This is a genomic window from Anabaena catenula FACHB-362, from assembly GCF_014698735.1.
Lineage (GTDB): Bacteria > Cyanobacteriota > Cyanobacteriia > Cyanobacteriales > Nostocaceae > Anabaena > Anabaena variabilis_A.
On sequence record NZ_JACJTQ010000031.1, the window covers coordinates 1 to 57,671 of the forward strand.

Genomic DNA, 57,671 nt, shown 5'->3' on the forward strand with positions numbered 1-57,671 from the left:
GTAATATTCCTGACCAACCTACGAATACGAAGCGATCGCGCTTTAACCAGTCGTCTAATACGTCAAACCACCCTCTACTCGGGGCGCGTCCAACTGCGATGGTCATTGAACTACAATCCTCTTTTTTACTAAAATTGCCACGTTTTCAAGGCTGTGCAATCTGGGAATCAAATCCCATGAGCAACTGCCGCGAGGAATTCAACGTTTTTTTTGACACTCTTAGCCCTTTACAAGCAGCTAAAATGCTGAGAATTCACAACGTGAGTAGTTGGGTATTTCTCAGGATTATGCCATTAACACGTACCAGTCACTAGTAATCTAGCTTGTAGTAACTTAATGATTCTTAACTTACCACATTCGTCAGGGTTTGTGCTGTAGACGTGGAAGGTAATCAGGTATTTAAAACTATATAAATATATGAATATCAGAATTTTAACAATTTGACACAGATTTTCTCATAATCTTACAACTTGCAATACACACTGCTCAAGTGGCAGACTTTGAGAGAGAATATCTCACAGGCCAAGGTAGTTCCATGACGGCATCAACAACGATTAATAAAGGCGATAGCCTCTTGCATCAAAACGTTCTCGGTTCTCGTCGGTTTAGCAACTACTGGTGGGCAACTATCGTTACTTTGGGAGCAAGTGGTTTTTTGCTGGCTGGTATCTCCAGCTATCTCAAAGTTAATTTACTCATAGTCACTGATGCAACTCAACTGATTTTTGTCCCTCAAGGATTGGTAATGGGGTTATACGGTACAGCTGGCGTGCTGTTAGCTTCATACCTGTGGTTAGTGATTTTATGGGATGTTGGTGGGGGGTACAACGAATTTAATCAGGAAACTGGCAAATTCAAAATCTTCCGCTGGGGTTTTCCTGGTAAAAACCGCCAAATTGAGATTGAAAATCGCATCCAAGATGTGCAATCTGTGCGTATCTCTATTAAAGAAGGTTTAAATCCCCAACGCGCACTTTATCTAAGAGTTAAGGGACGAAGAGACATCCCCCTGACACGCGTAGGTCAACCATTATCTTTAGCTGATTTGGAAACTCAAGGTGCTGAGTTGGCAAGATTTTTGGCAGTACCTTTAGAAGGATTGTAAATTTTAGACTTTAGATTTTGGATTTTGGATCAGGTTTCGGATTGATGGTAAATCGAAAATCTACCTTCTGAGAACACAAAATTCTGATGCCATCTATTGTTTTAACCCTATGCAATAGCATGACTATGAGAATTTTCAAGCTAAAATCTAAAATCCAAAATCTAAAATTGCCAAGAGAAGCTAAGATACTCTGGTTGAGTCAGTAACTGGCAATGCGATTAAAATTTTCACAATTTTTGGTTGCTCTGTTGATGATTGGTGGTCTGATGTTGGGGGGATGTTCAGCAGAGAACGTAGCTTCTAATACATCTCCCTCTTCGACAGCTACCTCAAAGGCAACTGAGGCAAGCCCCAAGTCAACTACTGAAGCAACAAAAGTATCAGAAACTAGTAGTGAGAGTATTCCGGGAATGAAAGATTTACCACGGCTCGAAGGTAAAGCTACTGTGGTGATGACAGTTAAAGGCTCACCAATTACCATCGAAGTAGATGGTACTAATGCGCCAATCACTGCTGGCAACTTCGTTGATTTAGTGCAGAAGGGTGTTTATGACGGGTTGAAATTTCATCGCGTTGTGCGTGAACCTCAACCGTTTGTGGCTCAAGGTGGTGATCCTAAAGGAAATGGAACTGGTGGCTATATAGACCCCAAAATTGGGACTGAACGCCGTATACCCTTAGAAATTAAGCCAAAAGGTGCGAAAGACCCCATTTACGGTAAGACTATTACTGAGCAGCCTGAGTTACAGCATAAGCAAGGAGCGGTAGCAATGGCGCGATCGCAAATGCCTGATTCAGCTTCTTCTCAGTTTTACTTTACCCTAGCGGATCAGGGATTCTTAGATGGTAGCTATGCTGTATTTGGCCATGTCACCGAAGGCTTTGATGTAGTTAACAAAATCGAGCAGGGCGATACCATCGATTCTGCTAAAGTCACCCAAGGTGCAGAAAACCTGAAAACTCCTCAGTAGTAAATAGGGGCGTATTGCAATACGCCCTAAAAATTACGAATTAGGAACTACGAATTACGAATTGTGTGAAGGTTGTTGTTACTGGTATTGGTTTAGTTTCCGCTTTAGGCAAAAGCTTAGAAGATAGCTGGCAAAATTTGTTAGCGGGTAAAACGGGCATTAAATTACATCAACCTTTTCCAGAACTGGGCATAATTCCTTTAGGCTTAATTGCTCAACAACCATCTGATTTGAATACGCTGACTCAGATGGTTGTTACTTCTGCTTTGCGAGATGCCCAATTAATCGCACCTCTACCTGACTGCGCTGTGGTAATTGGTTCTAGTCGTAGTTATCAATCAGATTGGGAGCAGTTGGCACAGCAGATGTATGGTCAAAATGCCTGCCAAAAACCTTTAAATTTAGAAAATTGGTTGAATACCTTACCGCACATGAATGCGATCGCTGTAGCCAGAAAAATCGGGGCAACAGGGACTGTGTTAGCACCAATGGCGGCTTGTTCTACAGGAATTTGGGCAATTTCTCAAGCCGCTTTTGGGATTAAAACTGGGCAATATCAACGAGCGATCGCTGGTGCATTAGAAGCACCCATTACACCGCTCACCATCTCTGGATTTCAGCAAATGGGTGCTTTGGCAAAAACAGGCGCTTATCCTTTTGATTTACACCGAGAAGGCTTAGTACTAGGTGAAGGTGGGGCTGTATTTGTCCTCGAATCTGCGGAATTGGCAAAGCAACGCCAAGCCAAGATTTATGGGGAAATTCTCGGTTTTGGCTTGACGGCAGACGGATATCATGCTAACAAGCCCGAACCAGAAGGCAAGAGTGCGATCGCAGCCATCAAGCAATGTTTAGAACGTAGTAGCTTAACGCCAGCAGATATAGACTACATTCATGCTCATGGTACAGCTACTCTCCTCAATGACCATATAGAAAGCCAGGTAATTCAGCAATTGTTTACCCCTGAAGTAGCCATTAGTTCCACCAAAGGTGCTACAGGGCATACATTAGGAGCATCAGCAGCCTTGGGTGTGGCTTTTTCGCTCATGGGTTTAAAGTATAAAAAGTTTCCACCTTGCGTGGGTTTGCAGCAACCAGAATTTGATTTAAATTTCGTCACAACAGCAAGAGATAGTGAAATGCAGCGGATACTCTGCTTGAGTTTTGGCTTTGGTGGACAAAATGCCGCGATCGCTTTAAGTAATTGAAATTTTGTGACTGAGTAATCAATTTGAGACTATAAGAGGGAACTCTCCCTCAGAAAATTTACGTCTGCAAGATTTTAACCCTTGTATATAAAAAATTATCAAAGAATCAAGGCTGGTTCGTAAAACATTAAGATTACGCTGTATTCCATAATATGCAGTTGGTGAAACTAGTGGAAAGTTATAGACTCTTAATGAGTTAAAAATACTTTCAAAATACTTTCAAATCTAAGTAGGGGAGTATCAAACAATAATCAAGGGGTAAATAATCATGAAATGGCTCCAGGCATCTTTGTGTTTACTGATGGTTTCTTTAACTGCGTATACTACCACGGCATCAGTGTTAGCTCAGTCACACCCAACACCAAAAACTTGGCAAATTAGTCAGAAATTTAAGCCGCAAAGAGGAAAAGATCTAAATCCCCCAACAGTTGGTGCTGCCACCCGTAGTGCCTCATGTCTCCAAGGCAAACAAGAAATAACTCCCTTAATCCCTGCCGATAAATTAGGGCTGACTTTAAATGGGCATCCTACATTTTATTGGTCTGTGTCTACTCTCCCAGTCAAAACCGCCCAGTTTACTATCGAGACAAATGGAGATGAACAACCATTTTATGAAACAGATATAAAGCTTCCCGAACAACCAGGAATTTTTAGCTTTACCCTACCTAAAAATACACCTGAATTACCCGTAGGTAAAGCTTACCGCTGGTATCTAACAATAATTTGTGATGGTGAAGACTCTAGTAACAATCCTTATGTAGAGGGTTTGGTAGAACGTATCCAAGCAGACTTACCCTTATCAGATGCCCTGGACAAAGCAACCGCACGCCAACTACCAACTATCTACGCAGAATCCGGTATTTGGCATGAAGCTCTGACTACTTCAGTAGAGTTACGCTGTACTCAGCCAAATGACTTAGTAGTCAAGCTAAATTGGAGACAATTATTGACATCAGTGGGATTAAATGACATCCTATCTGAGCCATTACTCGATTCTTGTCAGACCAAGAATGAATAACTGACTGTTATGTGGGAAAAGCTGAAACAGCGAATATGGGAATGGCGTGGGGTTTTAATTGCTGTTCCCAATGTCACATTTATTGTGATCGCCTTACGCTTGAGTGGATTGCTTCAGTCTCTAGAATTGACAGCCTTGGATCAATTTTTTTTGCTTCGTCCACAAGAGCCAGTTGATAACCGCATAGTTATAGTTGAAATTAATGAAGCAGATATCAAAAAACAGAAGCGTTGGCCTATTTCTGATGGCGTACTTGCCAGCTTATTAAATAAGATTAAGCAACAACAACCCAGAGCGATCGGTTTAGATATTTATCGCAACTTAGTTGTCAATCCTGGTCATCAAGACTTGGTGAAGGTATTTGAGTCTACCCCCAATTTGATAGGAGTGCAAAAAGTTCTTGAGAGCGTTGATAGTTCGCCCGTGGAACCACCACCTATATTGAAGCAACGTCAGCAAGTAGGGGGAAATGATGTACCTATAGATGGAGATGGTAAAGTTCGTCGAGGAATGCTCTACCTGTTTTCAGATGATGATAATTTCATAGAAAGTTTTAGTCTGAAACTAGCATTATCGTATTTAGCATCTGATGGAATTACAGAGAAAGAGGCTACCACTAACCCAAATTACTTACAATTAGGTAAGGGGATTTTTCCCCGATTCCAAGCTAATGATGGTGGTTATGTCGGGGTAAATGCCGGCAGCTACCAAGTACTATTGAACTACCGGGGACGGATCAAGCAGTTTACCAAAGTTTCCCTCACCGCAGTTCTAGAAAACAGTATTGAACCAGATTTGATGCGGGGAAAGGTAGTAATAATTGGTTCAACTGCGGAGAGTTTGAGAGATATTTTTTTTACACCCTACAGTAGTAAAGTCTTTGCCGCGCCAGAACGGATGGCAGGTGTAACAATTCATGCTAATTTAACTAGTCAAATTTTGAGTTCGGCTCTAGATGGTCGTCCACTAATTAAGTCTGGAAATGAGCCTTTTGAATGGCTGTGGATTTTGCTGTGGTCAACTATTGGCGCTATATTATCTTGGCAGCAACGCCACAATATCTTTTTGATTACTGTCAGCATTTCTGTAGCTGGTACTGCTTTAATGGGTTGCTGCTTCTTGGGGTTTTTAGTTGGATGGTGGATTCCTATAGTGCCACCAGCTTTAGGATTAGCAGGAGCGACCATAGCTATTACTCAGTATATTGCCCATAGTGCTGCCAGTCTGCAAAAAACCTTTGGGCGTTACCTCACAGAAGAAGTGGTCGCTAATTTAATAGAAACTCCTTCCGGTTTGAAGCTAGGAGGAGAACGCAGAAAAGTCACAATTCTAGTGTCTGATGTTAGAGGATTTTCGGCAATTTCGGAAGAATTTCCCCCTGAACAGGTGGTGAAAATTCTGAATCTTTATCTGGAAGTGATGACAGATGTGATTAATCAGCACAAAGGTACGATTAATGATTTTATGGGCGATGGGATTTTGGTGATGTTTGGTGCGCCTATTAGTCGTGAAGATGATTCTCAAAGAGCGATCGCTTGTGCTGTGGCTATGCAGTTGGCTATGCAACAGGTAAATGCAAAAAATCAGCAAATGAATCTCCCAATTCTAGAAATGGGAATTGGCATTAATACAGGTGAAGTTGTAGCTGGAAATATTGGTTCCCAAAAACGCGCTGAATACACAGTTATTGGCAGTCATGTGAATTTAGCTGCTCGGATTGAATCATATACGGTGGGAGGACAGATTCTCATTTCTGAGCATACTTGGAAAGATGCCAATATTGATTTGAGAATTGATAATCAATTACAGGTAGAACCCAAAGGCATAAAACATCCCATCACTGTTTATGAAATAGGTGGTATTGGTGCAAAATATAATCTATTTTTGCCAAAAATTAATGAAAATATAGATATTTTAAGTGAAGAATTACCTGTTGAATTTATTGTTTTACATGGCAAACACGTAGATGGCAAAATATTTACAGGTGCAATCGTTGGACTGTCAGATAACGGCGCACAACTACGCTCTAACTTGGATTTACAGCTATTAAGTAATCTCAAACTTAAGTTATTAACAGAAACAGCACTGTCTACGGAAGCACCAGATATTTATGCCAAAGTCATGAAAAAATCGGCTGTTGAGGAAAATCATTTTTTGATTCGGTTTACAGGGATTTTCCCAAAACGCATTGCTGAATTTAAGAAGGTAAGACAGATATCATAGCGTTTCTTAGTAGCAACTGCACAAGCGGCGCTGCCGCTCGCTATGAATGAAAGAAACAAAATTTTCTTGAGTACTTTACTCCCCACACTCGGTACTCGGTACTGTTTCTTAAAAGAGTCAGGTACAAATTTATCTGCGTCCAATCCTCTTCTATGTGCGGTTAATTCTTTCCTGCTGTACTTCACGAATGTCGTAATCTACCGTAGCGGACAGGGGAGAATTTCATAGTTGGCGCGTTTTTTTGTAAAATCAGTTGGCAGCTTCATTCTTGGGTGAACAGCTTTGTTAGCAGCTTTACTTTATGGACAGGAAGATTTACGCCTAGAACAAGTCCCTGAACCAATTCCAGCAGAGGGGGAAGTGGTAATTCAGGTAGGGGCAGCTACTACTTGTGGTACGGATTTAAAGGTCTGGCGACGTGGTGGCCATGCGAAAATGTTGACTCCCCCTACGTTATTTGGTCATGAGGCTGCGGGAACAATTGTGGCTGTGGGTACTGGTGTAACTAATTGGCAGGTTGGAAATCGCATTGTCGCGAATAATTCTGCCCCATGCATGAAATGTTTTTTTTGTCAACGTCAAGAATATTCCCTTTGTCCAAATTTGACATGGAATAATGGCACTTTTGCCGAATATCTGAAAATTCCCGCACCGATTGTGCAGCAGAATATGTTGCGGCTTCCCGATGAGTTACCCTTTGCATTGGCAGCAATGACGGAACCTCTAGCCTGTGTATTGCATGGGGTAGCCCGTTCTCAAGTCAAACCTCAAGACCGGGTAGTTGTCTTGGGAGATGGGGCAATTGGGCTGATGTTTGTGGCGGTTTTAGCGGCAAAAGCAGAGGTTTTGCTGTGGGGAGGTAATGACCAAAGGCTAGAAATTGGCAAAAAATTGGGTGCATCCCAAACTTTTAATTATCATCAAGTGGCGGATATTCCTGGTGTAGTTCAGGCATTAACTGAAGGCTGGGGTGCGGATGTGGTGATAGAGGCTACGGGCGTTCCGAGTGTGTGGGAAATAGCGATCGCTTGCGCCCGTCCTGGTGCGACTGTAAATTTATTTGGTGGCTGTCCCAAAGATACAACAATTACTGTAAATACGGAAAAGCTACATTATAGTGAATTAACCCTAAAAGGTGTATTTCACAATACACCTGAATATGTACGGGCTGCATTGTCACTCATCGCTAGTAGGAAGATTCCTTTTGAGTTACTAATTAGTGAACAGCGGCCATTAAAAGATTTAGAACAAGTTTTTGCTGATATGAAAGCACGTCAGGTAATTAAGGTAGCAATGCTACCCTGTTAGTGGTGATTATTTTAGCTTTGCCGCCCTGACGAAAATATCAATCTTGAGATAAAGTTTAATGCTATGGAAAACTTGGGAAAACTATGGTTAACCCGTTGTTGTTCACTCCCAATGGGGAATTGTAATGTCATTCCTAAATCAGAAAATGCTAAAAAAATCTCTGCGTAACTTTTTAATTTTGCCTTTTTCTCTAATTCCTTGGTTATCGGGGGAAATACTCTTAAATTCTCTGGCTAAGGCGTTACCAGGAGAAAGTACAGAAGAAGTAACAACCTGGATTCAAGCCCATTCGACGCTTCGTCCTAGAAGTGGGGAGCGATTGTTTGTCAGTAAAAGTGATACCGCCGCCCAAAGATTCACTTTTCAAGCGTCCGTATTACCTCCGGGTAAGGTCTCATTTACTAAAGACCGCAGCACAATTCGTACTGAGCGGATGAGTATGTATGATGGTGTTAATGGTGTGACACTTCAGCGTCTTCAGGAATCTTTGCGGGTAATTTATAGCTTGGATGTTTACCAAGACTATAATCGCGCCCAAGTGGTTTACCAGTATCCTAACCAAAGTGCAATTAATCAGGCACGTTTGGCAAAAACCCCAATCCGAGAGGCATTGAAGGGAGAATTACGGCTAGGCGATCGCTATGCCTATTGGGTAGAAATTGCTCAACCCAGGCAAGGTAAGGCTTTAAGTGGTCAAATCACAGTTTTTCTTAAATCTGACTTGGATAAGTTAGAAGCAGAACTCAGAACCCGTTAAAAGTAAAAAGTTTGAAGGATAAACCCAGTATTTTCTTTAGCTGCTTCATCCTTCATCCTTTAGCTTACTTCCAGCGGGTAGGGTTTCCCATGTGCCGGAAAAGATACTTTCTGCTGCTAGAGAAATGCGTTGCAAATCTTCTTTAAGTAGTGGTGGCCAGTCAACACCTGCTTTGCGTCCGGCAGCAAATAACTGCAAAGCTTTAATACCTAATTTATATAAGGCAAATGCTAGTTCTTTATCTAAGCTAGGACTTTCTTTCAGGGTTTCAAACACCACTTTTAAGGCTAATAATATTGAGGTAATTTGACCTGGTACAGGTAGTTTTCCTTGTTTTAGATGATTTAACAACGCATCTGATTTGTCATCGTCCGTTGTTTGGTCTATGAGTAGTTTACGGGCTATTTCGTAGTTCATGTATCCAGCTTACCGTAGTTTTTCTGATATTTGCCGCCAATGGGTTCATAAAAATCAAAACTTCGGTTAATTTAAATTGTTCAGTTGGGAAAATATTCCTAATTCACCCAAATTTGAGTTTATCCTTATTTCAAATCCAGTAATCCTTGTTCTTTTAATTTAGGATTAAAGCGAATTTGAGTTTTTACACCTCGTGCTGTTAATACGGCTAAAATTTCTGCTTCAACTCGCCGCGCCACATTTTTAATAAGTTTAATTTTATCTATATCATCTATGAGTTGATTTAGATAATTAGTTTGTTCTTCGGTTGTCATTAGTTCTTTCGCATTAATAGGATTAGTCCATTTTTCTTTATTTTCTACATTTCTCAAATCAATACTTCCATTCTCATCAATCCAAGCAGTTTCAATATTTTCTAAAATTGTGCGGTTAGGACGCTCAATAGTTTGTACTTTCACCCAATAACAATGTTTGGGTTGACGGACTAAATGCTGCTTGAGACTAAGATAAACGTCGCGGGAATAACCTACAAATTGGAGATTTTTTTCTTGATCGAAAATAGCGTAGACTCCTATTTTGCCATTAAAATTCTCTGGTAATTCACCATTTTCATCGATGTAAGTTACATATTCTAAACTGGCTAAAGTAGGAATATTTGTTTCAGTAGTCATAATGGAAATTCAAAATTTACTCTTCATGGGTGTAATTGGAATTGGAAACTTTTAAATAAACAATATCCAATTACTTATTTTAAAATTGGCTTTGATCAGCGTCCAAATTCAATATCAGGCTTTTCGACATACCCCACAAAATTGGATCATTTTTTTGTGACCTACTCTTGAAGCAAAATATATTTTCATGATTGCTTTGTTAAGCAATTTTTTTGTAAATTGCACAAAGGCGGCTAGGTCGGAAAATTTTCGCATTAAACATAAAGTTAGGTGGTATATTAATGATGGTGTATTCACTAGATACATGATATTGTTCAAATTCTGCGGGCATCCCTTTAGGTGTCTCTAAACTGTAGGGAATTGGCTGAAAAAGCAGTTCTGTAAATTCTACTTTTTCCCATTGCAAATTTTGACAAATTTGGCTTAAGAATGATTCACCCGTTAATAATTTAAACAGAGTTTCTTTAGCTTCAGGTGCGAGTGTAAAACTACTATCAAAGTTCTGAACAATTTTAAGAGGCATTTTTCGTTACAGATTGTTATAGAAGACTGAGTGATGATTGTGTGTAAGAAAATTTTGCACGTTGTCACGTTGAGAATCATGCCAACATCTCTAAACCTTACCCCTCACCCTACTTGCAAAAGTTTAGTCAAAACTAAAATAGGGTAAAATAGGCTTAAATATGACGCTTGTGTAAAATTGCCACTTTAGAATAGCCTATTGGATTATGGGACTTCTGTCAGCAATAGGAGGAAGATAGTGGGATTAAGAATTTTAAAGTTTAATGGAGTTTGAAAAATAAAATAGCGCCCAACCTGATCCGTTCCAGCCCAAACTGGCAATCCCAAACTGGCAATATGGTTTAAACTAATCTGGCATATTCAATATTTACACTTAGCTAATTGTAAGTTTTTCACTAGTCTTAAATCTTAATCAAGTGAATTATGAAATTTTCTCTTTTCACCTTAGCCATTGTGATTGGTGCAATCTCAGCCGCAGGCATCGCTATCACTCCCCGTGCTGATGCTAAACCGAAACCTGTGTCTGCTATCACAAATCAACGCAATCAGGCGGCAGATTTAGTGACTGAACCAGCTACAATTAACAGTAAGTGGAATAATGTCTCTGAATTCAGTGCCGATTCAGGTTTCAGGGTAAGCGATCCAGAATGCAAAAAAATTGACCCTCTGAAGTACATCAACAATCCAGACACTTTTTTTCAACCATGTCCATCAGTCAACGATCCAATGAGTCAAAATGCTGAACCAGTTGAGTATTTAAAGGTTCCTCGGCTTGATTCTGGGCTGAGTGTGACGGTTACTAATTTTTGATTAACTAAGTTGAAAACTTTAGGGACTTCCAAATAGAAAAATCCCCAATTTGTAGGGTGGGTTACGCTGCGCTAATCCACCCTACGATTTTTGGGTAATTTATTTTTTGGTGTTCCCTTAATAAAGCATAATCAGGGTGGGAAACCCGTGCAACGCAGTGGCTTCCCTCCTCACTCTCTTACCCCCCCTAAACGGTTACTTTTCACTACCTAATTTTTTCAAAAAGACAACTATGTCAACTTCAATAAAGTCAAAAAATATCAAATCCTAATTTTTAAATTACTTACCTGGTTTTACCACCAATACCGAACAATTAGCTTCTTCCATGACTTGAGTGCTAACAGAACCCAGAACAATTCTCTTCATCCCAGTTAAACCACGACTACCAATCACAACTAAGTCTACTTTATAAATATTAGCTAGTCGTACAATTTCATCGGCAGGATCACCATTTACAAGTTCTAGTTCACTTTTGACTGGCAACTTTTCTTGGTAGGATTGCAGATGCTTTTCAATGTGGAAATAAGAAACATTGGGTGATTCTGGGTGAGGACGATCAGCGGGTAATTCTATTTCTGACTCTGCTGTAGGAAATACATGACAAAGAATAACTTTGGTGTTTGATGACAGCACCAAATCATCTAAAGTCTGAATTACTCGATCTGCAATTTCCGAACCATCCAGAGCTACTAAAATAGTTTTTAACACCGCTTTTTTATCCTCAAAAGTAGACCCCTAAAATCATCACACAGGGATTTTCATTGGTGTTAACACCAACTAATTTCCCAAATGTGAGCCTTACTTTAGTTTATTAAAATCACAGACATAGCACCACTAACTAAGGAGTAACTTTTGTCAAGTGCATTAAGGAAAAAATATGCCTTCTAAATCACTCTTCAACTCGTCGTCTTACTGATTCAGCATGGGAGGGCAACCCTTCAGTGTTAGCTAGTACGTCAATTGCACCAGCAACGTTTTGCAATGCGGTTGCTGAGTATTGTATAATACTAGAATGCTTGAGAAAAGTTTCTACACCCAAGGCAGAAGCGTAACGGGCAGCACCGGAGGTTGGTAAGGTATGGTTAGGCCCTGCCAAATAGTCACCTACGGCTTCTGGTGTTGAGTAACCCAGGAAGATTGCGCCAGCATGACGAATCTGAGACATTAAAGACCAAGGATCTTTAACTTCTAATTCTAGGTGTTCAGGCGCAAATTCATTTGAGAGTTCTGCTGCTGCTGCCAGGGATTCAACTACAACAATTAAGCCATAATGAGCGATCGCTTTTTCTGTGTCTATCCGTCGGGGGTGATCTACTAATTGTCTATCTACGGCTAATTGGACTTTTTTTGCCAAACCAGCATCTGTTGTCAACAAAATTGCTGCCGCCATTGGATCATGTTCAGCTTGTGCCAATAAATCCGCCGCAACATGGGCAGGATTGGCTGTTTCATCAGCAATAATCAGCACTTCGCTTGGTCCTGCTAATGAATCAATACCCACTGTTCCATAGACTAATTTTTTAGCTAAGGTGACATAGATGTTACCAGGGCCAGTAATCACATTCACTTTGGGAATCGTTTCTGTACCATAGGCTAAGGCCGCGATCGCTTGAGCGCCTCCAACGCGATAAATTTCTTGTACCCCTGCTTCTTGGGCTGCCACTAACACTGCTGGATTAATCGCCTTGCCTGCGCCAGGTGGTGTTACCATCACCACACGGGGTACACCAGCTACTTTGGCTGGAATCGCATTCATCAGCACTGTACTTGGATAGCAGGCGCGACCACCGGGTACGTATAACCCCGCCCTGTCTACAGGGGTATAGCGTTTGCCCAGCACTACTTCATCATCGCCAAAGTGTACCCAGCTTTTTGGTACTCGCTGTCGGTGAAATGCTTCAATTTGACTGCTGGCCAGCCGAATCGCCTGGAGCAAATCTTTCGATACCTGTTGGTAGGCTGCATCCAGTTCTGAACCTGTAACCCTCAATTCTTCAGGCTTCAGGGTTTGGTTGTCAAATTCGGCAGTGTAATGCAATACAGCTTTGTCGCCTTGGCGTTTCACTGCTTGCAACACTTCCCGCACCGTTGCTTCTTTGTGAAGCAATTGTTCATCGTGGGTGCGATCGCCTTCGGCGCGTCGGAGACGTTCACAGATCCGTTGCAGTTCTGCGCTAACGTCTGCCTGCTGAGTAATAATTCGCAGCATGGAGTAAGGACAATGCCAAAACTATAAATATTTCTGCTTGAGAATTAGTTTTGCTCTTGACCCACTAGGGGATAAAGCTTATTCTAACCCTCTTCTCTAGCTTAACCTGGATTTTTTTGATACTCCCAGATTTGCCAACAGATGATTTGCTCAAAAGCGACTTTTTTATTCCTGCCAGCTTGTTAGTCTAGCGGATGGGAGCTTGTCTGACTCTTTACACAGCCCTTCAATCTCTTGGTATTTCTACAATAACCATTTTATCACGGCACTCAAAAGTAGTTATCTGCTTTTTTCACACATTTTAAAAAAGGCGCTACAGTTGAAGACTTTGTTAATTCTCTGACCACAAATCAGCATATGGGGTTGAGGGTTTTGTTCTGTTTCCCATATTTATTCGGTACTTGTCGGTTCTGGGGGCAAGACAAAACCTTTACCCTTTTCGTTGTCGCTGCTATATCTTATGGCAATTTGAGATTGTTTGTGAGATTTTTTGCAGAAATTATAACATTGGCAATTTGGATGCTATACTAGTAAGCCTAGTAGTGTGTGTACATATTAATAGTCTTTTTGGGATTGACTGTGGCGAATACAAAATCTGCTCTTAAGCGCGCCGAAATCGCAGAACGTAACCGACTGCGTAACAAAGCATACAAATCAGCGGTAAAGACGCTGATGAAAAAGTACTTTAGTGCTGTGGAAGTCTATAAAGCTAATCCTACCCCAGAATTAAAACAAGCGGTGGATGCCCGGATGTCCGAGGCTTACAGCAAAATTGATAAAGCTGTGAAGCGGGGTGTGCTTCATCCCAACAACGGGTCTAGGAAAAAGTCAACATTAGCTCACAGACTAAAACCACTCAACGTGTAGTCAAGAGTTCAGTAGCAACCTGACAACTGACAAATCATGCAACTGATAGACACCCACGTACATCTCAACTTTGACCTTTTTCAGCCAGATTTAGCAACTGTGCGATCGCGTTGGCAAGAAGCAGGAGTAGTACGTTTAGTCCATTCCTGTGTTCACCCTGAAGAGTTTGCCAGTATTCAATCCATAGCCCATCAGTATCCTGAACTCAGTTTTTCTGTAGGCTTACATCCTCTAGATGCAGCCAAATGGCACCAAGAAACAGCAGAGAAAATCAAATTTCTGGCTAGATCTGATGCCAAAATTGTAGCAATAGGGGAAATGGGACTGGATTTTTACAAAGCAAATAACTATGAGCAACAGATCATAGTATTTGAGGAGCAACTGGCGATCGCATCCGAACTGAATTTACCAGTGATCATCCATTGTCGTGACGCAGCAGTGGCGATGAAAGAAGTATTGCAAAAATGGCGAAATAGTCAAGGAGAAAGAGTGCGGGGTGTGATGCATTGTTGGGGTGGAACGCCAGAAGAAACCCAATGGTTCCTTGATTTAGGCTTCTACATCAGCTTTAGTGGGACAGTAACCTTTAATAAAGCTAAATCCATACAAGCATCCGCTGTTATGGTAAGTAGCGATCGCCTATTAATTGAAACAGATTGCCCTTTTCTGGCTCCCGTACCCAAACGAGGCGAAAAACGCAATGAACCTTCCTATGTCCGTCATGTAGCGGAGCAATTAGCTAAGTTGCGGGGGGAAACTGTAGAGACAATTGCATATCAAACTACCGAAAATGCTTGCCAACTATTCCGTCTGTCCTTATAGAGTAAGATCAAATTTGGTCTGTAGCCCTTGGCTCATTCAGCATTAAAGAAAGCAATCCCCCTTGCTTTCTTCTGACTATTTTGTAGCAGGCTGATAAAAAATCAGACTGAGGAAGACAAAAATGTGCTAGTATTATTCCCTCCAAAACATTTTACTTGCGCCATAATGGTAAAGGAAAGAATTTGTAAATTCTCAGAGAGCTAATTATTAAACGCTGTTATTAACTTGACCGTCGTGATGAAAGATTTGTGATATTTCTCCAGATAAAATCCGAAATTATACGGGCATATATCTATCTCTACAAGCGGATGCTCTCAGTAGATAACCAACCGTGGCCACCTAAAAGTTAATCGGGACTTGTGTGCAGCAGTGGATTTTTGTGTATTGAACCTATAGATAGAAAATTCTTAAACGTAATAGCCTTGTGAGTAAAATCCAGCCAAATAAATCCATCCTGATTCAGATCCGTATCTCGCGGATTATTCAGATTTGGGATCTCACTGTGAGTATAGATGAGGTCTTATAAAGACACAAAGAAAGTGAACCAGCGCAGATTAATCAACGCTCCATTTGGAGGGGAAGTGAGAAAAGCAAATCAAAATCAAGAGTATCTCAACCATAGTCCGAGAGTGGAAATAATTGCCTATAGAGGTATCTTGTAGCTTATTGCTTCCAAATCAAGGGTGATTACCCCCGTAGTAATTCATAACTGAATAATAGAGCCTACGGCAATCTCCGCGAACGTAATTCGTAATTGAAGAGAAATTACAAATTACGAATCACGAATTAAGAATTAATTCCAAGGTAGTTTAACCAGGTTGACAAAGGTAGAGGCATGACTAACGAAACATATATGGAACCAGCCTTTCTGTTACCCGACTTGATTGAAATCCAGCGTTCAAGCTTCCGCTGGTTTTTAGAAGAAGGGCTAATAGAAGAGTTAAACTCCTTTAGCCCAATTACAGACTACACTGGCAAACTAGAACTGCACTTTTTAGGAAACAACTACAAACTCAAAGAACCAAAGTATAGCGTCGAAGAATCCAAACGGCGGGATAGCACCTACGCAGTACAGATGTATGTCCCCACACGCTTACTGAACAAAGAAACCGGGGATATCAAAGAACAAGAAGTATTCATTGGCGATTTGCCCTTGATGACTGATCGCGGTACGTTTATTATCAACGGCGCAGAGCGAGTCATCGTCAACCAAATAGTGCGGAGTCCTGGAGTTTACTACAAATCAGAAATTGATAAAAACGGACGAAGAACATATTCAGCCAGCTTAATTCCTAACCGGGGTGCATGGCTGAAATTTGAAACAGACCGTAACGATTTGGTGTGGGTACGCATCGACAAAACCCGCAAACTATCGGCACAAGTACTACTCAAAGCCCTAGGTTTATCAGACAACGAAATCTTTGACGCTCTGCGTCACCCAGAATATTTCCAAAAAACCATCGAAAAAGAAGGGCAGTTCTCCGAAGAAGAAGCCCTGATGGAATTGTATCGCAAACTGCGTCCAGGTGAACCACCAACAGTCTTAGGTGGGCAGCAACTTTTAGATTCTCGCTTCTTTGACCCTAAACGCTATGACCTAGGACGAGTTGGTCGGTACAAACTCAACAAAAAATTGCGATTATCCGTCCCCGACACCATGCGCGTGTTGACACCGGGGGATATCTTAGCCGCAGTCGATTATCTCATTAACCTAGAATATGACATCGGCAACATAGACGACATTGACCACCTGGGAAATCGCCGAGTTAGAAGTGTCGGTGAACTGCTGCAAAACCAAGTCAGAGTCGGCTTAAACCGCCTAGAGCGCATCATTCGAGAACGGATGACCGTATCCGATGCCGAAGTCCTCACCCCTGCCTCTCTAGTTAACCCCAAGCCCCTAGTAGCAGCCATCAAAGAGTTCTTTGGTTCTAGCCAACTCAGCCAGTTTATGGATCAGACCAATCCCCTGGCGGAACTGACCCACAAACGCCGACTCAGCGCCCTAGGCCCTGGAGGATTAACCAGAGAAAGAGCCGGCTTTGCAGTGCGAGATATTCACCCTAGCCACTACGGACGCATCTGCCCCATTGAAACTCCAGAAGGCCCCAACGCCGGACTGATCGGTTCCCTGGCTACCCATGCCCGTGTTAATCTATACGGCTTTTTAGAAACACCCTTTAGACCAGTAGAAAACGGTCGTGTGCGGTTTGATGTCCAGCCGGTATACATGACCGCCGACGAAGAAGACGACCTGAGAACAGCCACAGGTGACATTCCCCTAGACGAAAACGGCTACATCAAAGGCCCCCAAGTTCCAGTCCGCTATCGCCAAGATTGGGCAACTACCACACCTGAACAAGTAGACTATGTGGCAGTTTCCCCAGTCCAGATAGTCTCAGTCGCCACCAGCATGATTCCCTTCTTGGAACATGACGACGCAAACCGAGCGCTGATGGGTTCCAATATGCAACGTCAGGCAGTTCCCCTGCTCAAACCAGAACGCCCCCTCGTCGGCACAGGTTTAGAAGCCCAGGGCGCGAGAGACTCCGGCATGGTGATAGTTTCCCGCACCGATGGCGATGTGGTCTATGTCGATGCCGCAGAAATTCGAGTCAGAGTCAGGGAACAGGAAAAAGAAGACACTCTTACACGGGGACAAGGGGACACGGAGAAAAATGTGAAATTAGGAGACACTTTCTCCCCCTCTCCCCGTCTCCCCATCACGTCATCTTCTTCCCCCCCCAAAGAGATTAGATACGTTCTTTCCAAATACCAACGTTCCAACCAAGACACCTGCCTGAACCAAAAACCATTGGTGAGAACAGGGGAAAAAGTCGTAGCTGGTCAGGTTTTAGCCGATGGTTCCTCTACAGAAGGGGGAGAACTAGCACTAGGACAAAACATCGTCGTGGCTTATATGCCTTGGGAAGGCTACAACTACGAAGACGCGATTTTGATTTCCGAGCGCTTGGTGCAAGACGATATCTACACTTCTATCCATATCGAAAAATATGAAATCGAAGCCCGACAAACCAAACTCGGCCCGGAAGAAATCACCAGAGAAATTCCCAACGTCGGCGAAGATGCCCTCAGACAATTAGATGAACAAGGCATAATTCGCATTGGTGCATGGGTAGAAGCTGGAGACATTCTCGTGGGAAAAGTCACCCCCAAAGGTGAATCTGACCAACCCCCAGAAGAAAAACTTCTCCGTGCCATCTTTGGTGAAAAAGCCCGTGATGTCCGTGACAACTCCCTGCGAGTTCCCAACGGCGAAAAAGGTCGGGTAGTCGATGTGCGGTTGTTCACCAGAGAACAAGGTGACGAACTACCCCCAGGGGCAAACATGGTCGTGCGGGTATATGTGGCCCAAAAACGCAAGATCCAAGTCGGCGACAAAATGGCAGGGCGACATGGCAACAAAGGCATTATTTCTCGCATTCTCCCTGCCGAAGATATGCCCTACCTACCCGACGGTTCCCCTGTGGATATAGTCCTCAATCCCTTGGGTGTACCCAGCCGGATGAATGTCGGTCAGGTGTTTGAATGTTTGTTAGGTTGGGCAGGCCATAACCTAGGGGTCAGATTCAAGATTACTCCCTTTGATGAAATGTATGGTGAGGAATCTTCCCGCCGCATTGTTCACGGCAAACTCCAAGAAGCCAGAGACGAAACCAGCAAAGACTGGGTCTACAACCCCGACAATCCTGGCAAAATCATGGTTTATGACGGTCGCACCGGGGAACCCTTTGACCGACCCATTACCGTGGGTGTAGCTTATATGCTGAAGCTGGTGCATTTAGTCGATGACAAAATCCATGCCCGTTCCACAGGCCCCTATTCTCTGGTGACTCAACAACCTCTGGGCGGTAAAGCTCAACAAGGTGGTCAAAGATTTGGAGAAATGGAAGTGTGGGCCCTGGAGGCTTTTGGAGCAGCTTACACTTTGCAAGAGTTGTTAACTGTCAAATCCGACGATATGCAAGGGCGCAATGAAGCCCTCAACGCCATTGTCAAGGGCAAAGCCATCCCTCGTCCGGGAACTCCAGAATCGTTCAAGGTATTGATGCGCGAGTTGCAATCTTTGGGTTTAGATATTGCTGTCCACAAGGTAGAAACCCAAGCAGATGGCAGTTCTCTAGATGTGGAAGTTGATTTGATGGCAGACCAAGCCGCCCGTCGCACTCCACCCAGACCCACCTATGAATCACTTTCTCGTGAGTCATTGGAAGAAGACGAATAGGTAATGGGTAATAGGTGATGGGTAATGGATAAGAGTTTTTTACCCATCACCAATTTCTTTTTTTAATTTTTAATTTTTCATTTTTAATTCTCATGAGATCTCCCCAAACTAATCAGTTTGACTACGTAAAAATCGGACTGGCTTCTCCAGAAAGGATTCGAGCCTGGGGTGAACGGACTTTGCCTAATGGTCAGGTTGTGGGTGAAGTGACCAAGCCAGAAACTATCAATTACCGGACGCTGAAGCCAGAGATGGATGGTTTGTTCTGTGAACGCATCTTTGGACCAGCTAAAGACTGGGAATGTCATTGTGGCAAATATAAGCGTGTACGTCATAGAGGCATAGTTTGCGAACGCTGTGGAGTAGAAGTCACAGAGTCACGTGTCCGTCGTCACCGCATGGGCTTTATTAAGCTGGCAGCCCCGGTAGCTCATGTCTGGTATCTCAAGGGCATTCCTAGCTATATTGCTATTCTTTTAGATATGCCCCTGCGGGATGTTGAACAAATCGTCTACTTCAACTCCTATGTAGTTCTCGCACCGGGCAACGCCGACACCCTCACCTACAAACAACTCCTCAGCGAAGACCAGTGGTTAGAAATCGAAGACGCAATTTATAGCGAAGATTCTCTCCTGGTCGGTGTAGAAGTAGGCATTGGGGCAGAGGCACTGCTGCGACTGTTGGCAGATATCAACCTCGAACAAGAAGCCGAAAACCTGCGAGAAGAAATCGGCAACGCCAAAGGACAAAAACGCGCCAAACTCATCAAACGTCTACGGGTAATTGACAACTTCATCGCCACCGGTTCCAAACCAGAATGGATGGTCATGGCAGTGATTCCTGTCATTCCTCCTGATCTGCGCCCTATGGTACAACTCGATGGCGGTAGATTCGCCACCAGCGACTTAAACGATTTATACCGTCGGGTGATTAACCGCAACAACCGTCTAGCTAGACTGCAAGAGATATTAGCTCCAGAAATCATCGTCCGTAACGAAAAACGGATGTTGCAAGAAGCAGTTGATGCCCTCATAGACAACGGTCGCCGAGGACGGACAGTGGTAGGTGCAAACAACCGCCCCCTCAAATCCCTCTCCGATATTATTGAGGGAAAACAAGGACGCTTCCGCCAAAACCTCTTAGGTAAACGGGTAGACTATTCCGGACGTTCAGTGATTGTCGTCGGGCCGAAGCTGAAAATCCACCAATGTGGACTACCCAGAGAAATGGCCATAGAACTATTTCAGCCTTTTGTGATCAATCGGTTGATTCGTTCCGGCATGGTGAACAACATCAAAGCCGCCAAAAAACTCATTTCTCGCAACGACCCCAGCGTTTGGGATGTGTTGGAAGAAGTGATTGAAGGGCATCCGGTGATGTTAAACCGCGCCCCCACCCTGCACCGTTTAGGGATTCAGGCCTTTGAACCAATATTAGTCGAAGGCAGAGCCATACAACTCCATCCTCTCGTCTGTCCAGCCTTTAACGCCGACTTTGACGGTGACCAAATGGCAGTTCACGTTCCCCTGTCATTAGAAAGTCAAGCCGAAGCCAGATTGTTGATGTTGGCTTCTAACAACATTCTTTCTCCTGCCACAGGTAAACCCATTGTCACCCCTAGCCAAGACATGGTATTGGGAGCATATTATTTAACCGCCGAAAATCCCGCCGCCACCAAGGGTGCAGGTGGTTACTTTGCCTCCCTTGATGACGTGATTATGGCATATCACCAAGACCAAGTAGAACTTCATGCCTATGTGTATGTCCGGTTTGATGGCGAAATGGAAACCAGTCAACCAGACACCGAACCACTAGAAGTGATCGAAAACAATGATGGAACTCGCACATTGTTGTATAAATTCCGCCGTGTTCGCCAAGATGCCCAAGGAGACTTGATTTCTCAGTATATCTACACTACTCCCGGTCGAGTGATTTATAACAAAGCCATTCAAGAAGCCCTGGCTAGTTAGGAGCGATCTTGTAGCAGGGAGCAGGGAGCAGGGAGCAGGGAGCAGGGAGCAAGAAAGAGGAAACGGAGCGATCTTGCAAGCTTGCCGTGAGCGTAGCCGAACGGGAGCAAGGGGGAAAATACCTCTCCTCTGCACCCTGCCCCCCGCCCCCCTGCCTCTTCCCCCCCCTTACTTATTAAGTATTAATTTTTAATTGGAGCAAAGCGACTATGATTTTTCGTAACGTTGTTGTTAACAAAAGTCAGCTGAGAAATTTAATATCCTGGGCATTTACCCATTATGGAACAGCCCGCACCGCCGTCATGGCAGACAAACTCAAAGATTTAGGGTTTCGTTATGCCACCAAAGCCGGAGTATCCATCAGTGTAGATGATCTCATGGTTCCGCCCTCCAAGCGATCGCTCCTAGAAGCAGCCGAAGAAGAAATCCTCAGCACCGAAGCTCGGTTTAAACGAGGGGAAATCACCGAAGTTGAACGCTTCCAAAAAGTTATCGACACCTGGAACGGAACCAGCGAAAGCCTCAAAGACGAAGTAGTTGCCCACTTCAAAGCCACCGACCCTCTCAACTCAGTCTACATGATGGCCTTCTCTGGAGCCAGAGGTAACATCTCCCAAGTCCGCCAATTAGTGGGAATGCGCGGACTCATGGCAGATCCCCAAGGGGAAATCATTGACTTACCCATCAAAACCAACTTCCGGGAAGGACTCACCGTCACCGAATACATCATCTCCAGTTATGGAGCCAGAAAAGGACTAGTAGACACCGCACTCCGCACCGCCGACTCAGGATATCTCACCCGCCGACTAGTAGACGTATCCCAAGACGTAATCATTCGGGAATTTGACTGTGGCACCACCAGAGGCATACCCCTGCGGGACATGACCGAAGGAGCCAAAGTCCTCATCCCCATTGGCACCAGACTCATGGGGCGAGTAGTAGCCCAAGACGTAATTCACCCCACCACCGGTGAAATCATCGCCCCCCGCAACACCCCCATGGATGACGACCTAGCCGCACTCATCCAAGCAGCCAAAGTCAAAGAAGTGATGGTGAGGAGTCCTCTCACCTGCGAAGCAGCCCGTTCAGTATGTCAGCACTGCTACGGCTGGAGTTTGGCACACGCCAAAATGGTAGACCTAGGGGAAGCAGTGGGTATCATTGCTGCCCAAAGTATCGGTGAACCCGGAACTCAGCTAACCATGCGGACTTTCCACACCGGCGGCGTATTCACCGGCGAAGTTGCCCAACAAGTCCGCTCCAAAATTGACGGTGTCGTCAAAATCTCTCGTAAACTCAAAACCCGTCCCTATCGCACCCGTCACGGTGAAGACGCACTCTATGCCGAAACCAACGGACTCCTAGAAATCCAAAATCCCAAGTCCAAAGGTGCAGACCCAGACACCCAACCCCTAGAAGGCAAACACCAAGAAATTCAAGTCACCCAAGGTTCTACCTTATATATTCACGAAGGACAAAAAGTCAAACTGGGGCAGCTGTTAGCAGAAGTTGCCCTAGGAGGCAGAACCACCCGCACCAACACTGAAAAAGCCGTCAAAGACGTAGCCTCAGACCTAGCCGGAGAAGTGCAGTTTGCAGACGTAGTTTCTGAACAAAAAACCGACCGTCAGGGCAACACCACCACCACAGCCTCTAGAGGCGGATTGATTTGGATTCTTTCTGGAGAAGTATATAACCTGCCCCCAGGAGCAGAGTTAGTAGTCAAAAATGGCGACAGCATAGAAACCAACGGCGTATTAGCTGAAACCAAACTCACCAGTGTGCATGGTGGAGTAGTGCGGCTGCCAGAAATCATCCCCGGTAAAGCCACCAGAGAAATCGAAATCATCACCGCCTCAGTAGTCCTAGACCAAGCCACAGTCACAGTCCACAGTTCCCAAGGGCGAAATAATTATTTAGTGCATACAGGAGAAGGTTACAGAGAACAGGGAACAGGGAATAGGGAAGAGGAAACAGAGCAGCCAGAAGGGAGCAACGGGGAAAATACCTCTCCTCTGCACCCTGCACTCCGCCTCCCTGCCTCTTCTGCCCAGACCTTCAATCTCCGTGCCACTCCTGGAACCAAAGTACAGAATGGTCAGGTAGTTGCCGAGCTAATTGATGACCGTTATCGCACCACCACCGGGGGATTCTTGAAATTCGCCGGCGTAGAAGTTCAGAAAAAAGGCAAAGCCAAGCTGGGTTATGAAGTAGTCACCGGTGGCACACTGTTGTGGATTCCTGAAGAAACCCACGAAGTCAATAAAGACATTTCCTTGTTGATAGTAGAAGATGGTCAGTTTGTCGAAGCCGGCACCGAAGTAGTCAAAGACATCTTCTGTCAAACCAGCGGAGTCATAGAAGTTACCCAAAAGAACGACATCTTGCGAGAAGTAGTGATTAAGCCAGGGGAACTGTTGATGGTCGATGACCCAGAATCAGTCATGGGGCGCGACAATACCTTCCTTCAACCCGGAGAAGAACTTCTGGGAACAGTTGCCACCGAACTTCGCTACATTCAATACATAGAATCTCCCGAAGGACCTGCCCTATTGAGCCGTCCTGTAATTGAATTTGCAGTTCCCAGTAACCCAGACCTGCCCTCCACCACCTCAGTTAGCCAACAGACCGGACGCTCAATTCAACTCCGAGCCGTGCAACGTCTGCCCTACAAAGATTCAGAACGAGTCAAATCTGTAGAAGGAGTAGAACTGCTGCGGACTCAATTAGTATTAGAAATTGAGCAAGAAGGAGAGCAAGATCATAGTTCCTCACCCTTGGCAGCAGACATTGAACTAGTCCCCGACTCAGAAAATCCAGAACTTCAGCGGTTGCAGTTGGTGATATTAGAGTCCTTGGTGATTCGTCGAGACATTGCTGCTGATGCTACCCAAGGATCAACTCAAACCACCTTAGAAGTAGAAGATGGATTGAGCATTGTGCCTGGCTCAGTGGTAGCACGGACACAGATATTGTGTAAAGAAGGCGGCATAGTCAGAGGAGTAAGAAAAGACGCAGAAGCAGTGCGCCGTTGCTTAGTCTTGCGCGACAACGACATGATTTCCATCTCTACCACCACCCCACCCAAAGTCAAAAAAGGCGACCTGTTAGTTGAAGGAACAGAAATCGCCCCTGGTGTTTTAGTTTCAGAATCTGGACAAGTGGTAGAAGTAAAAGCAGAGAATGCAGGGGCTAGAGTATCGAATGTAGGAAAAGAAGAGTCTTCTCTTTCCACCACACCCTATTCCATCACCCTCCGCATTGGTCGCCCTTACCGAGTCAGTCCGGGAGCAGTGTTGCAAATAGAAGATGGGGACTTGGTGCAACGGGGAGACAACCTCGTGTTATTGGTGTTTGAACGGGCGAAAACTGGAGACATTATTCAAGGTCTGCCCCGGATTGAAGAACTATTAGAAGCCCGCAAACCCAAAGAAGCCTGTATCTTGTGCCGTCGTCCAGGATTGGTGAAGGTGGTATATGGAGACGGTGACGAAATCACCAGCATCACCCGTGAAGCTTACGCCATCAAGGTTGTAGAATCCAACGGAGTCATCACCGACTATCCCCTCGGACCCGGACAAAACCTCATGGTTCCCGACGGCGCTCATGTTCTAGCCGGTCAACCTCTGACAGATGGACCCTCCAACCCCCACGAGATTTTAGAAATATTCTTTAGTCTCGGTTCCGAAGATGGCATCTATGCCTGTGCTAGTCATGCCTTGCAAAAAGTACAGAGCTTCTTGGTTAACGAAGTGCAAATGGTTTATCAGTCCCAAGGCATTGATATTGCTGACAAACACATAGAAGTAATTGTCCGGCAGATGACCAACAAAGTCCGTATCGATGATGGTGGTGACACCACCATGTTGCCTGGGGAACTGGTAGAACTGCGCCAAGTGGAACAAGTCAATGAAGCTATGTCTATCACCGGTGGAGCAAAGGCACAGTATACCCCCGTGTTGTTGGGTATCACCAAGGCATCTCTCAACACCGACAGTTTCATCTCCGCTGCATCGTTCCAAGAAACCACCAGAGTCTTGACTGAAGCCGCCATTGAGGGTAAATCTGACTGGCTGCGAGGCTTGAAAGAAAACGTGATCATTGGGCGGTTGATTCCGGCTGGTACAGGCTACAACACCTATGAAGAGACTACCACCATTGATGACTATGGAACTGACCTAGGGGCAGGAGTCTTGGATGAAGTTGATGATTCCTTAGACATGGTGTTGGATGACCGTACAGCCAAGCTCTATAGCCTTGATACTCCTAGTTTAGGAGATGGTAGTTATGGGGGCAGAAGAGACTCCAAGTCGGTGTTAGATGATGATGATGATGATTTGATTGCTGATGAAGTCAGTGATTTGGTAGAGGAAGAAGAAGAGGAAGACTACGAGGATGATGATGATGATGATTTCGATGAAGAATAAAGCTCAAAGATAATCGTTGAAAGGGCAAAAGAAATTTATCTTTTGCCTTTTTTTGTCCTCAGTTTTGCTTTGGGAAGCGATACCAAATGTGAGATTGCAGAGAGTTATAGATTTATATTTTCTGACTTGCCAAAAACTGACGCAAACTTAACAAACTCAGCGTTTGCCCTAACTTCAAAGGTAAAATTGACACACCTTCTAGGCGAGACTGTACCCAACCCTCTCCCCAGTACCACTCGTGAAAACCATCAATACCGTTACTAAGTAGCAAGCGCAGACAATTAGGTTTTACCACATCAACATGATGATGTATTTGAACTAACCCAGTTGAAGTAGTAAAATCAAATCCGGTTTCCAGTGTTTCTGGCATTCCAGGAGCAAAACTTTGTCCTAAAAGCCATTTTTGCAGTTGTGCCGGTCGCAGTAGACTATCGTGAATGGCATTGACTGAAGCTTCAATTTCAATGCGTATTTGGCTTTGTTGAAAAGTACCTAGCATAGTGATTAGTAATTGGTAATTGGTAATTGGGAAAGAGGTTTATCATCAATTCAAGGGTTTAAATCCCCTACTCCAACTGTCTTCAATTTTGTGAAAGTGACCTGCTGTCGGCACTATTTTGAATTTTGAATTGTTAATCACTTGGACATCTCCCTACCTCCTAGTCCCCAGAGAACTTACAATAAAAAGGTCATCTTATTAAGAATTGTAAGGGTTTCATGGCGGATCAGTTAATTCGCGCTACAGCAGCTGACGGAGGAATTCGTGCAGTAGGTGTGATTACCACACGCTTAACAGAAGAAGCACGAGTGAGACATAAGCTTTCTTATGTGGCTACAGCAGCATTAGGAAGAACTATGTCAGCGGGTTTGTTGATGGCTTCTAGTATGAAGCGTGTTGGATCTAGGGTCAATGTGCGAGTGAAGGGCGATGGACCCTTAGGTGGTATATTGGTAGATGCAGGCTTAGATGGTACGGTACGTGGCTATGTGGGCAACCCAACAGTGGAATTACCTCCTAATGCTAAAGGTAAGCTAGATGTTGGCGGTGCTGTGGGTAGTGGCTATCTCTATGTTGTTCGAGATATTGGCTATGGTTATCCTTACTCTAGTACAGTAGAACTTGTTTCCGGTGAAATTGGCGATGATGTTGCTCATTACCTAGTAACTTCAGAACAAACACCTTCAGCTTTGGTTTTAGGTGTCTTCGTGGGGTTAGGTGGCGTTACAGCATCTGGAGGCATACTGGTACAAGTATTACCCAAAGCTGCTAGAGATGAAGCCTTAGTCGCAAAGCTAGAATCAAGGGTTTCTGCATTATCAGGTTTTACGCCATTATTGCAAGCTGGAAAAACGTTAACGGAAATTTTGACTGATCTACTGGGAGATATGGGGCTGAACATATTTCCAGAAAGTCAGATGCTACGCTTCCACTGTGGTTGCTCCTTTGATAGGGTACTAGGGGCGCTCAAGATATTGGGAGAAGCAGAACTGCAAGATATGATTATTAAAGATGATGGTGCGGAAGCAACTTGTGATTTTTGTGGTCAAGTTTACCAAGCGAGTAGCGATCATCTAGCTCAACTAATTGTTGATTTGCAGGCAGAACCTTCTACCTGAAATAAGTATAAAAAGATACTATGTTTAGGGGTTGCAAATGGTATGTATGGAGATAGGTCTTGAAAAAATAGCTTTTTAATGACGTTAAAGAAAGCTAATATGGCAAAAATGGAATTATCGGTCTAACACAGACCGCCATTCAATTACTTTGGTGTGAGAGATGACAGAGCGAGATATTCCAGACAGTTGGTCTCCAGCCAGAGCAAGAAAGCCAGATCAAAAGACAAAACCATCCCGAACTTCACAAGTCGGGAAATCTCAAGCATCTGGTGTCCCAGCTACTGGTTCTAACTCTAAGTCAGTGAAGCAGCGAAAAGAGAACGATACCGAAGGATTACCTATAATTAACCATTCAGATGAAAATTATAACCTCAGTAATCTGATTGAGAAAATACCTCGCTGGATGAGAGGCTGGGTGTTTTGGTCAGTATTGCTAACTTTGATTCCTGGTAGTGTGGCCTTTTTGTCAATAGCGATGCTGCTGAAGTTACCATCAGCACCAAACTGCCCAAAAATTTTCTGGCCTTTGGCGAGTGCGTCAGTACGCTTACACTGCGGTCAGTTAGCTGCTTCAAAGCAAACTATAAATGACTTGCTCCAAGCGATCGCTCTGGTGAAGGAACTGCCACAGAATCACCCCCTCAGGGGACAAATTAATACTTTTTTAGAAGAATGGTCACGAGATATTTTACAGCTTGCTGATCAAAGTTTCCAAGCTGGGAATTTAGAGGAAGCGATCGCTACTGCTCGTCAAATTCCCGAAGATTTGGAAGCTCGTAAACTAGTAGAAGAGCAAATTACCAAATGGCAGTCTATCTGGTCAAAGGCAGAAGCAATCTACCAAGAATCGGAAAAAGAACTGCGCCAAAGGAATTGGCAATCAGCTTTTATGCTGTCATCTAAACTGTTGCGTGTTAACAATAAATATTGGGCATCTACCAAATACGACCAATTAAATAACATCATTGTGACAGCGCGGGAAGATGGCGAGAAGCTCTATAAGGCTGAAAATCTAGCAGCAAAGCGCTCAGTCAATGACTTACTAGCAGCTATTAAATTGGCTGAGTCAATTAAGCCAGATAGTTACTTGCATCAAAAAGCGCAGGAATTGATTCCCGAATTTGGACGCAAGATGCTGAATTTGGCAAAAGCAAGAATGGAAAAACGAGATGCGGATACAGCCCTAGAAATTGTCAGACAAATTCCGCCAATTGCTTCCTTACAAACTGAAATCGATGATTTTATTGTTTTGGGTGAAGCACAAAGGAGCGCTTGGACAGGTACTGTTTTTGGTTTAGAGGCAGCAATTTCTCAAGCACAACAAATTGATGCTTCTAGAGAAAATTATGATCAAGCACAACAGCTGATTGCTCGTTGGCAATTAGAAATTGAAGATGTTTCTCGTTTAGAAAAAGCTCGAAACCTAGCTAGTCAAGGCACAATTAACGAGTTAACTGCGGCAATTTCTGAAGTACAGATGATTCCTGATAGTAACCCCCGCGCTAACGAAGCTAGGCAGGAAATGGGACGTTGGCGTGGACAAGTGGAGTCTATTGAAGACCGACCTTATTTAGACCGTGCTGAACAAATAGCTCTATTAGAGGACATTAGCTCTTTACAAGCTGCGATCGCAGAGGCAGGTCAAATCCGATCTGGTCGTGCCTTATATCCAGAAGCACGGAAAAAAATTAGCACTTGGACAGCTAAAATTCAGCGAATTCAAGATCAACCTTATCTAGATCAAGCACGCATCATCGCTGACAGTGGTGATTTAAATGCTGCTGTCAAGGAAGCACAAAAAATTGCTTCATCAGGACGGGCGCTTGCGAGTGAAGCCCAAACAGCAGTTGATACTTGGCAAGAGCAAATCCGTGCCAGAGAAAACTGGCAAAAAGCAAGAGAAGTGGCAATTACTGGCACACCAGAAGCTTTAGCTGAGGCAATACGGTTAGCTGATCGGGTTTCAAACCGTAACGTCTTACGTATGGATGCAAATGTGGCTATTGATCAATGGAGTCAACAATTGTTACAAATGGCACGCTCTCAAAGCGAGTTTGATGTTGCTAGAAGCATTCAAACTGCTCGGTTAATTCCACGAGGTAGTTCTGCTTACAGAGATGCCCAAGAACAAATTAAAACTTGGCGACAATTTATTCTGCCTAAGTCATCACCTGAGCCTTCACCTGAGTTATCGTCTGAGCCTTCACCGGCAATTGAGCAATCTCAGCCATCACCAACTAGTGATGGGTTATAATGGGTAATTGGAAAAAGGGGACTGTGTAAAATCAGCCCCTTTTTTTGTTTAATTTAATATTATTCATTTAGTGCAAGTCTAACCCAACTACGGAAAGCGCGAGTTATAGTTTATTTGGCTTCTAACATTGTCACTCTCTCTTCAAGAGTAACGATTCTTTGAATTATTGGTATCTCGGAAGCAGAATTAAGGTAATTAGCTAAAGCATTAACTACAATATCTGTTTGAGACATTCCGGTTTTTTCTATATGATTATTGAGTTTTCTCAAAATATATAGTGGAACTCTTACGGCAATTTGAGCTTTCTTTCTAGGTGATAATCCTTTAGTTTTTGGTTCTACAGTCAATGGATCTACAGCTTCTGAAGGGTAATAGTCGTCCTTGTTGTATACTTTGTAGTCATCATGACGAATCACAAAGCATCTTCTATAAAAATACTCTGGGCTTTCATTTCTTGAATTAGGAGGTGTATCATCTTCCAGTTCTGCATAACCAATCAATTTTTCTCTAACTTCAATTTCAGATTGGTGGGATTTGGAAATTCCTTGTCTTGTCTCAAAATATCTGTCTTGTTCTCGAACCCAAGGATAATTATTTGGATCATCAAGCCAAACAATCTTTTTTTCGTGTTCAATATTGTAGTAATTCGGCATACTTTTATCTTTCTAAGTACCTCCATATCCTAACTTTGCCATGCGATGTATGTCAAGTGCATGGCAAAACAAAAAAATCCCTTTCTGTGCGCTCTCTTCTTTGCGACTCTGCTCCTCTGCGTGAGAAAAAAATTTTATTCTTGAGCTTGAATTTGCCTAACTACCGTCAAAGCCGAATAACTCACCCCCGCAGTTCCTTCACCTGGATGAGTAGAATCACCAACTAACCACAAATTATTAATAGGAGTACGATTAGCAAAACCAAAGGGGCCAAAAGTAGGAATTCTTTGACCAATACCACCAACAATACCGCTTTCTCTTCCGGTAAAATGAGCAAAAGTTTTAGGTGTGGCAGCTTCTACATAAATGATAGTTTCTGGCTTTAAATAAAAATATTGTGAAAGTTTAGATATTGCATCTTGGGTAAATTTTTGTTTTAACCCTTCATAATCTTGAGTATTCCACCAGGGAGTAAAATCAACAAAAGAAGAAGCGATAATTGTGGCTTTTCCGGCTGGTGCGCGGCCATCTCCTTCATGACTCACAGATACAAACAGGGAATTATTCTCGCCAATCGGTCCATTGATATCATATAAAAATTGTAGATGAGGCGGACAATCAGCAGGAATCGCACTTTTGTCTACACCTAAATAAACCACAAATGCACCAGAAGCTGGTGGTAGTTTGGCTACTCTTTGTTTATATCCAGATGGGGCATTTTCTCCTAATAACTCTACTAAATTTTGGACAGTGACATTAGCAACTACATGATCTGCCGATTCTGTCCAAGTTTCGCCGGTTTTCTGATTTTTAATAACTACAGCGTTAGCTTTACCATTTTCAACGTTGATTTTTTCGACCGTGTGGCGCATTAATAACTTACCACCGTCTCGTTCTAAAGATTCTACCAAGCGATCGCTCAATACTTGCATACTACCCTGGAGATGAAACAATCCTTGGGGTAATTGAGAAACACTCAACGCTGTTGCAGCATAAAGCAAAGCCGTTTCTTCCGCACTAACTTGAGAATACAACTTGAGTTGTAAATCTAAAAACGTCCTCAGTCGGGAATCATTCCCTAAACCACATAACCTTAAAGCATGCCCCACAGTAAACAAAGTGAAAGGTGCAGTTATCAAGGTACTCGGACGCACTGCTTGGATTAATTGTCCTAAATCCCATAAATTACGCGGTGGTAAAACAGGATCACGTCCTTGAAATTCCCAACTAGCATCAAATAAAGTTGCTAATAATTGCCAAAATGGTTCACTACCAGGAAACTGTTTTTGACGTTCTTCCTGCCATTTGGCAGAATCACGCCAGACATTAATAGGTGTAGACTCCCCAGGGAGATAAACCGCACAAGCAGGGTCACAAGGCGTTGCTTCTGGCAAATCTATATTTAATTCTGAGAAAATGCGGTGATGAATTCCCCCCGGTTCTAACCCCGCAACTTGAGTTGCACCGACATCAAAGGTAAAGCCTTGACGTTTGAATGTGGAAGCGCAACCACCGGGAACTAAAGCCTGATCGAGAATCAAGACGCTATAACCTCTATGTGCCAATAATGCACCGGCTGTAAGTCCACCTATACCCGCACCAACGACGATGACGCGGGATTGATTTTTGTTAAGGGAATGACTAGGCATTGATACTTAATTTTACAATTCTTAATATTACTACTCATAATTTTAAATTAAATCGGGCGTGGGGAAGGGGAAAATGGGGAGAATCAATTTTAGGAAATAATTTATTTATACTTATGTTTAGTTATACATTATTAGTAATGTCAAAAAGCACATAGGTTTATGAGCAAAAATTTTGAAATCCAAGAATTAGCGATCGTTATTATCGCCAAAAATCTCAATCCCACCGTTCTGACTCCTGATTTCTTGAAATACACAGGAGTTGTTCCCGCAGATTGGGAGTTAGCAAAACAACCGGTTTATACCAATGGTGTAGTCCAGATTTTCTTTACCAATGGCTTGGGAATCGTTGCCCAGCCTAATAGTGTAACGTTATTGGAGAGTATAGGAACAAAACCAGCAGGAGAAGTGCTAGTACCTAAAATTACTCAAAACCTCATAAATAAACTATCCCAAGTAGAGTATCAAACAGTAGGAATTAACCCCAGAGGATTTACCACCTTTAACTCAGAAGATGATGCCTATCAGTACATAAGTGGTAAACTTTTAGCACCAGGTTCATGGCAGCAATTTGGAGAAGGAAAAGTGAATGCTACTTTGCAGTTAACTTATCCTTTGAAACGGGGAACACTAAACTTGGGTATCAACCAAGTAAATGTTCAGTTTCCTGACAAACAAGCGGCAGCTATTTTATTTTCTGGTAATTTCAACTATCCTCTTGCTGGTGATACCCCAGCAGAACGAATACAGGACTTGCAACAAATAGTTAATAATTGGCAAGACTCTTTAAATACTTACCAACAATTGTTGGTAGAGAAATTCTTACCCTCGTCTGAAGCACCAAGGAGTCTTTCTGTTTTTCCCCCAATGGCAAAAAGTTGATAAAAATGTAGTGGTGTAGTTTTCGTGTCGTGGGTTAAGAGAAACGCCGGAACTCATCGGCTCAGGATGATAGAATGGTGAGTTATCCTCGCCCCCATTTTATGTCGTGTCCGGTTGAATACTTATCATTAGGGAACCGCACGGAGACACGGGGACGGGTCGAGTTTTTTTGATAAGCAATTAGCCGGACTTGATATTACCTACAAATTCAGTTCTAAAAAATCCCCGGTTTCTGAGAGAAGTCGGGGATTTGAGACTTTCGATATCCACATTAAGGGGGTTGTAAGATATGAGAAGTAACAAAGCTCTTCACCTCACCACAACCAATGACTTCAACTCTGCTAAAATTTCCACGCCTCAATGCTCCCACACTGCACCATTTACCTAATGGTTTAACCATCATCGCCGAACAAATGCCCGTGGAAGCAGTGAACCTCAGCTTATGGGTAAAAATTGGCTCTGCTGTAGAGTCAGATGCTATTAACGGAATGGCTCACTTTTTAGAGCATATGATTTTTAAAGGAACACAGCAATTAGTTAGTGGAGAATTTGAACGGCGAATTGAAGAACGGGGTGCGGTGACTAATGCGGCTACGAGCCAAGATTACACTCATTACTATATCAATACGGCTCCTCAGGACTTTGCAGAACTCGCTCCGCTACAAATGGATGTTGTATTTAATGCAAGTATTCCTGATGATGCTTTTGAACGGGAACGTTTGGTAGTTCTGGAAGAAATCAGGCGTTCAGAAGATAATCCCCGTCGTCGTACTTTTCGCCGGGTAATGGAAACTGCTTTTGATTCTTTACCCTACCGTCGTCCGGTACTGGGGCCAGAAGAGGTGATTTCTCAAGTTAAACCGCAACAAATGCGGGATTTTCATGCTAATTGGTATCAACCACAATCAATTACTGCGGTAGCTGTGGGTAATTTACCTGTAGAAGAGTTAGTAAATATTGTGGCTGAGGGATTAAATAAAAATAGTGAAATCTTAACTGTCAAGGGAGAACGGGAAACAGTTATTCCTGAACCAGCCTTTACAGAAATTGTCCGTGGGGAATTTATTGATGAAAGTCTCCAGCAAGCCAGGTTGGTGATGATTTGGCGAGTACCTGGTTTGATGGAGTTAAATGACACTTATGCACTAGACGTTGTCGCGGGAATTTTAGGACATGGACGCACATCAAGATTAGTGCAGGATTTACGAGAAGAACGGGGATTGGTATCTTCAATTTCTGTGAGTAATATGAGTAATTTGTTGCAAGGTGTCTTTACTATTTCCGCAAAGTGTGATGTAGAAAATTTAGCGGTAGTAGAGGAAGCGATCGCACAACATCTGCATATACTACAAACAGAGATCGTAAAAGAGTCGGAAATTGCCCGTGTGCGGCGACGTGTGGCGAATAGATATGTTTTTGGGAATGAAACCCCAAGCGATCGCGCCGGCTTATATGGTTATTATCAATCTTTAATTGGTGATTTAGAACCAGCATTTAACTACCCAGATTATATTCAAGCCCAAGATGCAAATCATCTTCTGCAAGCAGCACAACAATATCTTTCCCCCAATGCTTATGGTGTAGTTGTAATTAAACCAGCGTAGGGGCGGGGTTTCCCCGCCCTTAATTTTCAATATCCATTGGTAATCTCTTCTTAACAACTGACAAGTAAGGGCGAGTTTTAATTCGCCTCCCTAACTAACAAACTATGATTTGGCAAGAAATTGATACTCATATTAGCCAAGTGACTGGCCAAAAATTCCAAACTCAGCAACATTTATCCGTAAGCGGTGGCTGTATTAATCAAGGTTATGCTGTGAGTGATGGTAAGCTGACTTACTTTGTTAAGCTTAACCAAGCATCCCAAGTGACGATGTTTGAAGCCGAAATGCTGGGTTTACAGCAAATGCATCACACCAATACAATCCTTGTTCCTCAACCTTTATGTTGGGGAACTGCGAGCAATTCTAGTTATATTGTGTTGGAATGGCTAGAAATGCGAGATAGTGATAGCAAATCTTGGCAAGAAATGGGGCGTAAATTAGCAGCAATGCACAAAGTTACCAGTCAACAGGGTTTTGGCTGGGATATGAATAATACTATTGGTTCAACACCACAAATTAATACTTGGACTGATAATTGGGCAGAATTTTATACTAAACATCGCTTAGGTTATCAATTTCAGTTAGCAACGCGACGTGGTGGAAGTTTCCCCCTGCAAGATAAGTTATTAGCTGCTATCCCAGAATTATTGGCAGATCATCATCTCCAACCATCTTTAGTACATGGTGATTTATGGGGAGGAAATGCAGGTTGTACTGTTGATGGGGAACCAGTGATTTTTGATCCGGCAACTTATTTTGGTGATCGAGAAGTTGATATAGCAATGACAGAACTTTTTGGTGGGTTTCCACCGACTTTTTATCAAGGTTATAAAGAGGTGTTTCCCCTAAATTCAGAATACGAAAAACGAAAAACTATTTATAATCTTTATCACGTTTTAAATCATTTTAATTTATTTGGTGGTGGTTATGCTGCTCAAGCAAATCAAATGATTGAAAGAATTTTGCGTGGTTGATAAAAAATTTATTGATCTCACTAAATACTGAAATATCTTTTTCTATTCATCGTGAAATATTATCAACTACAAACAAGCGTTTTACCTAATAATTACCTTAATGACTTGTGGGGAGAAATCCAAGCTAGTCCTTATTTTGCTGTCAACAATCTCAACCGTGATTTTATCAACACCAAAGGCTTTTCTGTGGTGTTTCAACGTCAGGGATTAAAAACAGTTGAACAAAAATTTCCTTTTTTTAAGCCCTATTTGGATTTAGCAATCCAGCCTAACTGTAATGCATTTTATCTAAATCCTTTGCTGCTAAAAGAAGGCTCTCGTGTTGATCCACATATAGATCGCTCCTTGCGTTCTTACTGCAAAACCATTGAACCTCCTCTTCTTGTTAGTGTTCTCTATGTGCGAGTACCAGAAAACATGGAGGGAGGAGAATTGGTGTTAAAATCTCCTAAGCGCCAAGTTGGGCAAATTAAGCCTCAAAGCAATACGCTGGTTTACTTTCAAGGTGATTTAACTCATTCTGTTAATGCAGTGACAACTCCTGGAAATCGTCTAAGTTTAGTTTGTGAACAGTATCATCTCAGTGAAGCTGAACTTGAAGAAATCCCAGAATTTACCTTAGAATCAAGGGCTAGTCAATCTGCAAATAAAAAACGAAAGTATGGCTATTAGAGATATTCAGATATAAATTAGACCATATCGCCAAATATCAAGACTGTTATAACCTGAGATATTTGAGGAAATAAGGTTGTTTATCAATAACAAATAATGCTCTGATGCTCCTTCCCTATTCCCTGTTTCCTGTTACATCTTTAAAATGGTGAGATAGAAAGAGATTCTACTTTTTTTACCCCTGCTGGTGGTGTAAAAGTGAAAGTTTGAGCGTCTATAGCTGGAGCGGTTGTTCTTGCCAAGATTTTTTCTGTTACCACAATGTCTAACCCCTCGCTGTTACCCCTCATTTCTAGTTGCTTGAGGTTTGCAGTTTGTGGTTGAATGAAACCACTAAAGGTAAAACCCTCTCTTGAATCTTTATAAGTATAGATAGATAACTCCTCACCATCAACTGTACGTTGTTCCTGTTGTAATTCCTTTAGGTTAGTCAAGCCAGCTTCTTGTAAAGTGGATTTGCTGTTCTCAGATTGAGCAATGGGTTGTCTAGCATCTTCTGGAAATTCTATAAACATCAAGGATGATATACCTATTAAAAATGATTCCCTGAAATCTGTATAGGAAGTTACAGCATATTGTTTCAAATCAGGTCGGTAAATCCAAACTTGTTCCCCATCAGAAATTACTAACCTGGTGGACTTTCCTTTATCTCCCTGTTCTGTAAAAGTAATTTCCGAGCGAAATTTTCTACCTGACTGGGCGATAGTTTTAGTTTTAATGTTAAATTTGACATCAAAACCTTCCGTCCTAGCACTTACTAAGGATTCAGATTCAGTGAGATAGCGATCGCTCTGCAAAAAGTCCCTTATAGTTTTAGCTAGTAAGTCAATATCGGGTGTTGTCTCAGCTTGAGCAATACTTGTAGTTGAGTAATTAGCAATCTGTAAAGGTAGTTCTGTGATAGCACTTACTTTCCCTGCTAGTAGGGTGATTAAGCTAACAGATGAGATGATGGTTAGTGTAAGTTTGATGGGGTAACTTTTCATTTTATCGTGTTTAGATGCTTGAAGAAAAAATAGTATCTACATCTCATCCCGCCTATTACTGTTTGAGCAGGAGAAAATAAATCACAACAGTGATTATACAGTGAGCAGATGATTTTAATACAAAGTCTACTCAGCAAGTTTAGACTAAATCTTTCTTCTCGGTACAGTTAATAAGCGACAATTTTTCCAAATGTCTCGTATCGGAAACATCCTATCGCTACATCGTCAAAGTATCTGGTATACATTGGGAAGGGTTGTCGTTTGTAACCGAGCATGACACAAACACTGCTAAACAATCGCTATCAAGTTATTCAGGTACTCGGTGCTGGGGGGTTTGGTGAAACCTTTCTAGCAGAAGATACCCATATGCCTTCTCGTCGTCGGTGCGTTATCAAGCAACTCAAACCGATTAGCAATGATGCAAAAACCTATCAAATAATTCAAGACAGGTTTAAACGAGAAGCTGCTACCTTGGAACATCTAGGTGAAGCTAGTGACCAAATTCCTAAACTCTACGCTTACTTTCCTGAAAATGGGCAGTTTTACCTTGTCCAAGAATGGATTCAAGGTCAAACGCTAACCCAGATGATTGAAGCTAAAGGATATATAGCTGAAAAAACTGTTCGGGAAATTCTTTTCAGCTTGCTGTCAGTTTTAGATTACGTCCACAGTAAAGGCATTATTCATCGAGATATCAAGCCAGATAATGTTATCCTTCGCACTCAAGATAACAAACCAGTTTTAATTGATTTCGGTGCAGTTAAGGAAACTATCCGTACCGTCATTAATCCTTCAGGACAGCCCCTCCAATCCCTAGTCATAGGGACACCAGGGTATATGCCCAGTGAGCAAGCCATCGGTCGTCCAGTTTATGCTACTGATATCTATAGCTTAGGCTTAACGGCGATTTATTTACTCACTGGTAAACAACCCCAAGAATTAGAAACTGACCCGCAGACAGGGCAAATACTTTGGCAACAATACGCTGCTGGTATATCCCCAGAATTATTTAGGGTACTCTCTCAAGCAATTGAACCACGTCCGAGCGATCGCTATAGCACTGCCAGTAAAATGCTATACGCCTTACAATCTCTCAGTGTTATCCCCTCACAGTCTCCTGTTACTAGGGCGACAATCAGCCTCAGTCCCCCCCCTGCTACCATTCAGCCCACTCAGCCAATATCTTCATCTCCCAAAATTCCCGTCATCAAAACAGCTAACTATTCTGAAAACTGGCAAAAACCAGCTTTGATTGTCGGTAGTTTGTTAGTGGTAAGTTTAGTCACGAATGCAGCTATTTCTAGCATTAACCGTCAGCAACAACCCGCTGTCCCCATTGCTGCTAATCCCACTGTCTCACCGGAACCGCCAACTCCTACTGTTTTACCCACAAGTTCTGCTGTTTTTGAGCAACCTTCCCCAAGTCCAGTGGCACCTAGACCCTCAACGCAGCAGCAAATTATTTCTAATCCTGCGCCGGAGGATACTGTTTCAGAGGCATTGACACCAACACCAATACCAGTTGAAGAACCTGTTAGTCAAGCTACTCCTACCCCTACAGTCATATCAACACCACCACCCGAAACAGAAGATAATCAGGTTCAACCGGAAGCAGTCCCCACAGTAGATGTATCTACCGCTTCCCAGAAAAAGCCAGATCAGAAAAAACAAGATTTAAGTAATCCATTAAATGCTAGTAATATCAGTCAAACTGTGCCAGCATTTCCTACAGGTACATCAAGAAGTACCATAGAAGCAACTCTTGGAAAGAAAAAAGATTTAAGAGGCTTGTGGAGTAATACTCGTGCTGTTACTTATAAGGTAGTACCAAACCAAATTGATTTAGGCTACTTATTTGACCGTAAATCTGGAGTTTTGCGACAAACTGAGGCAGCTTTTGCCGAAACAGTAAACCCCCAACTCATGCAGTCAACATTGAATGGAATGTTAGGTGGACAAGCAACAGGAGAAATTCAGCAAGGACTAAAACAGGTACAACAGCGTCAGTTAGATAATTTCCAGTTTAGTAAAGGTTCTGTTAAAGGTCAGATAGTCCGGCAAAACTGTGATTTTATTTACATTAGTATTTGGGATGCAGATTTACATGATTTTGTGAATCCGGCGAACGCAAAACAATGTTAAATTCTAAATCAAGATTTACAGGATTAAATGTAGTTATCTTCACTGGATTTTTTTCATCTTTATCCTCTGAATCAGGATTTACAAGATGAGAGGATTTACAGGATTTAATGTAGTTATCTTCACTGGTTTTTTCATCCTGTACATCCTTAAATCCTTAGCATCCTGATTCAGACATTTGTCGAGGATTTAATGTATAGCAACGGACAGGGCGGTTAGGACACCAACTGATTATAAAACCTAGACACCAAAAGACTCTTCAGACTGTCACCTGTCACCTGTTCCCTGTCACCTGCTATAGTTATCTTCACTGGATTTTTTTCATCCTGTACATCCTTAAATCCTGAGCATCCTGATTCAGACATTTATCAATAAAAAAAGGAGCCTGATTCAGACTCCTCACTCAAAAAAGATCAAGTAATTTATAATTACGAATTACTTAATGGTGACTTTACCGCCAGCTTCTTCGATACGCTTCTTGATATCTTCAGCAGCTTCCTTAGCTACAGCTTCCTTAACGGGCTTGGGAGCAGCTTCTACCAAGTCTTTAGCTTCTTTCAGACCCAAACCAGTGATTTCACGGACAATCTTCAGGACAGCAATCTTCTTATCAGCTGGAACTGACTCTAAAATTGCATCAAACTCGGTTTTTTCTTCTACTACTTCAGCAGCAGCAGCACCAGGAGCAGCCATCATCATCATTCCACCAGCGGCTGGAGCAGCACTTACTCCAAAAGCTTCTTCAATTTGCTTAACTAATTCAGAAGCTTCGAGCAAGGTCAAGGATTTCAATTGTTCTAAAATTTGTTCGGTTGCAGCAGACATTGATATAACTCCTGTAATGTTTGATTAGTTATTTAGTCATTAGTAATAAGTCATTGGTCATTAGTTATTACTCTTGACCATGATCTATCAACTAATGAAGTATTTTACTCAGCAGCACTTTCGACAGCATTTTCGGCAGCACTTTCTGTAGTACCACTTTCTTCTTTCTCAGCCACAGCCTGCAAAGCACGAGCCAAAGAACTGGGAACTTCGTTGATACCCACAGCAACTTTGGTCGCCAAAGCGTTGATAGCTCCAGCAATTTGCGCCATGAGTTGTTCCTTAGATGGCAAGTCTCCTAAAGCCTTGACATCAGTTTCTTTCAGCAGGCGACCGTCCATAACGCCACCACGAAGTTCTGTCTTCTTGGTAACTTTTTGGAACTCTTGGTAGCTCTTAATTGCAGATGAGAAATCTTCTTTGACTAGCAAAAAAGCGGAAGAACCTTTGAGCAATTCCGACAATGGCTGCCATTTTTCTTGATCTTGAATGGCAATGCCCATAAAGGTGTTTTTAGTCACCTTACAAACTGTGCCACTAGGACGTAAACGCCGCCGTAAGTCAGTGATTTCAGCAACTGTTAAACCCTGATAATCAATTACCAGTGCTAAAGTTGATTCACTCAAAGTCTCTTTGAGATCAGCGACAATCTCTTTTTTATTTTCTAAAGTTCGACCCATACTTTTTTCACCTCCAAGGGCAAAATTTTATCAGTTATCAGTGATAGCAGGTGACTCTTAACAGGTGACAGGTGACAGTGCTAGAAGCCTTTTATTGTCAAAGTTTGAGGATTGGTTGATGTCCTAAACGCCTTGTCCGTTGCTATATCAGTTATTACTATTTACTGTTCACTGTTTAACTGTTTACTGACCAACCGAAAACAATTAACCCCAGCTATCTTAGCCGGGGTTTCACAGTAGTACTTTTAATGCCGCAGTTATCATACATATATGTTGATAAAACATCAGGCAATCAAAGCATCAACCTAGGCAGGATATTAAGCTGTTAGCACCTGCTGTCTCCGGCTTTGCCTATTTAATTTTGGTAATTGGTAATTAGGTAATTAGTATTTCAGCTACTACCCACTACCCATCACCCAATTAAGCTGCTTCGTTCAGTTTTAAATCTCGTAGGGCGCTAATATCGATTTTAATCGATGGACCCATAGTGGCAGAGACGTAAAATGTACGCCAATAACGACCTTTGGCTCCTGAAGGACGGTTACGGTCAATTGTCTCTTGCAACGCTTTGAGGTTGACTAACAGATCTTCTGGGGCAAAGGATGCCTTACCAAACATAACATGGACAATCCCAGTTCGATCAGCACGGAATTCTAATTTACCAGCTTTGAATTCTGCGATCGCACTTGCTATGTCAAATGTCACAGTTCCACCCTTGGGTGAGGGCATCAAACCACGGGGACCTAGCAACTTACCAAGCTTTGCTACTTGTGGCATCACATCTGGTGTAGCAATCAGCTTATCAAAATCCATCCGCCCTTTTTGGATTTCGTCAATTAATTCTTCTGAACCAGCGATATCAGCACCAGCATTTGTAGCTTCGTTGACTTTTTCACCTCTAGCAATCACTGCTACCCGGACGATTTGTCCAGTACCCTTAGGCAGTGCTACTGTTGTCCGCAACTGTTGGTCTGTATATTTCGGGTCAATTCCTAGCCGGATATGTGCTTCTGCGGCTTCGGCGAATTTAGCTGTTGCTGTCTCTTTTAACAGAGCTAAAGCCTCTATAGGTGTATAGTCTCTGTCTTCTACTTTGTCTTGCAACGCCTCTAATCGGCGTGATATTTTCTTTCCCATTTTTTGCTCCTGGGGTGATATCGAAGTTGCGCTTCTCCCCCAATTAAATTTTGGATTTTAGATTTTGGATTGAAACTGAGTTTTTAACTCCCAATGCCAAATTCAAAATTAGTCTGCTACAGTCACGCCCATATTTTTGGCGGTTCCTTCCACAATATTCATTGCCGCGTCGATATCGTTGGCATTGAGGTCAGGAAGTTTGGTTTGAGCAATTTCTCTCAACTGCGCTCTGGTAATGCTCCCAACTTTCTTTTTGTTAGGTTCATTAGATCCGCGCTCAATTTTCGCTGCCTTGCGAATCAATACTGATGCTGGAGGTGTTTTGAGTACAAATGTAAAACTCCGGTCTTCAAAAACCGAAATTTCTACAGGTATTACCATCCCAGCTTGGTCTGCTGTTTTGGCATTGTACTCTTTGCAGAACATCATGATGTTAACGCCATGTTGACCCAATGCTGGGCCTACTGGCGGTGCTGGGTTGGCTTTTCCAGCATTCAGGGCCAGTTTAATGACCGCTACTACTTTCTTCGCCATTTGGATTTAGCTCTGTTTTTCTACCTGATTAAATTCCAATTCTACTGGTGTATCTCGTCCGAAAATCGAGAGTAGAGCTTTTAGCTTACTTCGTTCTGGCGAAACTTCAATCACCTCGCCTTCAAAGTCCTTAAATGGACCAGAAAGTACAATGATCTTATCACCTGTAGCCATGTCAATTTTGACTAATGGCTCTTGTTCACTGGTTTGTTTGAATATACGTTCTACTTCTGAATTGCTCAGTGGTACTGGTTTTACGTGTCCGCGACCCTTGCCGGTACCACGTTTTTGTTCTGCTCCCACAAAATTGATTACGTGAGAGGTATTTCGTACCACCTGCCAAGTATCATCAGGAATTTGCTTAGTTGCCGGATCTAAGATTAACCGCACTAGCACGTAACCAGGAAAAACCTTTTCTTCTGTGTGCTGGCGGCTACCATCTTTACGGATTTTCACCGCTGGCGTGTGTGGAATTTCCACCTGAATGATTTTGTCAGCGACATCAAAGGTTTGGATGCGCTGCTCTAAGTTTGTCTTCACGCGCTTCTCACAGCCTGAGGCTACTTGCACTGCATACCAGCGTGCTTCCTTGATCGCTGTTTCTAGTGCTTCCTCTGACTGCAACGTATCCAGTGGTTCGTCTGTTGCAAAAGTCATCAGAATACCTGTTTTGCTGCCCAAGCAAACAATCCATCGACCAAATATATCAAAGATGCGGAGAGTGTCACCATTAACAACACAGCTGCTGATTCACTCACCAACTGCTGCCGACTGGGCCAAACTACTTTTTCAAGTTCTTCTTTTGTTCCTTGGAAGAAATTGTTCAAGCTGAACCCATTTCCGGTTTCTGGCATTTCTGCTTCATTTTTTTTGGCCACGGTTGTTATCCCCCCCGTTTCTTACATAGCTACACCTTGCTAGTTTTCGTCAAGGTTTACAGCTTCGACCCCATTTAATGGAAACAAATAAGCTGCAAGCAAAAATAATTATACCCGAAATTTTCAACACTAACTGCCATTTTAGCAGATGCGTTTTCGTTTCGGGCTATATTTTTTGCTTTTAAGCGCGCCCTGGAGGACTTGAACCCCCGACATCAGGTTTTGGAGACCTGCGTTCTACCAACTGAACTAAGAGCGCACAAGCTGTCTTTGTTCCAGTCATTGCGCTGAACTTTTTTAGTTTAACGCAATTTCGACTTTGATTATAACTTAATTTTCTTGGGAAAGCAAGTGAGCGGCAGATGCCGCTTGGAGGCTGAGATTTCTCTCCTCGCTTTGGCGGATTGAATCACAAAGAGCGGTCAAACCGTTGTTTAATCCGGGTGGCTTTGCCAACGCGATCGCGCAGGTAATATAGTTTAGCACGTCGCACTTTACCACGTCGCAATACTTTGATACTGTCAATCCGAGGAGAATGCAACAAAAATACGCGCTCAACGCCGACACCTTGGAAAACCTTGCGGACGGTGATGGTTTCATTAATTCCGCCGTTGCGTCTAGCGATTACCACTCCTTCATAAGGTTGGACGCGGTATTTATCGCCTTCTTTAATTTTTACTCCTACCTTGACTGTGTCGCCCACATAAATTACGGGCAAATCTGACCTTAGTTGTTCCGCTTCAATCGAGCGAATAATTTCTTGAGCGTTCATAGTTTCTCCAAATTTTCTGAAAAAAACTCACGATCATCAATCATAAATCCATAACTGCCTGACAGTCCAGCTATTTCCAATTATTGATGTTGGTTGTTGAAAATGCCGAACAACCTATTCTGAGGACATCAACGTAAGTGGCTAGTTGAAGAAGAGGAGTCAGGAGTCTGGGATCAATTTTGACCCTTAAAACCGTGAATTTCGAGTTTATTTTTCCCTAAACTCGTCATTTCCCCGTCTTTATTATAGAGCTAGTACCCCTGGGCAGAATTAAAAATTAAAAATTGAAACAGCCGACTCCACAAGCTTTTCAGGAGTTTTTAATGGTTCATTAACTTACGCCGCGCTGTACTAGCAACTGGGGTAATATGAAATTTACCATTCATCTCACTACCTATACAACCTACACTCCTCTCCCTACAAGGGGAATGTGGGTTCTAAAGCCTCTCTTCTTGTAGCAGGGAGAGGTCTTTTGGTAAAGTTTATGGCTTTCTAAACATCTTCTCCAACTTAGGTTAGATATAACCATGCGGATATAACTGCACTATAGCAAGTTTTAACCCATCTTTATCATTCGTATAAAGCATCCGGATAAAGAGTCGGTTATGAAACAACAGGAGCAAATTTTGAGCTTGATTATCTTATCTTGTGCGCCTAACCCACCCTATCAAGCTGTAACAATCTCCGTCCGCAATATGTCTAAATTTTTATCAGTTATGGCACAAAAATAGTGTTCACTGATTGCAGTATCAGAGAATATGGGGATGAGTTCAATTACATTTATAAAAATATAAAAAATAAAATCAGGCTGTATATAATCGAGCAGAAATAAAGATTGCAATAACATAAAACTGATGAAGAACATTAACTTTCGCAGAAAATAAGGATACTTGTTTTCTTTTCTATTGTTCTTAATTAGTTCAGATCAGCGGATGTAATGAATTACGTCCAAATGTTTAGGCTACAGTTTTTGAGCAATTTTTTAGTTTGATTATCCCTAAAAGGATGGTGGGTTTATTTCCCTCCATTAAATATTAATGGATATCTAAATTATACTGCAACCGTTTCATAGTTTAACCAAATATGGAACCCCCCTCCAAAACTCTCTTCCGTAAGGGAGATGCCTAAAACTTGGTTTTTGTATTATTAAAAAGTAAGGTTTCTATACTTTTTGAGTATACATAGTTATCTTTTTTTGTGCCTTTCTACTTAATTAAAAATTTTCGACACCAATTTCCAAGATTATGAGAATCATCCATATATTGAATCATGTTCAAGAAATCGGTAATGGCATTGTCAATGTAGCTGTAGACATTGCCTGTTTACAAGCCAAAAATGGTCATGATGTTGCTGTAATTTCTGGTGGGGGAGAATATGAAACATTATTATATAAATATGGTGTCAAACACTACGAAATAGACCAAAGTCGAAACCCAATCAATATTATTAAAGCAGCGGGGGCTTATCGGAAAATTGTACAACAGTTTCAGCCCGATATTGTTCATGCTCATATGATGACTGGGATAGTTTTAGCAAGTATCTTGAGACTAAGAAATAGGTATGCTTTAATTTCCACAGTCCACAATGAATTCCAGCGTTCTAGTTTGTTGATGGGTTTAGCAGATAGGGTAATTGCTGTTAGTCAGGCTGTGCAAACTTCAATGGTGCGACGTGGTATTCCTGAGAATAAGTTACGGGTAATACGCAATGGGACGTTGGGGAGTCCTCGGACTCGAAAAATATCAGATTATCAACCTTTAAATTTACAACATCCAGCGATCGCAACGGTAGCGGGAATGTATACACGTAAAGGCATCACTGAGTTAATTGCAGCCTTTGAGCAAATTGCTCAGGATTTCCCCACAGCGCATCTTTATCTAGTGGGAAATGGCCCTGATAGAGAAATATTTGCAGCCCAAGCACAAGCAACTTCTGTCAGCAGTCGTATCCATTTTGAAGGATTCCAATCAGAACCCCAAGGCTACTTACTGTCTTGTGATATTTTTGTTCTTGCTTCTCACCGTGACCCATGTCCCCTTGTACTTTCAGAAGCAAGGGAAGCAGGGGCTGCCATTATTGCTACAGAGGTAGATGGTATCCCCGAAGCCTTAGATCATGGTCAAGCTGGCGTTTTAGTACCAGCTAAAAATAGTCAAGCTTTAGCTGAAGCATTAGTCAAGCTATTAAGTAACCCAGATATCCTCCAAACTTGGCAAAATCGGTCACAGGAAAATTTAGATTCACTAAGTATTGCCCGTGTACATCAGGAAACAATGGCAGTTTATCAGGAATTGGTAAAAGAGGAAAAAGTAAAGGAGAAAGTATTTCACTGATACTTCTTTTTCCAAATCCGCAACTTGATAAATATGGGTTTTGCCCAATGTCCACCGATTAAGTCGTGTAGCAAAGTATAAAAACAGGGAATTATAAACAGTGTTAGCAACGTTGCTAAAGACAAACCAGAAAATACCACTACACCCAATGGTTGGAGAAATTCTGAACCTTCTCCAATTCCCAAAGCGAGGGGGAACATACCTAAAACAGTCGTAATGGTTGTCATCAAAATGGGGCGTAGACGTTGGGGTGCGGCTTTTAAAATTGCGGTTTTGCGGTCAATGTGTTCTCGTTCCCGAAGTTGATTAGCCAGTTCCACCATAATAATGGCGTTGTTAACCACAATACCTACTAACAAGACCGCACCGACAACTACTGTTGCACCAATGGCGGTTTCAGTAATATAAAGCCCAAAAATGCCCCCAGCTAATGCTAGAGGAATGGTAAACAAAATTACTAAAGGGTCTACGAGGGAATTGTATTGTACAGCCATGACGACAAAGACTAAGAAGATGGCTAATCCCCCTAATATTTGCAGCGAGTTTTGTAGTTCTTTATTAGATTCAGCTGTCGCACTGGGTAAAAGACTCACCCCTTGAGGGAAATTTGCAATGTTGAGGACTTGATCTACCTGTTCTAGCGCTTGAGTTAGACTTGCTCCTTCTGCCAAATTACCCGCAATTAGGAAGACTTGACGCTGATTAATCCGTTGAATTTCTCCTGGTGCTTGAGCTTCGGCAATTTTCGCTACATCACTCAAGCGGATTTGTTGATTACCTTCCACAAATAAAGGTAATCTCTCTAACTGAGAAGTTGATTGTACAGAAGCTTCGTTTAACTGTACCCGGACATCAACTAAACGGTTATTGCGTTGTAGCTGGGTGGGTATACTACCTTCAATTGCGGTCTGGATTGTGTCTCCGATATCTTTGGTATTTAAACCAACTTTTGCAACTCGTTCCCAGTCGGGTAAAATCTGAATTTCAGGTTGACGCGCATCTGCATCTGGACGGAATCGAACTGAGGTGACTTTTTGTTCTAAATTTGCTAATAATTCACCACCGGCTTGTTCTAAAGTGTCGGAGTCATTTCCTTGGAGAATGATGTCAACATCAGCGTTGCGGATAGGGGAGTTGTTAAGAATTAAACCCCTAACTTGTCCAGGGGTGAGACGGAGACGAATATCTACTAAGTTAAGCTTGCTAAATTCTTTGGTGACACGTTCAACATAAGTTTCTACGTTTGAGCCTGGTTTAAGGGTAATAGTACTGGAACTTCGCAGAGGGTTAGCACTACTATTATTACCAAAAAGAAAACCGCCAACTGTAGAAAATACATATTCCGTTTCTGGCTGTTGACGGAGAATGTCATCTACAGCTTTCATGACTTTTTGGTTAGTTTCTAAGGGTATACCGGGGGGAAACTGAGCAATTAAGTTGACTTGTCCGGTATTGATGCGGGGGAGAATTTCTTGGGGAAGTTGAGGCGCTATCCACCAACTACCGCCACCTAATAAGATAATTGTGATCGCTATTGTTAATAACCGCCAGCGCAATATACCACTTAAAAAACTGCTATAAGCTCTTGTTGCTGCCTCAAAACGGCTATTAAATACCCGCAATGGCCAAAAATGATTGAGGGAACTGGAAAAGGGTAGACTTAATAAGCGCGATGTCAGCATGGGAACAACGGTAACGGCAATTAAAATTGAAGCCGCTACAGAAAAACTGATGGTGAGAATTAACTCATTGAATAGTAATGAGATAAAACCACCAATTAATAAAAATGGCAATACTGCAACTAAATTAGTACTGGTGGAAGCAACTAAAGCTGATTCTACTTCTCGGCTGCTGTCTTCAGATTGTTGAATAATTGACGAAGCTGATAATTTTGAGTCTTGATTGCGAATTTTTACTTGACTAATTCCCTCAGCTATGTTTTCTAACATGACGATGGAATTATCAACGACAATTCCCACGCCTAATGCTAAACCACCTAAGCTAAAAACATTAAGTGACAAGCCAAATAAACCCATGAAAATGATAGCTGCTAAAGATGCTAGGGGAATGGAAACGACAATAATAAAGGTTTGGCGTAGAGAACCCAAAAAGAGTAAAACTGCGATCGCCGCTAAACCTGAGCCAATTAACCCAGAAGTAGTCACATTAGCTATAGAATCACGGATAAATTTTGATTCATCTAAGGTAGCTGTGAGACTTGCTTCTAGAGGAATCACACCCCCTTTTTGCAGTTCTGCTAGACGTTTTTTCACGCCATCGACAACATTGATGGTGTTAGCATCTGGCTGTTTTTGAATGCTGACTTTTACTGCTTCTTCGCCATTGAGAAAAACATAGACTCGCTGTTTTTCTGATCCATCAATAATTTCAGCAAAGTCTCGCAAGTAAACACGGTTTTTGATAAGAGAATTTGGCGTGGATACTTCAAAGGAAAGATTATTGATTTCATCGGCACTTTGGAAGCGTCCCACAGTCCGGGTTAAAGCTTCTGAATTTCTTCCTAAAATCCGACCACCCGAAATATCTTGGTTGCGGCTTTGCAGTTCATTAAGTACATCTGTCAAACCTACACCAACGGCTTGTAGACGGTCTAAATCAATATTTACCCTGACTTCTTCCTTCACTCCTCCCGATACACTGACCCCAGCAACTCCCTCTACTACGCCCAATTCACGGGCTAGTTCTTCTTCGGCAAAAACTCGTAAATCAACACCTTTAAGGGTGGGTGAAGTGATCGCAAATTCATAAACAGGTAATTGGGAAGGATCTATTTTAAATACCCGTGCTTCTTGAATATTATCTGGTAATTGGTTTCTGGATCGGTTAAAGGCTGCTGTAGCATCATTGAGGGCTTGGTCAATATTTCCTCCCGGTCGAAAATATAAATCCAAACTAATTTGACCTTCACGGGTTTGGGAAAAAACCTGAATTACACCTTCAGTCGCGGAAAAGGCTTCTTCTAGGCGTTTGGTGACTTCATCAACTGCTACCTCTGGAGAAATCCCTGGGGCTTCTATCCGTACCCCAATGCGAGGATAGGTAATAGATGGTAATAAATCTACAGGTAAACGAATAATGAAAAATACGCCCATGACAATCACAGCCAAGGTGAGCATGAGTGTACCAATGTGTTGGCGGATAGAAATAGCACTGATACTAAAGCCGCTGTTAGTGTTTGTTGTTTGCATTTTTCAAGCTTGTTGTTATTTTTCTGACAAAATTGATAACTTCACAACTGCGCCATCTTTTAATGGCTGACTACTGCGAACAACATAACTTTCCCCTGGTTGTAAGCCAGAAAGAATTTCAACTTTACTGTCTGCTGTTTTCCCTAAAGTTACGCTTCTTTCTTTTACCTTGGGTTTACCATCTTTTTCATCCACGACAAATACTATGCCATTGTTGTCTTCTCGTTGTGTTTGTTTTTGGTAATCATTAATTGCTGTTTCTGGAACCACTACTCGCTGTGGTGTCTCGGTGTCAAAATTGACTCGTGCTAGTAGTCCACTGCCAATTTTTCCCCCGCTGTTGGGAATTACTACTTCTATCGGTACTAAACGGGCTGTACTATCGGCGGTTGGAGAAATGCGAGTAACTCTACCCATGATATTTGTCTCTGGGAAAGCATCTAATCGCACTTGTACAGATTGTCCAACCTGAATTTTTCCTAGTTCTAATTCAGAAACTTGAACTACGACTTTAATCCGACTGAAGTCACCTATTTTTAAGACTTCGTTACCTGGTTGGAGGAGATTACCAGGTTCTGTAACTTTTTCTGTGACTATGCCAGTAATGGGGGAGATTAAGCGGGAGTATGAACGGCGTTCATTAGCGCCAGCAACTGCTGCTTGCTGGGCGAATACTCTACCTTGGGCGGCGGCGACGGCTTGCTTTTCGGTTCTGACTTGTTCAATGGTGGCTTGTAGGGCTTGGACTGCTGTTTGAGCTTTGGTTTGAGCTTGTTGGGCAGCTTGTTCGGAAATTGCGCCCTCTTTCAATAATTTTTGTTGTCTTTGGGAATCTGCTTTGGCTTGTACTACTTCCAGACGTGCTTTTTCTACTTCGGCGTTAGCATTACTTACCTGGGTCATGGCCCTGGCGACTTCTGATTGACGAGATGCTAGTTCTGCTTCGGCTTGCTGTAATCCTGTCTTGAGGAGAACATCATCTAACTGGCTGATGATTTGTCCTCTTTGGACTGTATCCCCAACATCTAGATTTAATGCTAGTAGTCGCCCTTCTACTTGCGATCGCACTGAAACTATCCGAAATGGTGTGGTGTTACCTATATAGTCTGCTGGGGCGTTTAAAGGACTTGTCCGCGCGATCGCTACATCTACAGCAGTCTCACTGTTACCTCTTTCTCTACCTCCGGGCTGTCTAGATTGAGCTTCGGCTGATTCTTTTGGCAGTGACCCACAACTCCCTGTCAGCATTGCCAGTCCCAACATACAAGTCATTAATAATGTTTGTCTGTTCATGACTGGGGTGGCAATTAAGGTCGTTGGTATTTTCACCTGTTTTTGCGGCTTTTTTCCATCCAAAATCATGAATTTTTCTCCTATTTGGGAGTTTTTAAAGTTAAATGACCGTTTAGGAGCAAAGTATTTTGAATAAAATAGATCACAGAAAAACAGACATTATTTAATCTTTTCTTCCGCAACTTTTGTATTTAAAATCACTATTTTTGCTCAATAAAACTTTCAAAATCTTTATCTATATGAAATCATAAAATTAGTATAAATATTTTTCTGGAAATGGGTAATAGGAAATTAGTCATGGTTAAAAGCGGTCAGGAGGCAGGTAATTCTTCATTCTTTCCCTTTTTCGTATCCCCTCAATCCAAAAATTTGTCCCCAAGGCTAGTATTTCTATGGTTTTGACTATATATTAAGAATATTAAACAAAGGTTGATTTTTGAGCCGTTGTACTCATAGTCAAATTGGTTAGCAGATTGAGACTACAGCGACTATCTATGTAAGGAAGGTAAAGAGTGACATCATCCCTGAAAATTGTCCAAACTACCAATGAACAGCCGATTGCGGAATTTTTCCAAGCATCAGTAGGTGAGTGGCGATCTGAAAGGCGATATTACACCCTACCCCAGGGAGAAACCAAAGAGGTGGAGAGTCTAATCACCATCAGGTTTTTACAACAGGGTTGTGAGGAATTGCAAAACCTGGCTCAGTTACATGATTTGTCCAAGTTAGAAATTTTGACCTGTGGTGCCCAAGTGAGTTGGGAAAGTACCGATGTCCTAAAACCCGGAAAAGAATCGAAGGGCTGCACGTTGTTTGGTGCTTTGGGAAATATCTTGTACCGCGATCGCGGTTTCGCTACAACCAAACCAGTCACGGCTCAATATTATTTCTCCAATTTCCAAACCCTGTCTTTGCGAACTGAGTACAACAGTTCCGTGTTTGAGGAAGAAATCAAGCTTATTGGCAGCAAATACCGCACCAGACAGAGTATCATTTCCCGTGCTGGTGAGCAGTTGATGATTGGTCAATATTTGGAAAAGCGAGTATAACTCTATATCAATTCACTTAATTAAAGCTACAAATGAATCTCCGCGTCTGTCCATCTGTATCAACTTGAAAGTGAAACGGGATTAGTTGTTGCTGTCGTTAGAGTTGAGCTTAATACTGTGTTGCTGTCCAACACATTACTTTTAGTCAGCAGGAGGAGCAAGCAGGGGAGAGCAATGGGTCGGTTTTGCCTAAAATAATGATGCAATTTGTAGGCTGGAGAGCTTCTCAAGAGGGGAAATAATTTTTTACAAAAAATTTACAAAAATTTCCCCCAAATTTCTGGCTGGTGTGTCATTATAAAAAGGTGAGACTTGATTTGGCGGCAGTGTGTGTTGTTAGTATTGATAGGTTTTTCCCTTTTGGTATTTACAGACTTCTCTCCAAAATCTAAATCTCTACACCCGATGGTTTTGGACACAAAGTAATCTATGTCAGTTTACGTAGGCAATCTTTCTTACGAAGTTACACAAGACGCTCTATCAGCTGTATTCGCAGAATACGGTACTGTTAAGCGCGTGCAGATTCCCACCGATCGGGAAACTGGCCGCGTTCGCGGTTTTGCTTTCGTAGAAATGGGTACAGATGCAGAAGAAACAGCAGCCATCGAAGCTCTCGACGGTGCTGAATGGATGGGACGGGATTTGAAAGTTAATAAAGCCAAGCCTAAGGAAGACCGTGGTGGTTCCTTCGGTGGTGGTGGCGGCGGCGGTGGACGCGGCGGCTACGGCGGTGGCGGTGGTGGTGGCGGCGGTCGTGGTCGCTACTAAGTAGCCTCTACTCAGCTAAATCGGCTAACCCCTTAAATTGCAAAAGATAAAAGTAACTCATTCCGGCTGCGGGGTGGGTTACTTTTTTATGGCAAAGCTTTCGTTCAAAGTCAAGCAAGGGCATCTAAACTCTTTGGGTGCAACTGCCGGTTAGGACATCAAGAGATGATAAAACTTAGACACATAGGACTTACGCAAGATCTGACTGAAAACCTGATTCCTGTGTAGCGGTAATTCATGTAGCTTGCTTCCCGAAGGGTATTACCGCTACTTTGGTTATGTTTTGCGTAAGTCCTAACACAAACAGACTTTCAACTCTGTCACCTGCTATAACGATAAATTATCAAATCAGTAGAAAGAAAAATTTTATGTCAAAAAATAACCAGGTTTTAGGAACAAAAAGGCGCTCATTTTGGGAACTTGCTCGACAAGGAGTGCTAGATGGGGGGCCTTCGACTTGTCAATTTGCTATTACCAGTGTGTGTAATGCCCGTTGTGGGTTCTGTAGTTTTGCTGTGGATAAGATGCCGATAGATGAGCGGCATTCTGTAACATTGGAACAGGCAAAACAAGCGGCGGAAATTCTTTACCAGAATGGAGTCTATTTTCTCATATATGTGGGTGGTGAACCAATGGCTCATCCAGATTTAAATGAGATGATTGCTCATGCTTCTAGTCTTGGTATGGCAACGATGTTGGTAACAAATGGCTCACTGCTGACACCAAAACGGATTGATGAGTTAGCTGATGCTGGGTTGATGAGTGTGATTATTTCTATTGATGCGGCGGAGGCTGAGAAACATGAGCAAAATCGCGGACTTAGGGGAGTATGCGATCGCATTCAAGAAGCCAATACCCATTTCCAGCGACGCAATATCAGTACTACAGCTTCTGTCACCATGAGTAGATTGATAGAAGATTACAATCAACTACCACCATTTTTGAAGTCTTTAGGGTTTGACAGTGTCACTTTCTCCTATCCTCTAACCACCCTTGGCTCATCCTATCTTGGTTATGCCGAATCTGACTTAGTCAACTACACTGCTGAGGAATTAAATCAACGGTTTGAAACTGTCAAAGCCCTAAAACGCGACTTTGAGGTTGTAAATCCTACCGCCTCTATTGAAGATATGCAGCGTCATTTACGGGGAGAACCAGAGCAATTTGGGTGTCTGGGTGGCTGGAAATTGTTTTATCTAGACTGGCATCTTAACCTTTATCGTTGCCACAACTGGGATAAACCCATGTGTCATATCACAGAGTTTGATGGTTCCCAACGGGTGCGTGATGGTTGTACGGCTTGTATGATTGATTGCTACCGTGACTCTAGCGTCATGCAGCATATTGGTGTGGCTGTTAGTGATGGAGTGCAAGCAGCAGCCAAGGGAAATCTGAAAGCTGCTTGGAAACATTGGTTTAATCGCAAAAATCTTGTTTCCCTGCAAGCTGTTTGGGAACAATCTACCTGGTTACGTCGATTGTAAAAGCCTTGACGATGAAAATCGTGGTTCATATTCTAGTAGTCTGTCATATCGTGTTCGGTTAAAGACTGATAATTAAAGCCGACGCGGAGAGTTTTTTGGATAAGTAATTAAGCGAACATGATATCAAGAACTAATTGACGGGTAAATAAATCTTGTATAGCAGGTGACAGGGGACAGGTGACAGGTGACAGTCTGAAGAGTCTTTTGGTGTCTAGGTTTTATAATCAGTTGGTGTCCTAACCGCCCTGTCTGTTGCTATAACTCTGTAGGGGCGGGGTTTCCTTGCCCTTTCTGCCTATATAGAACAGGACTTACGCAAAATATCTCTCAAACCCTCTTTTCTTTGTGTCCTTTGCTTCGCAACGCTACCGCGAACGCGTCTTCGCGGTTCGTTTTTTACGTTAGTCTTGCGTAAGTCCTATAGAAATTACCACCAACTTACCCTCGTGAGTCAACTTCATTCGTTGTCCACGCCATTCAATGGTGTTACCAAAAAAGCTATAGCACCAGATGAAAAAATGCAGCAAATCGCGTAGAGGGATGAGCCATAAAAACTTTTTGGCGATGGGATCATGCAAAACATTGACTCCCACAACCCAACCCATAACTAACCGCATTCCCCAGATAATAACTAACGCAGTCCAGCCGAGTATAGAACCACCGCTAGTTATCAACAACAATAAACTAGAAACTGTTCCGTAGGTAAAGACGAGTCCTAAATAACCCCAAGGACGAGAAACACGGATACACCTAGCCCAGCGGATTTGGCGTTTGATGGTATCGCTCAGGCTGCTAGTACCTAAAACATGATCAACTATATAATTAGATAATATGACTTTATAACCTGCTTGGGCTGGGAGGTAGCCAAGTTGAAAATCGTCAGCAAGATAATCTGCGATCGCTTTAAAGCCACCAATTGTTTCCAGCACTCGTTTACGAATGACTATCGTAGAACCGAGAGCAAATTTTATTCCCTCTAATTGATTGCTGACTAAAACGCCTGTATGAAAGTCTGTAGCAGTACCGATTCCGTCTAATGTGGCTACCCATCCCTGGGCTAAGGAACGATATAAGCAGGTGACAACACCAACACTTGGATCTGTTAGCGGTTGGATAATCTGTTGTAAATAATCTTTGTCAACGCGAATATCACTATCAGCGATAACTAATATGTCATGTTTAGCTGTGGTGAACGCATGGGCTAAGTTACTTACTTTCAAGTTTGTGCCAATTATTTCATCCTTGACAACTAAACTAATATCCACATGGGGAAATTGCTGTATTAGCCTTTCTATAATTTCTATGCTGGGGTCGATGAAATCCCTGACCCCGAAGACAATCTGGTATTCTGGGTAATACTGCTGACAAAATGAGGCTAGATTGGTGTAAGTCTCTTCATCTATTCCACAAAGTGGTTTGAGAATGGTTAAAGGTGGATGAAATTCGGGATTGACGGGATAGGGATAACGCCGAAATGCGATCGCTGCATAAATCCCGTAACAGTAGAATAAGACTGCTGATAAACAGAAGGAGGCAGTAAGTAAAATAGCTGACAACTGATAACTGACAATTGACACATGAATGTAATTTACTTTCTTCTACGTTCTTCTTGGGTGATGGTAGTGATCGCCATCTTGACCGGCTTTTTGAGTGGTGCTAGTAGTGCTGGACTAATTGCCCTGATTAGCCGTGGCGCAAATCAAGAATATACTTTACCTTTAATATCCATCGCTTGGGGATTTTTGGCTTTAGTAAATATCGCTCTGATTACCAGCATCATTACACAAGTAATGCTGATTCGCCTCTCTCAAAATGCCATTTTACAATTAAGAATGCGCTTGAGTCGGCAAATACTTGCTTCTGAGTTAAGTCATCTAGAACAAATCGGAAATTCTCGACTATTAGCAACTTTAACAGAAGATGTCCAAGCTGTTGCCAATGCTGTATATATAGTACCTTTTATGTGCATTGATTTAGCAACTGTTTTGGGTTGTTTGGTTTATATCACCTGCCTATCTTGGTTAGTATTATTAATGCTAGTTATTTTAATGGTAGTAGGTATAGGTAGCTGCCAATGGTTGTTAAATCGAGGAGGGCAATTATTAGCCCTTGCCCGTGAAGATCAAGATTTACTATTTAAGCATTTAGGAACTATTACAGATGGCATCAAAGAACTTAAACTTAACTATCAACGCCGTCAAGTTTTTTTAACAAAAAATTTACAATCAACTGCTAGTCAATTTCGTCGTCATAATATTGATGGACTGACTTTATTTGCTGCAACTACTAGTTGGGGTAAACTTCTGTTTTTTTTCGCAATGGGTTTTTTATTATTTGCATTACCTAAATTACTGCCCATCAGTCCTAAAACCCTTTCCAGCTATATTTTAACTTTCACTTATTTGATGTTGCCGATGGATAATATTGTTAGTAATCTTCCCCAAATTACCAAAGCCGATATAGCCTTACAAAAAATAGAATCTCTAGGTTTATCTCTAGGTAATCGGGCAGAAATATCAACATTACCACCCCCTATTAAATATTTCTGGCAAAGTTTACAACTTCATGGTGTTACCCACACTTATTACAGAGAACAAGAAGATAACAACTTTATTCTTGGTTCAATTGATTTGACAATATATCCTCAAGAAATAATCTTCATTGTTGGTGGAAACGGTAGCGGTAAATCTACCTTAGCTAAATTAATTACTGGATTATACATTCCTGAAAACGGAGAAATTGTCTTTGATGGAGAATTAATAAATGATCAAAATCGTGAATGGTATCGCCAACATTTTGCTGTTATCTTCTCCGATTTCTATTTATTTGAAGAACTTTTTGGTTTAGAAAATAGCGCTTTAGATTTTGAAGCGAGAGAGTATATTAAGAAACTACAATTAGACCATAAAGTAAAAATTGAAAATGGGCAACTTTCCACCACCGCACTTTCTCAAGGACAGCGAAAGAGATTAGCTTTGCTAACAGCTTATTTAGAAGATAGACCAATTTATCTATTTGATGAATGGGCAGCAGACCAAGATCCCATATTTAAAGAAATATTCTATACTCAGTTATTACCAGAATTGCGAAAAAAAGGTAAAACAATCCTCGTAATTAGCCATGATGATCGCTATTTTCATCTAGCAGACCGCCTCATCAAACTAGACTACGGTAAAATTGAATATAATAAGGAATATTGCCTTTAAAATTTACAGTTATAGGATGAAATTAGGATTAAATATGGCAGACGCTAAAAACGTATTAGGAACAAAATTAGAAATTTGTTGCACTTCTCCCATGACAGGGTATTACCGCGACGGGTTTTGTACAACAGGTGGCCAAGATGTGGGAATGCACGTGGTTTGCGCTCAAGTAACAGCAGAATTTTTAGAATTTACCAAATCTCTAGGAAACGACTTGAGTACCCCTTTTCCTGAATATAATTTTCCCGGTTTGAAACCTGGTGATTGTTGGTGTTTGTGTGCAGCCCGTTGGCAAGAAGCTCTTGAGGCTGGGGTTGCACCTCCAGTTCTCCTCTCAGCTACCCATGCTAGGGCTGTGGAGGTGTGTAATTTGGAAGATTTGCAAAAACACGCCGTCACTAAGAAATGAATATTTTAGTTGTGTTTGAGTGCAGATGATGCAGCGACTGAATTCAACTTCAGATAATTCGTCAACTCAAACCCATTCACCACCAACGCCTCACGCACACGCCCACTCAATAACGCTGC

Annotated in this window: 47 protein-coding genes, 1 tRNA gene and 1 other annotated feature (1 of these 49 running past the window's edge); of the genes, 27 read left to right on the plus strand and 21 right to left on the minus strand. The window is 42.4% G+C overall.

Going from position 1 to position 57,671, the window contains the following annotated elements; translation table 11 throughout:
* The first annotated feature begins 535 nt into the window (after window positions 1–535).
* The 7 genes from H6G68_RS18315 to H6G68_RS18345 all read left to right on the plus strand — a co-directional run bounded on the left by H6G68_RS18315 (window position 536) and on the right by H6G68_RS18345 (window position 8,590).
* Window positions 536–1,105: a photosystem I assembly protein Ycf4 gene (locus tag H6G68_RS18315; RefSeq protein WP_190907931.1), complete on the plus strand. Its 570-nt coding sequence runs from the start codon at window positions 536–538 to the stop codon at window positions 1,103–1,105.
* Window positions 1,106–1,317: 212 nt separating this feature from the next.
* Complete coding sequence (locus H6G68_RS18320) at window positions 1,318–2,076, plus strand: peptidylprolyl isomerase (RefSeq protein ID WP_190907932.1); 759 nt, start codon at window positions 1,318–1,320, stop codon at window positions 2,074–2,076.
* A 65-nt stretch (window positions 2,077–2,141) separates the two neighbouring features.
* A complete protein-coding gene (locus H6G68_RS18325; protein ID WP_190907933.1) occupies window positions 2,142–3,284 on the plus strand; it encodes a beta-ketoacyl-ACP synthase in 1,143 nt (380 codons plus the stop codon).
* Between the two features lie 268 nt (window positions 3,285–3,552).
* Entirely contained in the window at window positions 3,553–4,302 is a 750-nt protein-coding gene (locus H6G68_RS18330) for a DUF928 domain-containing protein (RefSeq protein ID WP_190907934.1), read from the plus strand.
* A 9-nt stretch (window positions 4,303–4,311) separates the two neighbouring features.
* Window positions 4,312–6,525 carry a CHASE2 domain-containing protein gene (locus H6G68_RS18335; protein ID WP_190907935.1) on the plus strand — a complete coding sequence of 738 codons (2,214 nt, stop codon included), beginning with the start codon at window positions 4,312–4,314 and terminating at the stop codon, window positions 6,523–6,525.
* Window positions 6,526–6,807: 282 nt separating this feature from the next.
* Window positions 6,808–7,833: a zinc-dependent alcohol dehydrogenase gene (locus H6G68_RS18340; RefSeq protein ID WP_190907936.1), complete on the plus strand. Its 1,026-nt coding sequence runs from the start codon at window positions 6,808–6,810 to the stop codon at window positions 7,831–7,833.
* Window positions 7,834–7,978: 145 nt separating this feature from the next.
* A complete protein-coding gene (locus H6G68_RS18345; RefSeq protein ID WP_190907937.1) occupies window positions 7,979–8,590 on the plus strand; it encodes a hypothetical protein in 612 nt (203 codons plus the stop codon).
* 45 nt (window positions 8,591–8,635) lie between these two features.
* Here the strand turns inward: H6G68_RS18345 and H6G68_RS18350 are convergent, their stop codons facing one another.
* The 3 genes from H6G68_RS18350 to H6G68_RS18360 all read right to left on the minus strand — a co-directional run bounded on the left by H6G68_RS18350 (window position 8,636) and on the right by H6G68_RS18360 (window position 10,201).
* Window positions 8,636–9,007, minus strand: coding sequence for a Dethiobiotin synthetase (locus tag H6G68_RS18350; RefSeq protein WP_127053398.1), 372 nt, complete (start codon window positions 9,005–9,007; stop codon window positions 8,636–8,638).
* A 125-nt stretch (window positions 9,008–9,132) separates the two neighbouring features.
* Complete coding sequence (locus tag H6G68_RS18355; protein WP_190907938.1) at window positions 9,133–9,678, minus strand: GIY-YIG nuclease family protein; 546 nt, start codon at window positions 9,676–9,678, stop codon at window positions 9,133–9,135.
* Window positions 9,679–9,877: 199 nt separating this feature from the next.
* A complete protein-coding gene (locus H6G68_RS18360) occupies window positions 9,878–10,201 on the minus strand; it encodes a hypothetical protein (protein WP_190907939.1) in 324 nt (107 codons plus the stop codon).
* 422 nt (window positions 10,202–10,623) lie between these two features.
* On the opposite strand from H6G68_RS18360, the gene H6G68_RS18365 reads away from it, so the two are divergent.
* Entirely contained in the window at window positions 10,624–11,010 is a 387-nt protein-coding gene (locus H6G68_RS18365; RefSeq protein WP_190907940.1) for a hypothetical protein, read from the plus strand.
* A gap of 279 nt (window positions 11,011–11,289) precedes the next feature.
* On the opposite strand, the gene H6G68_RS18370 is transcribed toward H6G68_RS18365, so the two are convergent.
* Window positions 11,290–11,718, minus strand: a complete 429-nt coding sequence (locus H6G68_RS18370) for a universal stress protein (protein ID WP_190713219.1) — start codon at window positions 11,716–11,718, stop codon at window positions 11,290–11,292.
* Between the two features lie 181 nt (window positions 11,719–11,899).
* Window positions 11,900–13,219: a histidinol dehydrogenase gene (hisD, locus tag H6G68_RS18375; protein WP_190907941.1), complete on the minus strand. Its 1,320-nt coding sequence runs from the start codon at window positions 13,217–13,219 to the stop codon at window positions 11,900–11,902.
* Window positions 13,220–13,798: 579 nt separating this feature from the next.
* On the opposite strand from hisD, the gene rpsT reads away from it, so the two are divergent.
* The 5 genes from rpsT to H6G68_RS18400 all read left to right on the plus strand — a co-directional run bounded on the left by rpsT (window position 13,799) and on the right by H6G68_RS18400 (window position 25,551).
* Window positions 13,799–14,086 (plus strand): 30S ribosomal protein S20, encoded by a 288-nt coding sequence (gene rpsT / locus H6G68_RS18380; RefSeq protein ID WP_127053404.1) that lies wholly within the window; start codon window positions 13,799–13,801, stop codon window positions 14,084–14,086.
* Window positions 14,087–14,122: 36 nt separating this feature from the next.
* On the plus strand, window positions 14,123–14,908 hold the full coding sequence (locus H6G68_RS18385) for a TatD family hydrolase (protein WP_190907942.1): 786 nt from the start codon (window positions 14,123–14,125) through the stop codon (window positions 14,906–14,908).
* Between the two features lie 835 nt (window positions 14,909–15,743).
* Window positions 15,744–19,154: a DNA-directed RNA polymerase subunit beta gene (rpoB, locus tag H6G68_RS18390; protein WP_190907943.1), complete on the plus strand. Its 3,411-nt coding sequence runs from the start codon at window positions 15,744–15,746 to the stop codon at window positions 19,152–19,154.
* A 92-nt stretch (window positions 19,155–19,246) separates the two neighbouring features.
* Window positions 19,247–21,124: a DNA-directed RNA polymerase subunit gamma gene (locus tag H6G68_RS18395; RefSeq protein ID WP_127053407.1), complete on the plus strand. Its 1,878-nt coding sequence runs from the start codon at window positions 19,247–19,249 to the stop codon at window positions 21,122–21,124.
* Between the two features lie 209 nt (window positions 21,125–21,333).
* Window positions 21,334–25,551 (plus strand): DNA-directed RNA polymerase subunit beta'', encoded by a 4,218-nt coding sequence (locus H6G68_RS18400; RefSeq protein ID WP_190907944.1) that lies wholly within the window; start codon window positions 21,334–21,336, stop codon window positions 25,549–25,551.
* Between the two features lie 112 nt (window positions 25,552–25,663).
* Here the strand turns inward: H6G68_RS18400 and H6G68_RS18405 are convergent, their stop codons facing one another.
* Window positions 25,664–26,050 carry a hypothetical protein gene (locus H6G68_RS18405; protein WP_190907945.1) on the minus strand — a complete coding sequence of 129 codons (387 nt, stop codon included), beginning with the start codon at window positions 26,048–26,050 and terminating at the stop codon, window positions 25,664–25,666.
* A gap of 218 nt (window positions 26,051–26,268) precedes the next feature.
* Between H6G68_RS18405 and hslO the strand changes: the two genes are divergently transcribed.
* Both hslO and H6G68_RS18415 read left to right on the plus strand, forming a co-directional pair.
* Entirely contained in the window at window positions 26,269–27,168 is a 900-nt protein-coding gene (hslO, locus tag H6G68_RS18410) for an Hsp33 family molecular chaperone HslO (protein WP_127053410.1), read from the plus strand.
* 160 nt (window positions 27,169–27,328) lie between these two features.
* Window positions 27,329–29,422 (plus strand): coiled-coil domain-containing protein, encoded by a 2,094-nt coding sequence (locus tag H6G68_RS18415; RefSeq protein WP_190907946.1) that lies wholly within the window; start codon window positions 27,329–27,331, stop codon window positions 29,420–29,422.
* Between the two features lie 110 nt (window positions 29,423–29,532).
* On the opposite strand, the gene H6G68_RS27265 is transcribed toward H6G68_RS18415, so the two are convergent.
* The gene (locus tag H6G68_RS27265; RefSeq protein ID WP_242045312.1) at window positions 29,533–30,075 is read right to left on the minus strand and encodes a DUF6009 family protein; all 543 of its coding nucleotides are present in this window, start codon (window positions 30,073–30,075) and stop codon (window positions 29,533–29,535) included.
* Between the two features lie 134 nt (window positions 30,076–30,209).
* Window positions 30,210–31,724, minus strand: coding sequence for a C-3',4' desaturase CrtD (crtD, locus tag H6G68_RS18425; protein WP_190907947.1), 1,515 nt, complete (start codon window positions 31,722–31,724; stop codon window positions 30,210–30,212).
* Window positions 31,725–31,883: 159 nt separating this feature from the next.
* Between crtD and H6G68_RS18430 the strand changes: the two genes are divergently transcribed.
* The 4 genes from H6G68_RS18430 to H6G68_RS18445 all read left to right on the plus strand — a co-directional run bounded on the left by H6G68_RS18430 (window position 31,884) and on the right by H6G68_RS18445 (window position 35,853).
* Window positions 31,884–32,603 (plus strand): hypothetical protein, encoded by a 720-nt coding sequence (locus tag H6G68_RS18430; protein ID WP_190907948.1) that lies wholly within the window; start codon window positions 31,884–31,886, stop codon window positions 32,601–32,603.
* A 326-nt stretch (window positions 32,604–32,929) separates the two neighbouring features.
* On the plus strand, window positions 32,930–34,207 hold the full coding sequence (locus H6G68_RS18435; protein WP_190907949.1) for a M16 family metallopeptidase: 1,278 nt from the start codon (window positions 32,930–32,932) through the stop codon (window positions 34,205–34,207).
* A 104-nt stretch (window positions 34,208–34,311) separates the two neighbouring features.
* Entirely contained in the window at window positions 34,312–35,181 is an 870-nt protein-coding gene (locus H6G68_RS18440) for a fructosamine kinase family protein (protein WP_190907950.1), read from the plus strand.
* 51 nt (window positions 35,182–35,232) lie between these two features.
* On the plus strand, window positions 35,233–35,853 hold the full coding sequence (locus H6G68_RS18445) for a 2OG-Fe(II) oxygenase (RefSeq protein ID WP_190907951.1): 621 nt from the start codon (window positions 35,233–35,235) through the stop codon (window positions 35,851–35,853).
* A gap of 140 nt (window positions 35,854–35,993) precedes the next feature.
* Here the strand turns inward: H6G68_RS18445 and H6G68_RS18450 are convergent, their stop codons facing one another.
* Entirely contained in the window at window positions 35,994–36,839 is an 846-nt protein-coding gene (locus H6G68_RS18450; RefSeq protein ID WP_190907952.1) for a LolA family protein, read from the minus strand.
* Between the two features lie 273 nt (window positions 36,840–37,112).
* On the opposite strand from H6G68_RS18450, the gene H6G68_RS18455 reads away from it, so the two are divergent.
* Window positions 37,113–38,981 carry a serine/threonine-protein kinase gene (locus H6G68_RS18455; protein ID WP_190907953.1) on the plus strand — a complete coding sequence of 623 codons (1,869 nt, stop codon included), beginning with the start codon at window positions 37,113–37,115 and terminating at the stop codon, window positions 38,979–38,981.
* 432 nt (window positions 38,982–39,413) lie between these two features.
* On the opposite strand, the gene rplL is transcribed toward H6G68_RS18455, so the two are convergent.
* The 8 genes from rplL to rplS all read right to left on the minus strand — a co-directional run bounded on the left by rplL (window position 39,414) and on the right by rplS (window position 43,804).
* Window positions 39,414–39,803: a 50S ribosomal protein L7/L12 gene (rplL, locus tag H6G68_RS18460; protein WP_127053423.1), complete on the minus strand. Its 390-nt coding sequence runs from the start codon at window positions 39,801–39,803 to the stop codon at window positions 39,414–39,416.
* Between the two features lie 104 nt (window positions 39,804–39,907).
* Entirely contained in the window at window positions 39,908–40,483 is a 576-nt protein-coding gene (gene rplJ / locus H6G68_RS18465; RefSeq protein ID WP_190907954.1) for a 50S ribosomal protein L10, read from the minus strand.
* A 193-nt stretch (window positions 40,484–40,676) separates the two neighbouring features.
* Window positions 40,677–40,846 (minus strand) — a sequence feature (ribosomal protein L10 leader region).
* 57 nt (window positions 40,847–40,903) lie between these two features.
* Window positions 40,904–41,620, minus strand: a complete 717-nt coding sequence (rplA, locus tag H6G68_RS18470) for a 50S ribosomal protein L1 (RefSeq protein ID WP_190907955.1) — start codon at window positions 41,618–41,620, stop codon at window positions 40,904–40,906.
* A gap of 108 nt (window positions 41,621–41,728) precedes the next feature.
* A complete protein-coding gene (gene rplK, locus H6G68_RS18475; protein WP_016950740.1) occupies window positions 41,729–42,154 on the minus strand; it encodes a 50S ribosomal protein L11 in 426 nt (141 codons plus the stop codon).
* A gap of 6 nt (window positions 42,155–42,160) precedes the next feature.
* Window positions 42,161–42,811: a transcription termination/antitermination protein NusG gene (nusG, locus tag H6G68_RS18480; RefSeq protein ID WP_190713170.1), complete on the minus strand. Its 651-nt coding sequence runs from the start codon at window positions 42,809–42,811 to the stop codon at window positions 42,161–42,163.
* A complete protein-coding gene (gene secE, locus H6G68_RS18485) occupies window positions 42,811–43,032 on the minus strand; it encodes a preprotein translocase subunit SecE (RefSeq protein ID WP_127053427.1) in 222 nt (73 codons plus the stop codon). The genes nusG and secE overlap by 1 nt, the downstream gene beginning before the upstream one ends.
* Before the next feature lie 186 nt (window positions 43,033–43,218).
* Window positions 43,219–43,291, minus strand: a tRNA-Trp gene (locus tag H6G68_RS18490).
* A 150-nt stretch (window positions 43,292–43,441) separates the two neighbouring features.
* Window positions 43,442–43,804, minus strand: coding sequence for a 50S ribosomal protein L19 (gene rplS / locus H6G68_RS18495; RefSeq protein ID WP_190713168.1), 363 nt, complete (start codon window positions 43,802–43,804; stop codon window positions 43,442–43,444).
* Window positions 43,805–44,409: 605 nt separating this feature from the next.
* On the opposite strand from rplS, the gene H6G68_RS27675 reads away from it, so the two are divergent.
* Window positions 44,410–44,535 (plus strand): hypothetical protein, encoded by a 126-nt coding sequence (locus tag H6G68_RS27675; RefSeq protein WP_277925542.1) that lies wholly within the window; start codon window positions 44,410–44,412, stop codon window positions 44,533–44,535.
* A 513-nt stretch (window positions 44,536–45,048) separates the two neighbouring features.
* Window positions 45,049–46,137 (plus strand): glycosyltransferase family 4 protein, encoded by a 1,089-nt coding sequence (locus H6G68_RS18500; protein ID WP_190907956.1) that lies wholly within the window; start codon window positions 45,049–45,051, stop codon window positions 46,135–46,137.
* Here H6G68_RS18500 and H6G68_RS18505 read toward each other — a convergent pair.
* Window positions 46,131–49,346 (minus strand): efflux RND transporter permease subunit, encoded by a 3,216-nt coding sequence (locus H6G68_RS18505; RefSeq protein WP_190907957.1) that lies wholly within the window; start codon window positions 49,344–49,346, stop codon window positions 46,131–46,133. The two genes, H6G68_RS18500 and H6G68_RS18505, sit on opposite strands and share 7 nt — an antisense overlap.
* Before the next feature lie 15 nt (window positions 49,347–49,361).
* Entirely contained in the window at window positions 49,362–50,708 is a 1,347-nt protein-coding gene (locus H6G68_RS18510) for an efflux RND transporter periplasmic adaptor subunit (RefSeq protein WP_190907958.1), read from the minus strand.
* A gap of 443 nt (window positions 50,709–51,151) precedes the next feature.
* Between H6G68_RS18510 and H6G68_RS18515 the strand changes: the two genes are divergently transcribed.
* The 3 genes from H6G68_RS18515 to H6G68_RS18525 all read left to right on the plus strand — a co-directional run bounded on the left by H6G68_RS18515 (window position 51,152) and on the right by H6G68_RS18525 (window position 53,940).
* Window positions 51,152–51,688: a phycobiliprotein lyase gene (locus H6G68_RS18515; protein WP_190907959.1), complete on the plus strand. Its 537-nt coding sequence runs from the start codon at window positions 51,152–51,154 to the stop codon at window positions 51,686–51,688.
* 429 nt (window positions 51,689–52,117) lie between these two features.
* A complete protein-coding gene (locus H6G68_RS18520; RefSeq protein WP_127053433.1) occupies window positions 52,118–52,456 on the plus strand; it encodes an RNA recognition motif domain-containing protein in 339 nt (112 codons plus the stop codon).
* Between the two features lie 368 nt (window positions 52,457–52,824).
* On the plus strand, window positions 52,825–53,940 hold the full coding sequence (locus tag H6G68_RS18525; protein ID WP_190907960.1) for a radical SAM protein: 1,116 nt from the start codon (window positions 52,825–52,827) through the stop codon (window positions 53,938–53,940).
* A gap of 401 nt (window positions 53,941–54,341) precedes the next feature.
* Here H6G68_RS18525 and hpnI read toward each other — a convergent pair whose 3' ends face one another.
* Window positions 54,342–55,517: a bacteriohopanetetrol glucosamine biosynthesis glycosyltransferase HpnI gene (gene hpnI / locus H6G68_RS18530; protein WP_190907961.1), complete on the minus strand. Its 1,176-nt coding sequence runs from the start codon at window positions 55,515–55,517 to the stop codon at window positions 54,342–54,344.
* Between hpnI and H6G68_RS18535 the strand changes: the two genes are divergently transcribed.
* Entirely contained in the window at window positions 55,518–57,146 is a 1,629-nt protein-coding gene (locus H6G68_RS18535; RefSeq protein WP_190907962.1) for a cyclic peptide export ABC transporter, read from the plus strand.
* A gap of 34 nt (window positions 57,147–57,180) precedes the next feature.
* Window positions 57,181–57,552 (plus strand): DUF2237 family protein, encoded by a 372-nt coding sequence (locus H6G68_RS18540; protein ID WP_190907963.1) that lies wholly within the window; start codon window positions 57,181–57,183, stop codon window positions 57,550–57,552.
* Window positions 57,553–57,557: 5 nt separating this feature from the next.
* Here H6G68_RS18540 and hpnK read toward each other — a convergent pair whose 3' ends face one another.
* A protein-coding gene (gene hpnK / locus H6G68_RS18545; RefSeq protein WP_190907978.1) for a hopanoid biosynthesis-associated protein HpnK crosses the window boundary here: on the minus strand, window positions 57,558–57,671 show its end. 792 nt of this gene lie beyond the right edge of the window; 114 of the gene's 906 nt are visible here — the last part of the coding sequence; the start codon falls outside the window, past its right edge; it ends in the stop codon at window positions 57,558–57,560.

Coding starts and splice junctions, on each gene's coding strand:
- H6G68_RS18315 (WP_190907931.1), top strand. CDS start 536: ATGACGGCATCAACAACGATTAATAAAGGCGATAGCCTCTTGCATCAA.
- H6G68_RS18320 (WP_190907932.1), top strand. CDS start 1,318: ATGCGATTAAAATTTTCACAATTTTTGGTTGCTCTGTTGATGATTGGT.
- H6G68_RS18330 (WP_190907934.1), top strand. CDS start 3,553: ATGAAATGGCTCCAGGCATCTTTGTGTTTACTGATGGTTTCTTTAACT.
- H6G68_RS18335 (WP_190907935.1), top strand. CDS start 4,312: ATGTGGGAAAAGCTGAAACAGCGAATATGGGAATGGCGTGGGGTTTTA.
- H6G68_RS18345 (WP_190907937.1), top strand. CDS start 7,979: ATGCTAAAAAAATCTCTGCGTAACTTTTTAATTTTGCCTTTTTCTCTA.
- H6G68_RS18350 (WP_127053398.1), bottom strand. CDS start 9,007: ATGAACTACGAAATAGCCCGTAAACTACTCATAGACCAAACAACGGAC.
- H6G68_RS18355 (WP_190907938.1), bottom strand. CDS start 9,678: ATGACTACTGAAACAAATATTCCTACTTTAGCCAGTTTAGAATATGTA.
- H6G68_RS18360 (WP_190907939.1), bottom strand. CDS start 10,201: ATGCCTCTTAAAATTGTTCAGAACTTTGATAGTAGTTTTACACTCGCA.
- H6G68_RS18365 (WP_190907940.1), top strand. CDS start 10,624: ATGAAATTTTCTCTTTTCACCTTAGCCATTGTGATTGGTGCAATCTCA.
- hisD (WP_190907941.1), bottom strand. CDS start 13,219: ATGCTGCGAATTATTACTCAGCAGGCAGACGTTAGCGCAGAACTGCAA.
- H6G68_RS18385 (WP_190907942.1), top strand. CDS start 14,123: ATGCAACTGATAGACACCCACGTACATCTCAACTTTGACCTTTTTCAG.
- rpoB (WP_190907943.1), top strand. CDS start 15,744: ATGACTAACGAAACATATATGGAACCAGCCTTTCTGTTACCCGACTTG.
- H6G68_RS18395 (WP_127053407.1), top strand. CDS start 19,247: ATGAGATCTCCCCAAACTAATCAGTTTGACTACGTAAAAATCGGACTG.
- H6G68_RS18400 (WP_190907944.1), top strand. CDS start 21,334: ATGATTTTTCGTAACGTTGTTGTTAACAAAAGTCAGCTGAGAAATTTA.
- H6G68_RS18405 (WP_190907945.1), bottom strand. CDS start 26,050: ATGCTAGGTACTTTTCAACAAAGCCAAATACGCATTGAAATTGAAGCT.
- hslO (WP_127053410.1), top strand. CDS start 26,269: ATGGCGGATCAGTTAATTCGCGCTACAGCAGCTGACGGAGGAATTCGT.
- H6G68_RS18415 (WP_190907946.1), top strand. CDS start 27,329: ATGACAGAGCGAGATATTCCAGACAGTTGGTCTCCAGCCAGAGCAAGA.
- H6G68_RS27265 (WP_242045312.1), bottom strand. CDS start 30,075: ATGCCGAATTACTACAATATTGAACACGAAAAAAAGATTGTTTGGCTT.
- crtD (WP_190907947.1), bottom strand. CDS start 31,724: ATGCCTAGTCATTCCCTTAACAAAAATCAATCCCGCGTCATCGTCGTT.
- H6G68_RS18430 (WP_190907948.1), top strand. CDS start 31,884: ATGAGCAAAAATTTTGAAATCCAAGAATTAGCGATCGTTATTATCGCC.
- H6G68_RS18435 (WP_190907949.1), top strand. CDS start 32,930: ATGACTTCAACTCTGCTAAAATTTCCACGCCTCAATGCTCCCACACTG.
- H6G68_RS18440 (WP_190907950.1), top strand. CDS start 34,312: ATGATTTGGCAAGAAATTGATACTCATATTAGCCAAGTGACTGGCCAA.
- H6G68_RS18450 (WP_190907952.1), bottom strand. CDS start 36,839: ATGAAAAGTTACCCCATCAAACTTACACTAACCATCATCTCATCTGTT.
- H6G68_RS18455 (WP_190907953.1), top strand. CDS start 37,113: ATGACACAAACACTGCTAAACAATCGCTATCAAGTTATTCAGGTACTC.
- rplL (WP_127053423.1), bottom strand. CDS start 39,803: ATGTCTGCTGCAACCGAACAAATTTTAGAACAATTGAAATCCTTGACC.
- rplJ (WP_190907954.1), bottom strand. CDS start 40,483: ATGGGTCGAACTTTAGAAAATAAAAAAGAGATTGTCGCTGATCTCAAA.
- rplA (WP_190907955.1), bottom strand. CDS start 41,620: ATGGGAAAGAAAATATCACGCCGATTAGAGGCGTTGCAAGACAAAGTA.
- rplK (WP_016950740.1), bottom strand. CDS start 42,154: ATGGCGAAGAAAGTAGTAGCGGTCATTAAACTGGCCCTGAATGCTGGA.
- nusG (WP_190713170.1), bottom strand. CDS start 42,811: ATGACTTTTGCAACAGACGAACCACTGGATACGTTGCAGTCAGAGGAA.
- rplS (WP_190713168.1), bottom strand. CDS start 43,804: ATGAACGCTCAAGAAATTATTCGCTCGATTGAAGCGGAACAACTAAGG.
- H6G68_RS27675 (WP_277925542.1), top strand. CDS start 44,410: ATGAAACAACAGGAGCAAATTTTGAGCTTGATTATCTTATCTTGTGCG.
- H6G68_RS18500 (WP_190907956.1), top strand. CDS start 45,049: ATGAGAATCATCCATATATTGAATCATGTTCAAGAAATCGGTAATGGC.
- H6G68_RS18505 (WP_190907957.1), bottom strand. CDS start 49,346: ATGCAAACAACAAACACTAACAGCGGCTTTAGTATCAGTGCTATTTCT.
- H6G68_RS18510 (WP_190907958.1), bottom strand. CDS start 50,708: ATGATTTTGGATGGAAAAAAGCCGCAAAAACAGGTGAAAATACCAACG.
- H6G68_RS18520 (WP_127053433.1), top strand. CDS start 52,118: ATGTCAGTTTACGTAGGCAATCTTTCTTACGAAGTTACACAAGACGCT.
- H6G68_RS18525 (WP_190907960.1), top strand. CDS start 52,825: ATGTCAAAAAATAACCAGGTTTTAGGAACAAAAAGGCGCTCATTTTGG.
- H6G68_RS18535 (WP_190907962.1), top strand. CDS start 55,518: ATGAATGTAATTTACTTTCTTCTACGTTCTTCTTGGGTGATGGTAGTG.
- H6G68_RS18540 (WP_190907963.1), top strand. CDS start 57,181: ATGGCAGACGCTAAAAACGTATTAGGAACAAAATTAGAAATTTGTTGC.